General features: G+C 62.1%; 54 protein-coding genes and 1 riboswitch (1 of these 55 only partly in view). Of the genes, 24 read left to right on the top strand and 30 right to left on the bottom strand.

What is annotated here, in order from left to right:
• The 23 genes from ACNQFG_RS09100 to ACNQFG_RS08990 all read left to right on the top strand — a co-directional run.
• On the top strand, positions 1-281 hold the 3' portion of the coding sequence (locus tag ACNQFG_RS09100) for an extracellular solute-binding protein (RefSeq protein WP_423404658.1). 1,582 nt of this gene lie to the left of the window's left edge; 281 of the gene's 1,863 nt are visible here — the last part of the coding sequence; the start codon falls outside the window, past its left edge; it ends in the stop codon at positions 279-281.
• Positions 282-286: 5 nt separating this feature from the next.
• On the top strand, positions 287-3,268 hold the full coding sequence (locus ACNQFG_RS09095; protein WP_423404657.1) for a response regulator: 2,982 nt from the start codon (positions 287-289) through the stop codon (positions 3,266-3,268).
• A gap of 91 nt (positions 3,269-3,359) precedes the next feature.
• Positions 3,360-4,481 (top strand): AI-2E family transporter, encoded by a 1,122-nt coding sequence (locus ACNQFG_RS09090; RefSeq protein WP_207685420.1) that lies wholly within the window; start codon positions 3,360-3,362, stop codon positions 4,479-4,481.
• A gap of 118 nt (positions 4,482-4,599) precedes the next feature.
• Positions 4,600-4,819: riboswitch (cobalamin riboswitch) on the top strand.
• 174 nt (positions 4,820-4,993) lie between these two features.
• Positions 4,994-6,232 carry a sirohydrochlorin cobaltochelatase gene (locus tag ACNQFG_RS09085; RefSeq protein ID WP_423404656.1) on the top strand — a complete coding sequence of 413 codons (1,239 nt, stop codon included), beginning with the start codon at positions 4,994-4,996 and terminating at the stop codon, positions 6,230-6,232.
• Positions 6,233-6,369: 137 nt separating this feature from the next.
• Entirely contained in the window at positions 6,370-7,224 is an 855-nt protein-coding gene (locus ACNQFG_RS09080; RefSeq protein WP_423404655.1) for an iron transporter, read from the top strand.
• 61 nt (positions 7,225-7,285) lie between these two features.
• Positions 7,286-8,422 carry an ABC transporter substrate-binding protein gene (locus tag ACNQFG_RS09075; protein WP_423404654.1) on the top strand — a complete coding sequence of 379 codons (1,137 nt, stop codon included), beginning with the start codon at positions 7,286-7,288 and terminating at the stop codon, positions 8,420-8,422.
• 20 nt (positions 8,423-8,442) lie between these two features.
• Entirely contained in the window at positions 8,443-9,459 is a 1,017-nt protein-coding gene (locus tag ACNQFG_RS09070) for a FecCD family ABC transporter permease (protein WP_423404653.1), read from the top strand.
• Positions 9,456-11,384: a cobalt-precorrin-5B (C(1))-methyltransferase CbiD gene (cbiD, locus tag ACNQFG_RS09065; protein WP_423404652.1), complete on the top strand. Its 1,929-nt coding sequence runs from the start codon at positions 9,456-9,458 to the stop codon at positions 11,382-11,384. Before ACNQFG_RS09070 ends, cbiD begins: the two co-directional genes overlap by 4 nt.
• Position 11,385: 1 nt before the next feature.
• Positions 11,386-12,144 (top strand): precorrin-4 C(11)-methyltransferase, encoded by a 759-nt coding sequence (gene cobM / locus ACNQFG_RS09060; RefSeq protein ID WP_423404651.1) that lies wholly within the window; start codon positions 11,386-11,388, stop codon positions 12,142-12,144.
• Positions 12,141-13,136, top strand: a complete 996-nt coding sequence (locus ACNQFG_RS09055) for a cobalt-precorrin 5A hydrolase (protein ID WP_423404650.1) — start codon at positions 12,141-12,143, stop codon at positions 13,134-13,136. The genes cobM and ACNQFG_RS09055 overlap by 4 nt, the downstream gene beginning before the upstream one ends.
• Positions 13,133-13,867: a precorrin-3B C(17)-methyltransferase gene (cobJ, locus tag ACNQFG_RS09050; protein WP_423404649.1), complete on the top strand. Its 735-nt coding sequence runs from the start codon at positions 13,133-13,135 to the stop codon at positions 13,865-13,867. Before ACNQFG_RS09055 ends, cobJ begins: the two co-directional genes overlap by 4 nt.
• A complete protein-coding gene (gene cobK, locus ACNQFG_RS09045) occupies positions 13,864-14,610 on the top strand; it encodes a precorrin-6A reductase (protein ID WP_423404648.1) in 747 nt (248 codons plus the stop codon). Before cobJ ends, cobK begins: the two co-directional genes overlap by 4 nt.
• The gene (gene cbiE / locus ACNQFG_RS09040) at positions 14,598-15,800 is read left to right on the top strand and encodes a precorrin-6y C5,15-methyltransferase (decarboxylating) subunit CbiE (protein WP_423404647.1); all 1,203 of its coding nucleotides are present in this window, start codon (positions 14,598-14,600) and stop codon (positions 15,798-15,800) included. Before cobK ends, cbiE begins: the two co-directional genes overlap by 13 nt.
• Entirely contained in the window at positions 15,797-17,143 is a 1,347-nt protein-coding gene (locus tag ACNQFG_RS09035; protein WP_423404646.1) for a cobyrinate a,c-diamide synthase, read from the top strand. Before cbiE ends, ACNQFG_RS09035 begins: the two co-directional genes overlap by 4 nt.
• The gene (gene cobT / locus ACNQFG_RS09030; RefSeq protein WP_423404645.1) at positions 17,140-18,204 is read left to right on the top strand and encodes a nicotinate-nucleotide--dimethylbenzimidazole phosphoribosyltransferase; all 1,065 of its coding nucleotides are present in this window, start codon (positions 17,140-17,142) and stop codon (positions 18,202-18,204) included. The genes ACNQFG_RS09035 and cobT overlap by 4 nt, the downstream gene beginning before the upstream one ends.
• Positions 18,198-18,719, top strand: coding sequence for a bifunctional adenosylcobinamide kinase/adenosylcobinamide-phosphate guanylyltransferase (locus ACNQFG_RS09025; protein ID WP_423404644.1), 522 nt, complete (start codon positions 18,198-18,200; stop codon positions 18,717-18,719). Before cobT ends, ACNQFG_RS09025 begins: the two co-directional genes overlap by 7 nt.
• On the top strand, positions 18,716-19,468 hold the full coding sequence (locus ACNQFG_RS09020) for an adenosylcobinamide-GDP ribazoletransferase (protein ID WP_423404643.1): 753 nt from the start codon (positions 18,716-18,718) through the stop codon (positions 19,466-19,468). Before ACNQFG_RS09025 ends, ACNQFG_RS09020 begins: the two co-directional genes overlap by 4 nt.
• Positions 19,465-19,782 carry a bifunctional adenosylcobinamide kinase/adenosylcobinamide-phosphate guanylyltransferase gene (locus ACNQFG_RS09015; protein WP_423404642.1) on the top strand — a complete coding sequence of 106 codons (318 nt, stop codon included), beginning with the start codon at positions 19,465-19,467 and terminating at the stop codon, positions 19,780-19,782. The genes ACNQFG_RS09020 and ACNQFG_RS09015 overlap by 4 nt, the downstream gene beginning before the upstream one ends.
• A complete protein-coding gene (locus tag ACNQFG_RS09010) occupies positions 19,776-20,375 on the top strand; it encodes a histidine phosphatase family protein (protein WP_423404641.1) in 600 nt (199 codons plus the stop codon). The genes ACNQFG_RS09015 and ACNQFG_RS09010 overlap by 7 nt, the downstream gene beginning before the upstream one ends.
• The gene (gene cbiB / locus ACNQFG_RS09005; RefSeq protein ID WP_423404640.1) at positions 20,372-21,334 is read left to right on the top strand and encodes an adenosylcobinamide-phosphate synthase CbiB; all 963 of its coding nucleotides are present in this window, start codon (positions 20,372-20,374) and stop codon (positions 21,332-21,334) included. The genes ACNQFG_RS09010 and cbiB overlap by 4 nt, the downstream gene beginning before the upstream one ends.
• An 11-nt stretch (positions 21,335-21,345) precedes the next feature.
• Positions 21,346-22,398 carry a threonine-phosphate decarboxylase CobD gene (gene cobD / locus ACNQFG_RS09000; RefSeq protein ID WP_423404639.1) on the top strand — a complete coding sequence of 351 codons (1,053 nt, stop codon included), beginning with the start codon at positions 21,346-21,348 and terminating at the stop codon, positions 22,396-22,398.
• Positions 22,395-23,891 carry a cobyric acid synthase gene (locus tag ACNQFG_RS08995; RefSeq protein WP_423404638.1) on the top strand — a complete coding sequence of 499 codons (1,497 nt, stop codon included), beginning with the start codon at positions 22,395-22,397 and terminating at the stop codon, positions 23,889-23,891. Before cobD ends, ACNQFG_RS08995 begins: the two co-directional genes overlap by 4 nt.
• Complete coding sequence (locus ACNQFG_RS08990; protein WP_423404637.1) at positions 23,888-24,559, top strand: precorrin-8X methylmutase; 672 nt, start codon at positions 23,888-23,890, stop codon at positions 24,557-24,559. Before ACNQFG_RS08995 ends, ACNQFG_RS08990 begins: the two co-directional genes overlap by 4 nt.
• A 138-nt stretch (positions 24,560-24,697) precedes the next feature.
• Here ACNQFG_RS08990 and glmS read toward each other — a convergent pair whose 3' ends face one another.
• From glmS to ACNQFG_RS08865, 25 genes are all read right to left on the bottom strand, one after another.
• Complete coding sequence (gene glmS, locus ACNQFG_RS08985; protein WP_423404636.1) at positions 24,698-26,518, bottom strand: glutamine--fructose-6-phosphate transaminase (isomerizing); 1,821 nt, start codon at positions 26,516-26,518, stop codon at positions 24,698-24,700.
• 384 nt (positions 26,519-26,902) lie between these two features.
• Positions 26,903-27,451: a hypothetical protein gene (locus ACNQFG_RS08980; protein ID WP_423404635.1), complete on the bottom strand. Its 549-nt coding sequence runs from the start codon at positions 27,449-27,451 to the stop codon at positions 26,903-26,905.
• A complete protein-coding gene (locus ACNQFG_RS08975; RefSeq protein ID WP_423404634.1) occupies positions 27,448-28,305 on the bottom strand; it encodes a DUF5685 family protein in 858 nt (285 codons plus the stop codon). Before ACNQFG_RS08975 ends, ACNQFG_RS08980 begins: the two co-directional genes overlap by 4 nt.
• A 190-nt stretch (positions 28,306-28,495) precedes the next feature.
• Positions 28,496-29,698, bottom strand: coding sequence for a THUMP domain-containing class I SAM-dependent RNA methyltransferase (locus tag ACNQFG_RS08970; RefSeq protein ID WP_423404633.1), 1,203 nt, complete (start codon positions 29,696-29,698; stop codon positions 28,496-28,498).
• A gap of 84 nt (positions 29,699-29,782) precedes the next feature.
• Complete coding sequence (locus ACNQFG_RS08965) at positions 29,783-30,325, bottom strand: S1 RNA-binding domain-containing protein (RefSeq protein WP_423404632.1); 543 nt, start codon at positions 30,323-30,325, stop codon at positions 29,783-29,785.
• Positions 30,326-30,399: 74 nt separating this feature from the next.
• On the bottom strand, positions 30,400-30,705 hold the full coding sequence (locus tag ACNQFG_RS08960) for a septum formation initiator family protein (protein WP_423404631.1): 306 nt from the start codon (positions 30,703-30,705) through the stop codon (positions 30,400-30,402).
• Between the two features lie 45 nt (positions 30,706-30,750).
• Positions 30,751-31,083, bottom strand: coding sequence for a hypothetical protein (locus tag ACNQFG_RS08955; protein ID WP_423404630.1), 333 nt, complete (start codon positions 31,081-31,083; stop codon positions 30,751-30,753).
• A gap of 124 nt (positions 31,084-31,207) precedes the next feature.
• Complete coding sequence (locus tag ACNQFG_RS08950; RefSeq protein WP_097792547.1) at positions 31,208-31,489, bottom strand: YabP/YqfC family sporulation protein; 282 nt, start codon at positions 31,487-31,489, stop codon at positions 31,208-31,210.
• Positions 31,490-31,599: 110 nt separating this feature from the next.
• Positions 31,600-31,845 carry an RNA-binding S4 domain-containing protein gene (locus tag ACNQFG_RS08945; protein ID WP_423404629.1) on the bottom strand — a complete coding sequence of 82 codons (246 nt, stop codon included), beginning with the start codon at positions 31,843-31,845 and terminating at the stop codon, positions 31,600-31,602.
• A gap of 165 nt (positions 31,846-32,010) precedes the next feature.
• Positions 32,011-32,280 carry an HU family DNA-binding protein gene (locus ACNQFG_RS08940; RefSeq protein WP_423404628.1) on the bottom strand — a complete coding sequence of 90 codons (270 nt, stop codon included), beginning with the start codon at positions 32,278-32,280 and terminating at the stop codon, positions 32,011-32,013.
• A gap of 31 nt (positions 32,281-32,311) precedes the next feature.
• Positions 32,312-33,058: a MazG family protein gene (locus ACNQFG_RS08935; protein WP_423404627.1), complete on the bottom strand. Its 747-nt coding sequence runs from the start codon at positions 33,056-33,058 to the stop codon at positions 32,312-32,314.
• 186 nt (positions 33,059-33,244) lie between these two features.
• Entirely contained in the window at positions 33,245-33,679 is a 435-nt protein-coding gene (locus ACNQFG_RS08930; protein WP_423404626.1) for a zinc-ribbon domain-containing protein, read from the bottom strand.
• 171 nt (positions 33,680-33,850) lie between these two features.
• Positions 33,851-34,789: a nucleoside kinase gene (locus ACNQFG_RS08925; protein WP_423404625.1), complete on the bottom strand. Its 939-nt coding sequence runs from the start codon at positions 34,787-34,789 to the stop codon at positions 33,851-33,853.
• Positions 34,755-36,215, bottom strand: a complete 1,461-nt coding sequence (gene hemZ, locus ACNQFG_RS08920; protein ID WP_423404624.1) for a coproporphyrinogen dehydrogenase HemZ — start codon at positions 36,213-36,215, stop codon at positions 34,755-34,757. The genes ACNQFG_RS08925 and hemZ overlap by 35 nt, the downstream gene beginning before the upstream one ends.
• Positions 36,216-36,230: 15 nt before the next feature.
• Positions 36,231-36,836: an MBL fold metallo-hydrolase gene (locus tag ACNQFG_RS08915; protein WP_423404623.1), complete on the bottom strand. Its 606-nt coding sequence runs from the start codon at positions 36,834-36,836 to the stop codon at positions 36,231-36,233.
• 10 nt (positions 36,837-36,846) lie between these two features.
• Positions 36,847-37,308, bottom strand: a complete 462-nt coding sequence (gene dtd / locus ACNQFG_RS08910) for a D-aminoacyl-tRNA deacylase (protein WP_423404622.1) — start codon at positions 37,306-37,308, stop codon at positions 36,847-36,849.
• Positions 37,309-37,311: 3 nt separating this feature from the next.
• Complete coding sequence (locus ACNQFG_RS08905) at positions 37,312-39,642, bottom strand: RelA/SpoT family protein (protein ID WP_423404621.1); 2,331 nt, start codon at positions 39,640-39,642, stop codon at positions 37,312-37,314.
• Positions 39,643-41,775, bottom strand: a complete 2,133-nt coding sequence (recJ, locus tag ACNQFG_RS08900; protein ID WP_423404620.1) for a single-stranded-DNA-specific exonuclease RecJ — start codon at positions 41,773-41,775, stop codon at positions 39,643-39,645.
• Positions 41,772-43,112 carry a 5-bromo-4-chloroindolyl phosphate hydrolysis family protein gene (locus ACNQFG_RS08895; protein WP_423404619.1) on the bottom strand — a complete coding sequence of 447 codons (1,341 nt, stop codon included), beginning with the start codon at positions 43,110-43,112 and terminating at the stop codon, positions 41,772-41,774. Before ACNQFG_RS08895 ends, recJ begins: the two co-directional genes overlap by 4 nt.
• 10 nt (positions 43,113-43,122) lie before the next feature.
• Positions 43,123-44,718 carry an NAD(P)/FAD-dependent oxidoreductase gene (locus ACNQFG_RS08890; RefSeq protein ID WP_423404618.1) on the bottom strand — a complete coding sequence of 532 codons (1,596 nt, stop codon included), beginning with the start codon at positions 44,716-44,718 and terminating at the stop codon, positions 43,123-43,125.
• Positions 44,719-44,782: 64 nt separating this feature from the next.
• Positions 44,783-46,084 (bottom strand): CdaR family protein, encoded by a 1,302-nt coding sequence (locus ACNQFG_RS08885; RefSeq protein WP_423404617.1) that lies wholly within the window; start codon positions 46,082-46,084, stop codon positions 44,783-44,785.
• The gene (gene cdaA, locus ACNQFG_RS08880; protein ID WP_423404616.1) at positions 46,081-46,980 is read right to left on the bottom strand and encodes a diadenylate cyclase CdaA; all 900 of its coding nucleotides are present in this window, start codon (positions 46,978-46,980) and stop codon (positions 46,081-46,083) included. The genes ACNQFG_RS08885 and cdaA overlap by 4 nt, the downstream gene beginning before the upstream one ends.
• A gap of 15 nt (positions 46,981-46,995) precedes the next feature.
• Entirely contained in the window at positions 46,996-48,171 is a 1,176-nt protein-coding gene (gene ispF / locus ACNQFG_RS08875; RefSeq protein ID WP_423404615.1) for a 2-C-methyl-D-erythritol 2,4-cyclodiphosphate synthase, read from the bottom strand.
• 271 nt (positions 48,172-48,442) lie between these two features.
• On the bottom strand, positions 48,443-50,125 hold the full coding sequence (locus ACNQFG_RS08870) for a phospho-sugar mutase (protein ID WP_423404614.1): 1,683 nt from the start codon (positions 50,123-50,125) through the stop codon (positions 48,443-48,445).
• A gap of 122 nt (positions 50,126-50,247) precedes the next feature.
• Positions 50,248-50,598 (bottom strand): hypothetical protein, encoded by a 351-nt coding sequence (locus ACNQFG_RS08865; protein ID WP_423404613.1) that lies wholly within the window; start codon positions 50,596-50,598, stop codon positions 50,248-50,250.
• A 165-nt stretch (positions 50,599-50,763) separates the two neighbouring features.
• Between ACNQFG_RS08865 and ACNQFG_RS08860 the strand changes: the two genes are divergently transcribed.
• The gene (locus ACNQFG_RS08860) at positions 50,764-52,308 is read left to right on the top strand and encodes a YifB family Mg chelatase-like AAA ATPase (RefSeq protein ID WP_423404612.1); all 1,545 of its coding nucleotides are present in this window, start codon (positions 50,764-50,766) and stop codon (positions 52,306-52,308) included.
• A gap of 67 nt (positions 52,309-52,375) precedes the next feature.
• On the opposite strand, the gene ACNQFG_RS08855 is transcribed toward ACNQFG_RS08860, so the two are convergent.
• The 5 genes from ACNQFG_RS08855 to ACNQFG_RS08835 all read right to left on the bottom strand — a co-directional run bounded on the left by ACNQFG_RS08855 (position 52,376) and on the right by ACNQFG_RS08835 (position 56,228).
• Positions 52,376-52,624: a type II toxin-antitoxin system RelE family toxin gene (locus ACNQFG_RS08855; protein WP_118551835.1), complete on the bottom strand. Its 249-nt coding sequence runs from the start codon at positions 52,622-52,624 to the stop codon at positions 52,376-52,378.
• Positions 52,621-52,848 carry a hypothetical protein gene (locus ACNQFG_RS08850; protein ID WP_207685452.1) on the bottom strand — a complete coding sequence of 76 codons (228 nt, stop codon included), beginning with the start codon at positions 52,846-52,848 and terminating at the stop codon, positions 52,621-52,623. Before ACNQFG_RS08850 ends, ACNQFG_RS08855 begins: the two co-directional genes overlap by 4 nt.
• A 49-nt stretch (positions 52,849-52,897) precedes the next feature.
• The gene (locus ACNQFG_RS08845) at positions 52,898-54,340 is read right to left on the bottom strand and encodes a TrkH family potassium uptake protein (RefSeq protein ID WP_423404611.1); all 1,443 of its coding nucleotides are present in this window, start codon (positions 54,338-54,340) and stop codon (positions 52,898-52,900) included.
• A 12-nt stretch (positions 54,341-54,352) separates the two neighbouring features.
• Positions 54,353-55,768 (bottom strand): Trk system potassium transporter TrkA, encoded by a 1,416-nt coding sequence (gene trkA, locus ACNQFG_RS08840; protein WP_423406573.1) that lies wholly within the window; start codon positions 55,766-55,768, stop codon positions 54,353-54,355.
• A gap of 184 nt (positions 55,769-55,952) precedes the next feature.
• Entirely contained in the window at positions 55,953-56,228 is a 276-nt protein-coding gene (locus ACNQFG_RS08835; RefSeq protein ID WP_423404610.1) for a hypothetical protein, read from the bottom strand.
• Between the last annotated feature and the right edge of the window lie 100 nt (positions 56,229-56,328).

Genomic DNA, 56,328 nt, shown 5'->3' with positions numbered 1-56,328 from the left:
ACCGCGGTTCTCTGCCAGTGGTCAGCGGCATTGCTGTGGAGGTAAAAGAGAATAACGGCAGCTATACCCTGACCGGCATCACCCGGAACGGGCAGCCGCTGGGAGATAACGACACCGTTACCGTGACCTGCCTTGCAACGGAAAAGCAGATGGAAGCGCTGCTTGCGAGCGACAGCGGCACGTCTGCGGGCGAAGATACGTGGGTAAAAAACACATGGCGCGATTATATCTCCGGCGGCGCAGCGCTTGCAGAGCCGGAAAACTACATGACACTGAGGTGAGCGGAATGGCAGACGAAAAGCACGAATCCAAACGCAGCTGCTATTCCCGGCACAAGTGGCTGCCTGCCGCCGCTGCCATCCTTCTTTTGGTCTTTCTGGCAGCCGGTTTCAGCGTCCGGTACATCTCGTTTATGTCGCAGACCATCTATCAGGAAAGCACCTCGCATCTGGAAGAGGTGCTATATAAATCCAATAGTATGCTGAAAGAGATGGTGCGCAAAAACCTGACCTATCTGCATCTGTGCAACGGCTTTCTGAAAAACACCTCGAATGAGGATGAAATTCAGGCCTATATCGAGGAAGCACAGCAGGCAGCCGGATTTGTTGACTTCTACTTTCTTTCCTATGACGGCAACTACACGACCGTGACCGGGGGAACCGGCTACCTTGGCCTGCAGACCAATCTGGACGAAAAGCTCTCCGATGGCGAGGATATCGTCGTAAATACGGCGCTGCCCGGCAAAGCCCCGATGCTTGCGTTCATCTGCCCCGAAACGCAGGGCAGCTACCGGGGCTTTGCCTACGATGCCGTTGCCATCACCTATTATAATGATGCTGTGCTGAGATTGCTGGACAGCTCTGCTTTTCAGGGCAATGCCAGCAACTATGTGATCTACCCGGATGGGCGGGTGGTGATTGACAATTCCGTAAACCGCAAGGAAATCATTTACAACTTCATTGCGATGCTGCGCGACCATTCCGACCTTTCCGAGGAACAGATTCTTGCCCTTTCGGATGATTTTGCGCAGGGCCGCAGCGGAAACCTGCGGGTCAAACTGGGCGACACCAGTTATTATCTGGTCTACGAGGATACCGCGGTCCAGAACTGGACGATGGTGGGGCTTGTGCCGGTCAGCATCGTCAATGCCAGTCTGGATAAGCTGTGGTTCCACACGGTGCAGATCGTGGCGGGCATCGCCTTTGGCCTTGCTGTGCTGATCATCCTGCTGATCCTGCGCAGAAGCCATACGACCCTGCGCCGGAAGGACACTGAGATCCTGTACCGGGACGAGCTGTTCCAAAAGCTTTCACTGAACGTGGACGATGTTTTCCTGATGCTGGACGCAAAGACCTCCAAGGTGGATTATGTCAGCCCCAACGTCGAACGGCTGCTGGGCATCCCGTGGAAAGAAGTGCGGCAGGATGCCCGTGCTCTGGCAGCGCTGCACCCGAAGGATGACCCGGATCGCGACAAGAACTTTCTGGAAGGACTGCTCAGCGGGCAGCAACGCGAATGGGATTTCGAGTTTGAGCATCGGGAGACCAAAGAGCGGCGCTGGTTCCATAACATCGCCATGGGCAGCGAGGTAGAGGGCAAGACCAAGTATATCCTTGTCTTGTCCGACCGCACCGCCGACAGGCAGGTGAATCAGGCACTTTCGGATGCCGTTGCAGCGGCCGAGACTGCCAACCGCGCCAAAAGCACCTTCCTTTCCAATATGTCCCACGACATCCGCACCCCCATGAACGCCATCATCGGCTTTACCACGCTGGCACTCAGCAACATTGACGATAAAGACCGGGTGAAGGATTATCTTGCCAAGACCCTCGCTTCCAGCAATCATCTACTTTCCCTCATCAACGATGTGCTGGATATGAGCCGCATCGAAAGCGGAAAGATCCATCTGGAAGAAGTGGAAGTCAACCTTTCGGATGTGCTGCACGACCTGAAAACCATCGTCAGCGGGCAGATCTACGCAAAGCAGCTGGAGCTTTATATGGATGCCATGGATGTGACCGATGAGGACGTCTACTGCGATAAGACCCGGCTGAATCAGGTACTGCTGAACCTGCTGTCCAACGCCATCAAGTTCACCCCGGCGGGCGGCACGGTCTCGGTGCGGGTGCGGCAGCTTGCCGGAGCGGTGCGCGGCTGCGGGCAGTATGAGTTCCGCGTCAAGGACAACGGCATCGGCATGAGCCAAGAGTTCGCCAAAAAGATTTTTGAGCCGTTTGAGCGGGAGCGCACCTCCACGGTAAGCCGGATCCAAGGCACCGGCCTTGGCATGGCTATTACCAAAAACATCGTGGATATGATGGGCGGCACCATCGAGGTGCAGACGGCGCAGGGCAAGGGCAGCGAGTTTATCATTCGTGTGCCCATGCGTGCGCAGGCAGAGCACCGTCCGGTGGAAAAGATCACCGAACTGGAAGGCCTGAAGGCACTGGTGGTGGATGACGATTTCAACACCTGCGACAGCGTGACAAAGATGCTGGTCAAGGTGGGCATGCGTGCCGAGTGGACCCTTTCCGGCAAGGAAGCGGTGCTGCGTGCACGGCAGTCCATCGAAATGAGCGACGCCTACCACGCCTATATCATCGACTGGCGCTTGCCGGATATGAACGGCATCGAAGTCACCCGCCAGATTCGCAGCCTGAACGGTGATACGCCCATCATCATCCTGACCGCCTACGACTGGTCCGACATTGAGGTGGAGGCAAAGGCTGCCGGTGTGACCGCCTTCTGCTCCAAGCCCATGTTCATGTCCGACCTGCGCGAGACCCTGATGAACGCCATCGGCCAGACACAGACGGATGCGGCGCAGGAGCTTCTGCCGAAAAAGAGCAACAACTTCAAGGGCAGGCACACCATCCTGCTGGTAGAGGACAACGAGCTGAACCGTGAGATCGCGCAGGAGATCCTGCGGGAGTACGGCTTCCGGGTCGATACAGCGGAAAACGGTGCCGTTGCGGTGGAAAAAGTCCGCACCGCAGCACCGGACAGCTATGATCTGGTGCTGATGGATGTGCAGATGCCGATCATGGACGGTTATACCGCCACCCGGCAGATCCGCGCTTTGGAGGACCCGGCGCTGGCCGGGATCCCCATCCTCGCCATGACCGCCAACGCATTCGATGAAGACCGCCGCAATGCCTTGGAAAGCGGCATGACCGGCTTTTTGTCCAAACCCATCGTGATCGGCGACCTTGTGCAGGAGCTGCGCAAGATCTTATCAGATGCGCGCTCCCCTTTCCCGCCGTCTTGACAAGCCCGGCGCATCTGGTACAATACAACCAAGGCTCTGCGGCAGCCCCTTTACAGCTTGCGGCCGTACACTTCGGGAAAGGAACTTCATCATGGATTCGAACACCAAACGCTCTCTGCTCGTCACCGTTGTGGGGGTAACACTTTTTGTTGCACTGCTGCGGTTTTCGGATGTGCTCGCCTTTGCGGCACGTCTTGTGGATCTGGTGCTGCCCATTCTGGCGGGCGGCATCCTGGCACTTTTCATCAACGTGCCCATGACCGGGCTGGAAAAGCGGCTGAAGCAGCTGTTCCGCAAGGCCAAAAAGCAGCCACCGGACAAGACCCTTCATCTCCTCAGCTTTTTCATCACGCTGGTCGGCATCGTGCTGGTGCTGGTGCTTGCGCTGACCCTGCTGGTGCCGGAACTGGTCAAATCGTTCCACAGCCTCTATCTGCAGATCGAGTCGAACATCCCCCGCTGGACCGCCTACCTCAGCGCACAGGACGCCGACATGGGCTGGCTGATGCACTGGCTGGAGGGCATCAACTGGGAGCAGCTGCTCCACAAAGCCGCCGACAGCATCGACAAGGTGCTGGTCAATGCGGTGGGTGCCGTATCCGCCACGGTGAACGTCATCGTGACGGCCTCCTTCGCCCTCATCATCTCCGTTTATCTGTCGCTTGGGACGGAGAGCCTTGGCCGACAGGCCCATACGCTGGTGTGCGCGTATCTGAAGCCCCGCCACGCTGCCGGGCTGCTCCGGTTCTGTCGGCTGTTCCGGCAGTCCTTCGCCAATTTCCTGACCGGCCAGTGCAGCGAGGCGGTGATCCTTGGCGTTCTCATGGCCTTTGCGTTCTCCGTTTTCCAGCTCCCCTACGGCAGTCTGGTGGGGATGCTGACCGCCATCTGTGCCATCATCCCCTATGTGGGTGCCCTCATCTCCTGCGTGGTCAGCGTGTTCCTTGTGCTGCTGGTGGACCCGATGCTGGCGGTGCGCTGCCTCATCGTTTACCTCGCGGTGCAGTTCATCGAGAACCAGTTCATCTACCCCCGTGTCGTGGGCAAATCCGTCGGGCTTTCGCCGCTCTACACCCTGATCGCCGCCATGATCGGCGGCAACCTCTTCGGCATCCTCGGCATCATCTTCTTCATCCCGCTGACGGCGGTGGTCATCGAGCTCGTGAAAGAGGATGCCTGCCGACGCCTGCAAACCAACGGGAACCAATCATGACCCCCAGCCCCCGGAATGCGCCCGCCGCGCTCCGGGGGCGTTTTTTGTCGGCCCGGCCCTGTTTGCCGGGTTTCTTTTTCTTGCCTTTTCCCCCGGTGTGTGCTATACTTTTCCTCGAACTGAATAGAAAACAGCAGGTGCGTTCCGCCCATGCCTCCGGGCAGCGGCAGGAACGTTAAAAGGGAAGCGGGTGCAGATCCCGCACGATCTCGTCACTGTGATAAGGGAGTCTACTGTCCGGGTGCTTTGGGCACCGGCCACTGAACCGTCCGGTCTGGGAAGGCGGCAGCAGGCGTTGAACTTTCAGTCAGGAAACCTGCCTGCTGTTGGTACGGGGGTGCAAACCCCAGATCACGAGGAATTGGTTGTACCAAAAAGCCCGAACCACTGTAAGGGGTCTTTTTGTTTTGCCGTCCCGCAAGCAAAAAGGCCCTTTTTCGTTGTTCGGGTCCTCTTTCCTGTGCCCTTCTGTTCAGCGCCGCAATATTTCAAACAGGAAAGGAAGCTCACACATGAGAAAACGCACTCTCCACAAGACGGCGGCCACCCTGACCGCCCTGGCACTCTGCGCCGGTGTTCTGACCGGCTGCGGCGGGGCCGCAAGTTCCACCGCTGCCTCCAGCACGGCAGGCTCTGCCGCTGCCAGCAGCGAAGTTTCGAGCGAGGAGGCTGACGAAATGGCAGCAAAGAATGTGGCAGACCTGATCGATGCCATCTATGTGCAGGAGCGCAATGAGGATACCGATGCCCAGTGCGAAGCCGCCAAGGCTGCATGGGATGCCCTGACCGACGCCCAGAAGGAACTGGTGGAAGGTGAGAACGCCGACCCCGACTACTTTGGCCGTGACACCGGCGATGCTTCCAAGGACGATGCCCGCAATCAGGACGACATTGGCGACAACGAGCTGCTGGTGGTCTCCTTCGGCACCTCCTTCAACGACAGCCGCGTGAAGGACATCAAGGGCATCGAGGATGCTCTGCAGGCCGCATACCCGGATTGGTCTGTGCGCCGCGCATTCACCGCACAGATCATCATCAACCATGTGCAGGCTCGTGACGGCGAAAAGATCGACAACATGCAGCAGGCCATGGACCGCGCTGTGGAAAACGGCGTGAAGAATCTGGTCGTCCAGCCCACCCACCTGATGCACGGTGCTGAGTACGACGAGATGATGGAAATGATCGACACCTACCGCGACAAGTTTGAATCTGTCGCTGTGGCTGAGCCCCTGCTGGGCGAGGTCGGTTCCGATGCCACCATCATCAATCAGGATAAGGAAGATGTTGCCAAGGCTGTCACCGCTGCTGCCGTGAAGGAAGCCGGCTACGACAGTCTGGATGCTGCTGCTGCGGACAAGGTCGCCTTTGTCTTTATGGGCCACGGCACCTCTCACACCGCAAAGGTGAGCTACAGCCAGATGCAGACCACTATGCAGACTCTGGGCTACGACAATGTGTTCATTGGCACCGTTGAGGGCAAGCCGGAAGAGACTGCCTGCGAGAACGTGATCGAGGCTGTTAAGGCTGCGGGCTACACCAAGGTCATTCTGCGCCCGCTGATGGTGGTTGCCGGCGATCACGCCAACAACGATATGGCCGGTGAGGATGCCGACTCCTGGCTGAGCCAGTTCAAGGCTTCCGGTGCTTTCGAGGAAGTGGACACCCAGATTGCCGGTCTGGGCGAGATCTCCGACATCCAGCAGCTCTACATCGCACACACCAAAGCTGCGATCGAGTCCCTGAACGGCTGATATCGCGTGCCCCAATGCCCGAAGGGAGTGATCTTTTCGGGCATTTTTTATGGAGGATGCCCCCCGCATGAGGAGGCACCCTCCCCCCATGGGCAGTTCTCTGCCCGCTCAAATCTGATCGCGAGGTATTTTGATCTATGCACTGCAAACAGTTTCTTTCCCTGTCCGTCGCTTCCCTGCTGCTGGCTGCTGCCCTGACCGGCTGCGGGGCGGCCTCTTCCACTGCAAGCTCTGCCGCAGGCTCGGAGGCTGCTTCGTCCGTGGCCTCCTCTGCGGCTGCATCCGAGACCGCTGCCGCCGCTCTGCCGGACGGCGTCTATACCGCGGATTTCGACACCGACAGCAGCATGTTCCACGCCAACGAAGCCTGCGACGGCAAGGGCACCCTGACCGTGGAGAACGGCCAGATGACCTTCCATGTCAGCCTTGCTTCCAAGAAGATCGTCAACCTGTATGTCGGCATGGCCGCAGACGCCGATGCCAACAAAGCCGACTGGCTGCAGCCCACCACAGATACCGTCACCTATTCCGACGGCACCTCGGAGGAGGTGTACGGCTTTGACATTCCGGTCACTGCTGTGGATACGGACTTTGACCTTGCCATTCTGGGCACCAAGGGCAAGTGGTACGACCACACCGTCAGCATCCGCAATGCGGAACCCAAGGCGGAAGCGGCGGCTGAGACGCCCGCCGACGGCGAGTACAATGTGAATGTCGTGCTGGAGGGCGGCTCCGGCCGTGCCACCGTGGAGAGCCCCGCCGCCCTGACCGTGGCAGACGGCAAGATGACCGCCACCATCGTGTGGAGCAGCCCGAACTATGATTATATGATCGTGGACGGCGAGAAGTATCTGCCCACCAACACCGAGGGCAATTCCACCTTTGTGATCCCCGTTGCCGCGCTGGGCACGCCCCTCTCCGTCACCGCCGACACCGTTGCCATGAGCACCCCCCACGAGATCGAATACACCCTGACGTTCACGCTGGAGTAACGGCTCCCCCTTTGTGGGGCAGCTGTTGTCCGCGCACCTTCGAAGGCGCAAGGCTGATACCATGAAACTGACCAGACAACAATTCTTAAAAGCGCTCCCCGCCTCTGCGTTTTTGCTGGCGGGCTGTGCGGCAAAGCAGACGGCCCCGGCCAACACGGAAGCGCTGGTGTTCGACCACGCCTATCCGCTGGACTACGCCCGGCAGTTCACCGCCGACTGCTACGAAGGCGGCTACACCCTGCTGACCCTGACCGGGTCAGGGGAACAGTTCCTCGTCCTGCCGGAAGATGCTGCGGAGGTGGACGGTCTGCCCGCCGGGGTCACGGCCCTGCGCCAGCCGGTGGAGAATATTTATCTGGTCTCCACCTCGGTGATGGACCTGTTCCTCCATCTGGACGCGCTGGACTGCATCACCCTCTCCGGCACCCAGGCCGCCGGCTGGCATCTCGACGAAGCCAGAGCCGCCATGGAGGCCGGGCGCATCGCCTACGCGGGCAAGTACAGCGCCCCGGATTACGAGCAGATCCTGGCAGCGGGCTGCCGCCTTGCCATTGAGAATACCATGATCCTGCACACGCCGGAGGTAAAGGAGCAGCTGGAACACTTTGGCATCCCGGTGCTGGTGGAGCGTTCCAGCTACGAGAGCGACCCGCTGGCCCGCATGGAGTGGATCAAGTTCTGGGGTATCCTGCTGGGCCGGGAGACCCTTGCCGAGCAGGTGTTCCAAAAGCAGGTGGAGCGCATCCAGCCGCTTCTGGAACAGGCCCCCACCGGCAAGACCTGCGCGTTTTTCTCCATCACGGCCAACAACCTCGCCAATGTCCGCAAGGGCGGCGACTACGTGGCCCAGATGATCGGGATGGCCGGGGCCGATTATGTGTTCTCCGACCTGACCGACAGCGGCAATAACCTTTCCACCACGAACCTGCCGCTTGAGGACTTCTATGCAGGTGCAAAGGATGCCGATGTGCTCATCTACAACAGCACCATTGAAGGCATGGTCGCTACCATCGACGAGCTGGTGGCAAAATGTGCCCTGCTGGCCGACTTCCGGGCCGTGCAGAACGGGAACGTCTGGTGCACCACCCAGAGCCTGTTCCAGCAGAGCATGGAGCTGGCCGATTTTGTGATCGACCTGCACCGCGTTCTGACCGAGGACGCCCCCGACGGCCTGCAATTCCTGACACCGGTGACGTAACTTCCCCAGAAAGGACCCGCATGACTACCAAAAAACGCCTTCTCTTCTCCTATGGCATCCTGGCCGTTCTGCTGGCGGTGCTCTTTGCCGCCAACCTCTTCTGGGGCAGCGTGGCACTGACACCGGAGGCTGTGCTTTCGGCCCTGCTGGGCTGCGGGCAGGACGCGCTCTCGGTGCGCATCATCACCCAGCTGCGCCTGCCCCGCGCCGTGATGGTCGTGCTGCTGGGCGCAGCGCTCTCGGCGGCAGGCTACCTGCTGCAGACTTTTTTTGCAAACCCCATTGCCGGGCCATTTGTTATGGGCGTTTCCAGCGGCGCAAAGCTGGCGGTGGCGCTGGTCATGGTGGTGTTCCTGAACCAGGGGTTGCTCACAAGCTCCCTCACCCTCATCCTGGCCGCGTTCGCGGGTGCCATGGCTTCCATGGCCTTTGTGCTGGCGGTGGCCCGGCGGGTGCAGCGCATGAGCATTCTGGTCATCTGCGGTGTGATGATCGGCTATATCTGCTCCGCCATCACCGATATCGTGGTGGCCTTTGCGCAGGATTCCAACATCGTCAATCTGCACAACTGGTCGCAGGGCAGCTTTTCCGGCGTGACATGGGCCAATGTGCAGGCTGCGGCACTGGTGGTGCTGCCTGCGCTGGCGGCATCCTTTCTGCTTTCCAAGCCCATGGCCGCCTACCAGATGGGCGAGGCCTACGCCCAGAGCGTTGGCGTCAACGTCAAGCGGTTCTCCCGCACACTGGTGCTGCTATCCAGCCTGCTGGCGGCCTGCGTCACCGCCTTTGCGGGGCCGATCTCCTTTGTGGGCATCGCGGTGCCGCACCTTGTCAAGCAGCTGCTGGGCAGCGCAAAGCCGCTGTATGTGCTGCCGGGGTGCTGCTTGGGCGGTGCGGCTTTCTGCCTGTTCTGCGACCTGCTGGCCCGCAGTCTGTTCGCGCCCACGGAGCTGTCCATCAGCTCGGTCACGGCCGTGTTCGGCGCGCCGGTGGTCATCTGGCTGCTCATCCGCCGGAATCAGGAGGGTGCACGATGAACGAATTTTCCTGCGAGGCACAGGACCTCGCCGTCGGCTACGGCAAAACACCGCTGGCCGAGCATATCGCGCTGGGCGTCCGGCCGGGCCAGATCCTGACCTTGATCGGGCCCAACGGCGCAGGCAAATCCACCCTGCTCAAAACGCTGGCGGGCCAGCTGGCCCCCATGGGCGGCACGGTGCTGCTGGACGGACAAGATCTGACCGCCTACACCGGCAGCGCCCGCGCACAGCGGCTCGCCCTCATGCTCCCCCACACCCGCCGCACCGAGCTGACCACCTGCTTCGAGTTTGCCGCAGCCGGGCGCATCCCCTACACCGGGCGGCTGGGCCTCCTCTCCGAGGCAGACCGGCAGGCCGTGCGCGATGCGCTGGCTCTGGTGGGGGCTTCCCCTCTCGCGGAGCGGGACTTCAACTGCATCAGCGACGGCCAGCGCCAGCGCATCCTGCTGGCCCGGGCACTGTGCCAGCAGCCGGAAGTGATCCTGCTGGACGAGCCGACCTCTTTTCTGGATATCAAGGGCAAGATCGAGCTGCTGAGCATCCTGCAAACGCTGGCCCACACGCAGCACCTTGCCGTCCTCGTCAGCCTGCACGAGCTGGACATGGCGCAGAAGATCGCGGACGCCGTGGTCTGCGTCTCCCCGCAGGGCGTCTCCGGCGTTCTGACGCCCCAGGAGGCTTTTGCACCGGAGAACATCCAGACCCTCTACCGCCTGAGCCGGGAGCAGTACGAAACGCTGTTCGGCCCCCTGAAACCTGCGAAACCCAGATTCGAGCACTACGTCCGCAGCGGGCAGAAGCTGCTGCGCTGCGGCTATACCACCGGCACCTGTGCCGCGCTGGGGGCTGCAGGGGCGGCGCGTCTGCTGCTGACCGGAAAGGCCCCGGAAACGGTGGCTCTGCGCACGCCCAAGGGCATTGTGGTGGAGGTGGCCCCGCTGTTCTGCCGCCGCACCGGGCCGGGGGCCGAATGCGCCATCGAAAAGGACGGCGGCGACGATGTGGATGTGACTACGGGCCTGCCCATCGTCGCCACGGTGGAGCTGCTGCCCGGCACCACTGAAGTCCGCATCGCGGGCGGGCCGGGCGTAGGCCGGGTGACCCGGCCGGGGCTGGACCAACCCGTAGGCGAGGCCGCCATCAACCATGTGCCCCGCCAGATGATTGCCGAAGCCCTGCAGCGGGAGGCCGAAACGGCCTGTTACACCGGCGGCTTTGCCGTGACCCTCTCCATTCCGGGCGGCGAAGAGGTTGCCCGGCGCACCTTCAACCCGCACATCGGGGTGGAGGGCGGGCTTTCCATTCTGGGCACCAGCGGCATCGTGGAACCCATGAGCCAGCAGGCCATTCTGGATACCATCCAGCTGGAAATGAACCAGACAGCGCTGCGCGTCCAAACCGAAGCCGCGCCACGGCGGCTCATCCTGGCCCCCGGCAACTACGGGCTGGACTACCTTGGCACGGCCTACCCGGAGTTTGCTTCCATCCCGGTCATCAAGACCTCCAATTTCATCGGAGATACGCTGGATATGGCCGCTTCTGCCGGGTTTGAAGACGTGCTGCTCGTGGGTCATGTGGGCAAGCTCTGCAAGCTGGCGGCAGGGGTCATGAACACCCACTCCCACACGGCGGACTGCCGCACCGAGCTGTTCTGCACCCACGCCGCCCTCTGCGGGGCCAGCCGGGAGACCTGCCGTGCCCTGTTCGAAGCCGCCACCACCGATGCCTGCCTTGACATTCTGGATGCGGCAGGCCTCCGCGCCCCGGTGCTGGAAAGCCTGCTGGCGGCGGTGCAGCTCCATCTGGACCGCCGCGCCGCCGGGGCGTTCCGGGTGGGCGCGGTGCTCTTTTCCAACCAGCACGGCCCGCTGGGCCAGACTGAAACGGCGGCACAGATCCTGAACGACTGGAAGGAGCGATAATATGGTACATTTTGTTGGTGCAGGCCCCGGCGCACCGGACCTCATCACCCGGCGGGGCGCGGCCCTGCTTCAGAAAGCCGACTGCATCATCTATGCGGGCAGTCTGGTGAACCCGGCCCTGCTGGGCCTTGCAAAGGCAGATTGCGCCATTTATAACAGCGCTGAAATGACGCTGGAGCAGGTGCTGGATGTGATGCGGCAGATGGAAGCTGCGGGTAAGATCACCGTGCGCCTGCACACCGGCGACCCCTGCCTTTACGGTGCCATCCGGGAGCAGATGGATGTGCTGGATGCCGAGGGCGTTCCCTACGATGATACCCCCGGTGTGTCCAGCTTCTGCGGTGCAGCGGCGGCACTGAATGCAGAGTACACGCTGCCCACCGTGAGCCAGACCGTCATCATCACCCGCATGGAGGGCCGCACCCCGGTGCCGGAAAAAGAAAAGCTGGCAAGCCTTGCTGCCCACGGGGCAACGATGGTCATTTTCCTATCCATCGGCCTCGTTGACAAGGTGCAGGAGGCTCTGCTGCAAGGGGCCTACACCCCCGGAACGCCTGCCGCTGTGGTCTACAAAGCCACATGGCCGGAAGAAAAAACGGTGCGCTGCACCGTAGGTACGCTGGCGGAAAGCGTTCATGCAGCGGGCATCACCAAAACGGCGCTCATCGTGGTGGGCGACTTCCTCGGCACCCGGTATGAGCGCAGTCGGCTCTACGACCCCGCCTTCACGACGGAGTTTCGCAAAGGAGCCGACGCATGAGCCGCGCCTATGCCGCCTTTACTGAGACCGGGCTGGCGCTGGCAGAAACACTGGCGCGCGCGCTGCCCGGCCCTGTGACCCGCTGCGGGCACGGCGGGCCTTCGCTGGCAGAGTGGACCGCCGCCGCGTTTGCCCAAAACGAGGCCCTGATCTTTGTGGGGGCCGTGGGCATCGCAGTGCGGGCCATCGCGCCGTTTTGCCGCAGCAAGGCCAGCGACCCGGCGGTCGTGGTCGTGGACGAATGCGGACACTTTGCGGTGCCGCTGTTGTCCGGCCATCTGGGCGGTGCCAACGATCTGGCGCGAACCATCGCGGCCCTCTGCGGGGCCGTCCCGGTCATCACCACGGCCACCGATGCCCACGGCCTCTTTGCCGTGGACGAATGGGCAAGGCATCAAAACTGCCGGGTGCTGGAACCCGAACGCATCAAGACCGTCAGCGGGAAACTGCTGGCCGGGGAGCCGGTCTTATTCTGGTCGGAGTTTCCCATCGCAGGCCCGGCCCCGGCCGGGGTGAATGCGGCACCAGCGCCGGAAGCTGCCGACTTTGCTCTGACCCTCTCCCCCGCCGGGAATGCCCTGCATCTGACCCCGCGCATCGGGGTGCTGGGCATCGGGTGCCGGCGCGGGACGACGGCAGAGCAGCTGGAAGCCGCCTTTTCCGCCTTCTGTGCCGCCCACACACTGGCCCCGCAGTGCATCGCAGCCGCCGCCAGCATCGACCTGAAGCAGAACGAGGCCGGGCTTCTTGCGTTCTGCGCGGCGCACCGGTGGGGCCTCTCGTTCTTCTCTGCCGAAGCGCTGCAGACCGCCCCCGGCAGCTTTACGCCTTCGGCCTTTGTGCAGAGCGTTACCGGCGTGGACAATGTCTGCGAGCGGGCAGCCGTTTTGGCGTCCGGCGGGAGCATCTGCATCCCCAAACAGGCGGGCGGCGGCGTGACCTTTGCGCTGGCCCTTTCCCCCTTTGCCCCAGATTGGAGGGTTTCTTCATGACGAACACCGTTTTTGTGGTCGGGCTTGGCCCCGGCGGCCCGCAGTTTCTGACCGCACAGGCGCAGAGCGCCTTAACGCAAGCCGAGGTGCTGTGCGGCTATACGGTCTATCTGGACCTTGTGCGCCCCTATTTCCCGGAAAAAGAATATTATTCCACCGGCATGACCAAGGAGATCGACCGCTGCCGCTGGGCGCTGGAAACGGCACGGCACGGCAAAGTCGTCGCACTGGTCTGCTCCGGCGACGCAGGCGTTTACGGCATGGCCAGCCCTGTGCTGGAACTGGCGCAGGATTACCCGGACGTTGCCGTAGAAGTGGTGCCCGGCCTTACGGCCGCCCTCAGCGGTGGGGCTGTGCTGGGCGCGCCGCTGGCCCACGATTTCTGCGTGATCTCCCTTTCCGACCGGCTCACCCCGTGGGAGGTCATCGAAAAGCGGCTGGCCTGCGCCGCGCAGGGCGATTTCTGCGTGGCACTGTACAATCCCTCTTCCAAGGGCAGGCCGGACTATCTGGCCAGAGCCGTCCGCATCCTGCTGGACCACGGCAAACCGCCGCAGACCGTCTGCGGACTGGTGCGGAACATCGGGCGGGAGGGACAGACCCACCGCATCCTGACCCTGGCGGAACTGGAAACCGCCCCGGTGGATATGTTCACCACCGTCTTCATCGGCAACACCGCCACCCGGCAGCTGGGCGGAAAGATGGTCACACCGAGGGGGTATCGCGCATGAAGATCGTCGTGTTCAGCGGCACCACCGAGGGCCGTCTGTTCTCCCGCCAGCTGGCCGCGCAGGGGGCCGAAGTCCTCGTCAGCGTAGCGACCCCGCTGGGAGCCGAAGAGCAGGGCCGGTTGCAGGGTGTCACCGTCCACTGCGGGCGGCTGACGCCGGAGGAAATGACCACCCTGCTGCAGGGGGCCGCCCTCTGCGTGGACGCCACCCATCCCTATGCGGTGGACGCCACCAAAAACATCCGGTCTGCGTGTAAAACCGCCTGCATTGAGTACCACCGCCTGCTCCGGGCCGAAAGCCCGCTCCCGGCGGGGAGCATGGTCTTTCAGTCGGCCGCACACGCGGCAGAGTTTCTTGCAAACACCTGCGGCAATATCCTGCTTGCCACCGGTGCCAAGGAGCTCGCGGCCTTTTCCGGCATCGAGCCTGCCCGCCTGTTCCCCCGTGTGCTGCCCACCCCGGAGGGCATCGCAGCCTGCGAGGCCGCGCACATCCCTCACAAAAACATCATCGCGATGCAGGGCCCCTTCTCCTATGCGCTGAATCGGGCCCTGCTGGAGCAGTTCCAGATCCGGTACCTCGTCACCAAGGACGGCGGCGCAGCGGGCGGCTTTGCCGAGAAGGCACAGGCCGCGCAGGACACCGGCGCACAGCTCATCGTCCTTCGCCGCCCCGCAGAGCAGGGCGAAACGGCGGAGCAGATCCTGACCCGCTGCAAGGAGGTGCTGGCATGGTCACACTGATTGGAATGGGGGCCGGACTGCCCGGCTCCCTGACCGCCGAAGGGCTTGCGGCCCTGCAACAGGCCGACCTCATTTTAGGCGCCCGGCGGCTGCTGGAGCACCTGCCGGACGGCTGCACCGAACACCGGAAGGCGCTGTACAAGCCGGAGGAGATTCTGACCTGCCTTGCGGAGCATCCGGAGGGAGACACAGCCCTGCTTTACAGCGGCGATACCGGATTTTACTCCGGGGCTTCCGGGCTGCTGCCCATGCTGCGGGCCTGCGGCATCTCCTGCCGCGTCCTGCCCGGCCTCTCCAGCGTCCAGCTGCTCGCGGCGGCGGTCGGCCGCCCCTGGCAGGACTGGAAGCTGGTCTCGGCCCATGGCTGCGCCTGCGACCCGGTGGCCGAGTGCCTGACGGCGGATGGCCGACCGGTCTTCTTCCTGACCGGCGGCTCCGAGACCCCTGCCACCCTCTGCCGCACCCTGACCGCCGCCGGGCTGGGGCAGGCCCATGCGCTGGTCGGCGAACAGCTCGGCGCACCGGAGGAGAAGATCTTCTTCGGCACCGCGCAGGAAGTTTCGCAAAAAAGCACGGCATCCCTGAGCGTTCTGCTCATCGAACATCTGCCCCAGCCGCCCCGGCGCTGTGCCGGGTTCCCGGACGAAGCCTTTCTCCGGGGAGATGTTCCCATGACGAAGCAGGAAGTCCGCGCTGCCGCGCTGGCAAAGCTGGCCGTCCGCCCCACAGACACGCTGTGGGATGTGGGGGCCGGTACCGGCAGTGTCAGTGTGGAACTGGCCCTTGCCGCCCCGCGCGGGCGGGTCTATGCCGTGGAATGCGACCCGGAGGCCTGCGCTCTTATCCGGAAGAACCGGGAGCGTTTCGCAGCCTGGAATCTGACCCTCATCGAGGGGAAAGCCCCCCAGGCTCTGGAAGCTCTGCCCGCCCCGGACGCCGTTTTCCTCGGCGGCACCAAGGGCAGCATGGAGGCCGTGGTGGACGCTGTGCTGGCCAAAAACCCGCAGGCCCGCCTCTGCATTTCGGCCATTGCGCTGGAAACGCTGGGCGCTGCCATTGCCGCCCTCACGGCCCGGGGCCTGACCGCAGAGGTAACGCAGATCGCCGTCAGCCGCACAAAACCGGCGGGCCGACTGCACCTGCTCATGGCCAATAACCCCATCTTCCTCATTACGGGTACACGCAAATGATGCAATTCCTCATCGCCGCGCCTTCTTCCGGCAGCGGCAAGACCACTGTTGCCTGCGCAGTGCTGGCGGCGCTGAAAAAGCGCGGGGCCGACCCCTGTGCGTTCAAAAGCGGGGCGGACTACATCGACCCCATGTTCCACCGGGCCGTGCTGGGGGTCGAGAGCCACAACCTCGACCTCTTTTTCTCCGCACCGGATACCGTGCGCGCCCTTTATGCACAGGGTGCCGCCGGGCACGGGGCGGCGGTGTGTGAGGGGGCCATGGGCTTTTACGACGGTCTGGGCGGCGTGACCGACACGGCCAGCGCCTGGCATCTGGCCGACACGCTGGGCCTACCGGTGCTGCTGGTCGTCCCGGCCAAAGGGGCCAGTTTGACCCTGGCCGCGCAGATCAACGGGCTGAAAACGTTCCGCACCCCCAGCCGCATCGTCGGCGTTCTGCTCAACGACTGCACCTCTGCTTTGTACAAGATGCTCAAACCGATGCTGGAAAGGGAGACCGGCCTGCCGGTGCTGGGGCATCTGCCTCGCCTGCCGGAGGCGTCCATCGAGAGCCGTCATCTGGGGCTGAAGACCGCCGGGGAGATCGCCGGGCTTCAGCAAAAGATTGCCCTGCTTGCGGATGCGCTGGTGCTGGACTGGATGCAGTTCCAGGCCCTGACCGACCGGCCTGCACCGCTGGCTCAGCCTGCCGCCCGCGCCCCGGCGCGCACCCGCATCGCCGTTGCGCAGGACGAAGCCTTTTGCTTTACCTATGCCGAAACGCTGGAGGCCCTGACCGCCGCCGGGGCCGAGCTTGTCCCATTCAGCCCCCTGCACGATGCGGCCCTTCCGCCGGAGCTTGGCGGGCTGTATCTGCCCGGCGGCTACCCGGAGCTGTACGCAGGCCCGCTGAGTGGGAACCGCTCGATGCGGGCTTCTGTGCGGCAGGCTGTGGAGCACGGTCTGCCCACCGTGGCCGAGTGCGGCGGCTTCCTCTATCTGGGGCAGACGCTCGAAGACGCCGACGGTGCCGTCTGGCCCATGGCGGGCGTCCTGCCGGGCAGCGGCTTTCCGGTCGGGCGGCTGGTGCGGTTCGGGTACGCGGAGCTGACCGCCCGCGCCGACAGCCTGCTGTTCCGCGCCGGAGAGTCCTTCCCCGCCCACGAGTTCCACCACTGGGACTCGACCGCGAACGGCACGGCGTTGACCGCTGCAAAAGCCAATGGCCGCAGCTGGGCCTGCAGCTTTGCCAATGAACATCTCTATGCGGGCTTCCCGCATTTATACTGGGCGGGCACGCCCCTGCCCCGGCGGTTTGTGGAAGCCGCCGTACTCAATCACCAGAAGGAGCAGACCCCATGACCGAACCGGAACTGAAACAGCTTCTCACCGCCATCACCCCGCCCAGCGAGACCGCCCGCGCGGCGGCACACGCCCACTGGGCCAGCCTTGCAAAGCCTCTGGGCGGGTTGGGCCGGCTGGAGACCATGCTGGAGGATGCCGCCGCCCTTACCGGCACGGCGCAGCTCGCCTTTGACCGCCGGGCCGTCCTCGTGCTCTGCGCGGATAACGGCGTGGTGGCGCAGGGCGTGAGCCAGACCGGGCAGGAAGTGACCCGTGCCGTGGCCGAAAACCTTGCGGCGCGGCGGACGAGCGTCTGCCAGATGGCAAAAACGGCCCGCTGCGAGGTCGTGCCGGTGGACATGGGCATGGCAGGTGCCCCGGTGCCGGGCGTTGTCCCCCGCCGCATCGCCGCCGGAACGGCAGACTTCACCCAAGGCCCCGCCATGACCCGCACCCAGGCTGTGGAGGCCATCGCGGCGGGCATCGAACTGGTGCGGGCACAGAAAGCGCAGGGGTGCCAGCTGCTCGCCACCGGTGAAATGGGCATTGGCAATACCACCACCTCCAGCGCTGTGGCGGCAGTCCTGCTCGGCCAGCCTATTGAGGTCATGACCGGGCGGGGCGCGGGCCTTTCCGACGCCGGGCTGGCCCGCAAGCTGGACGCCATCCGGCGCGGCATCGCCCGCAACCAGCCCGACGCTGCCGACCCGCTGGACGTGCTGTCCAAGCTGGGCGGCTTTGACATCGCCGGGCTGTGCGGGGTCTTCCTTGGCGGCGCACTGGAAGACCTGCCCATCCTGATGGATGGTTTCATCAGCGGGGTGGCGGCCCTGTGCGCGGTGCGGCTCTGCCCCGCCGCCGCCAAGGCCGTGTTCGCCAGCCACTGTTCCACCGAGCCTGCGGCCCGGCTGGTGCTGGAAGCGCTGGGCAAGGCCCCGCTCCTGACGGCGGGGCTCCACCTCGGCGAGGGCACCGGGGCTGTGGCCGCGCTTCCGCTGTGGGATCTGGCACTGGCGGTCTACGACCACTGCTATTCCTTTACGGAGGGCGGCATCCTGCCGTATACCCCCCAATGCTGACGCTGGTGGTCGGCGGCGCAGCCAGCGGAAAAAGCGCGTACGCCGAACGCCTTGTGCTGCAGACCGCGCTCCCGCGCTATTACCTTGCCACGATGCAGGTATGGGACGCCGAGTGCGCCGCACGGGTGGAAAAGCACCGCCGGATGCGGGCGGAAAAGCAGTTCGAGACATTGGAGTGCCCCCTGCATCTGGGCACGGTGCACCTGCCCGCGCGGGGCACCGTCCTGCTGGAAGACCTCGGCAACCTGACCGCCAACGAACTTTACGACCCCGCCGGGGCGGGCGAAGCCGCCGCTTCGGTCATTCTGGACGGTCTGGACCAATTGGCCGCGCAATGTGAACACCTCATCGTTGTTTCCAACGAGGTGTTCAGCGGCGGGGCAAACTACGCGGGCGACACCGACCGGTATCTGAAGGCTCTGGCGCAGGTCAACAACACTCTTGCGGCCCGCGCCGATGCGGTGGTGCGGGTGGTATGCGGCATCCCGGTATACTATAAAGGAGTCGAAAAATGATCGTTTTGCAGACCATTGCGGTGGCCTTTGCCATGTTTTCGGCCATCCCGGTGCCGCAGTTCGACTGGAACGAAAAAAATATGCGTTATGCCATGTGCGCCTTCCCGCTCATCGGCGCGGTGTGCGGGGCCCTGTGGTACCTATGCGGGGCACTGCCGCTCCCGGCACTCGTCCGGGCGGGCGGGTTCTGCCTCATCCCCGTCTGGGTCACAGGCGGCATCCATCTGGACGGCTACGCCGACACCTGCGATGCCCTTTCCAGCTACGGCGACCGAGAAAAGAAGCTGGAAATATTAAAAGACCCCCATTGCGGTGCCTTTGCGGTCATCCGGCTGTGCAGCTATTTTCTGGCCTATTTTGCCCTGTGCACGGCCGTGCAGTTCACGCCGCGCATCGGCCTCTGCTGGACGCTGGCACTGGTGCTGGAACGGGCGCTTTCGGGCCTTGCCATCGCCTCCTTCCCGCTGGCCAGGAGCACCGGCCTTGCCCACACGTTCGCTTCTGCGGCAGACCGCAAGGCCGTTCGCAGCGTCCTGCTGGTGCTGGCGGGCCTGCTCTGCGCTGCGCTGGTGCTGCTGGGCGGCGGGGCGCTCGTTCTTGCGGCGCTTCTTGTTTTCTGGCGCTATCGTGTTGTTTCTGACCGGCAGTTCGGCGGCATCACCGGCGACCTTGCCGGGTGGTTTTTGCAAAAGGCCGAGCTCTGGATGCTGGCGGCGCTGTGTGCCTGCCAGTGGGGAGGGCTGCTATGATCTTTATTACCGGGCCGCTCTACAGCGGCAAGCGCACCTTTGCGCAGAACTTTCCCGGCACCCGCATCACCGATGTACAGGAGCTGGCCGCAGCGGCGGAGGATCTGGAAAGCCTTGCAGACCGCCTCGCTGCGTATGATTTCGTCCTCGCCACCGAGGTGGGCGGCGGCGTCGTGCCCATGGACGCAGCCGAACGCGCTGCGCGGGAAGCCGCCGGGCGGCTGGCCTGCCTGCTGGCCGCACGGGCAGAGTGCGTGGTGCAGATGTTCTGCGGCATCCCCACGGTTTTGAAAGGAGAATTGTCTCAATGCTGATCTATCTTCTGCGTCATGGCCAGACGGAATACAACGCCCAGAAGCGTTATCAGGGCCAGCGCGACATCCCGCTCTCACCCGAAGGGCGGGCCCAGCTCCGCCAGGCCGACCTCCGGCCCCGGACGGTCTACATCACCCCGCTCTGCCGCACCCGCCAGACCGCCGAGGTGCTCTTCCCAGACGCCGATCTCGTGGAGGTACGCGATTTGCAGGAGATGTGCTTTGGCAGCTTTGAGGGCCGCAATTTCATCGAGATGGAAAAGGACCCCGAGTATCAGGCATGGGTGAAGGCCAACTGCGAAAGCCCCTGCCCCGACGGTGAGACGAAGGCGGTCTTCTCCGAGCGGGTCTGCAAGGCGTTCTCCGCACTGGTGGACCAGGCCCTTGCCGACGGCGAGGAGACCCTCGTCATTCTGGCCCACGGCGGCACCCAGATGGCCGCCATGGAGCGCTATGCGCTGCCCCATGCAGATTACTACCACTGGTGTGCCCCGAATGCGGGCGGCTATCTGCTGGATGCCCGCGACTGGGCCGAACAACGGGTGCTCCACCTCGTGCGCACCGTGCAATACACAAAGGAGGCGGCAGAATGATCGGAGTAGCCGTTTTGGGCGGGTTCGTGCTGGATCTTCTCTTTGGCGACCCGGCGTGGCTCCCCCACCCCGTGGTGTACATGGGCAGGGTCATCTCCGCGCTGGAACGGCGGCTGCGCGCCCGCCTGCCCGGCACCCCGCAGGGCGAGCTGCTGGGCGGTGCCGTGACGGCGTTCTGCCTGCCGGTGGGCACCTTTCTGGTCACGAGCCTTGTGTGTCTGGCGGCGGCAAAGCTCAGCCCGTGGCTGGGCCTTGCGGTGCAGATGTTCTGGTGCGGGCAGGCGCTGGCGGCAAGGGGCCTTGCGCAGGAGAGCACCCGCGTCTACCGGGAGCTCGTCAAGCCGGACCTGCCCGCCGCTCGCAAAGCCGTGAGCCGCATCGTGGGCCGCGACACCCAGAACCTGACCGCAGAGGGTGTGACCAAAGCTGCGGTGGAAACGGTGGCCGAAAATGCCAGCGACGGCGTCATTGCGCCGTTGCTGTATATGCTCATCGGCGGGGCACCGCTGGCGCTGACCTACAAGGCTATCAATACCATGGACAGCATGCTGGGCTACAAAAACGAGAAGTATCTTTACTTTGGACGCGCAGCCGCGAAGCTGGACGATGCGGCGAACTATCTGCCCAGCCGGATCGCCGGGCTGCTCTGGGCCGCTGCGGCGGCGCTCACCGGGAACAGCGCTTCGGGCGCGTGGAAGATCTGGCGGCGGGACCGCCGGAACCATGCCAGCCCCAACAGCGCCCAGACCGAAAGCGCCTGCGCCGGTGCACTGGGCGTGCAGCTGGCCGGCCCGGCTTACTATTTTGGCGAATATTATGACAAACCCACCATCGGCGACCCTCTGCGGCCCATTGAGCCGGAGGATATCCGCCGCGCCAACCGGATGATGTATGCCGAAAGCCTGCTGGCACTGGCCATCGGGCTGGCAATCCGGCTGGCGGTCTGTAGATTCATGTAAGGAGACGACCCATGGAAAACTTGGTACACGGCGGCGACTGGGCCGGATACCGGGCACAGTTCGGGCGGGACGCGCTGGATTTTTCGGCCAATGTCAGCCCGCTGGGCCTGCCGGAAGGGGTGGCAAAGGCCATTACGGCGTCCCTTGCCACGGCAGACCGCTACCCCGACCCGCTGTGCCGGGAACTGCGGGCAAAGCTCGCCCTGCACGAGGGTGTGCCCGCAGACCACATCCTCTGCGGCAACGGCGCGGCAGACCTCATCTTCCGGCTGGTATGGGCCAAAAAGCCCCGCCGGGCGCTGGTCACCGCCCCCACGTTTGCCGAATATGCCGCCGCGCTCGAAACCGTCGGCTGCACGGTGGAGCGCTTCATCTTGCAGGCGGCAGATGATTTTGCGGTGCCGGAAGCATTCCTCTCCGCCATCGACGACCGGGTGGACCTCGTCTTCCTCTGTCAGCCCAACAACCCCACCGGCCAGCTCACCCCGCCGGACTTCGTGGCCCGCATCCTGCAGCGCTGCACCGCCTGCGGGGCGCTGCTCGTGCTGGACGAATGTTTCCTCGATTTTCTGCCCGACCATGCGCAGCTGACCGCAAAGCCGCTGCTGGGCAGCGGCGATCTTCTGATCCTGAAAGCCTTCACCAAGCTTTACGGCATGGCAGGCGTCCGGCTGGGGTACGCTCTGAGCGCGGACACGGCCCTGCTGGACGCCATGCAGCACACCGGCCAGCCCTGGGCTGTTTCCAGCCTGGCGCAGGCAGCGGGGCTGGCCGCGCTGGACGAGACCGCCTACGTGGAGCAGGTCCGCGCCCTCATCGCGGCGCAGCGGCCCCTGCTGGCCTCCGGCCTGCGGGCTCTGGGGCTGCGGGTGCTGGACGGGCGCGCCAATTATCTGTTGTTCCAAGGCCCCGAAACTCTGGGCGAGACCCTGCGGCAGAAGGGCGTTGTCCTGCGCAGCTGCGGCAATTATCCGGGCCTTGATGCCAGCTGGTACCGCACCGCCGTGCGCACAGCGGCGGAAAATGAGCAGCTGCTCCAGACCCTTTCGGAGGTGTTTTCATGAGCAAAGCCCGGTGCATTATGGTGCAGGGCACCATGAGCGGTGCGGGCAAAAGCCTGCTGTGCGCGGCGCTGTGCCGCATCTTTGCGCAGGATGGCTACCGCGTGGCCCCTTTCAAAAGCCAGAACATGGCCCTGAACAGCTTCGTCACCCGCAACGGTGCAGAGATGGGCCGTGCTCAGGTGGTGCAGGCACAGGCTGCAGGCGTGGAGCCGGATGTGCGCATGAACCCCATCCTGCTCAAGCCCAGCAGCGATGTGGGCAGTCAGGTGATCGTGAACGGCAAGGCCCGGGGCCAGATGTCCGCCGCCGCCTACTTTAAAATGAAAAAATCGCTCATCCCGGACATCCTCGCCGCCTACAACAGCCTGGCCGAGGATGTGGACATCATCGTGATCGAAGGCGCGGGCAGCCCGGCGGAGATCAACCTGAAAGCCGACGATATCGTGAACATGGGCCTTGCAAAGCTGGTGGATGCGCCGGTGCTGCTGGCGGGCGATATCGACCGCGGCGGCGTATTCGCGCAGCTGTACGGCACCGTGGAGCTGCTGGAAGCCGACGAGCGTGCCCGCATCAGGGGGCTCATCATCAACAAGTTCCGGGGCGATGTGGAGATCCTGCGGCCCGGCCTTGCCATGCTGGAAGAAAAAACGCAGCTGCCCGTGCTGGGCGTAGTGCCGTACCTGCGGGTGGAGATCGAGGACGAGGATTCTCTCTCCGAACGGCTGGACGCCGACAAAGCGGTCAAGCCGCTGGACCTCGCCATCGTCCGGCTGCCCCACATCTCGAACTTCACCGACTTTATCCCGCTGGAACAGCACCCGCTGCTGGGCGTGCGGTATGTACAAAACGCGCGCACCCTCGGCACACCCGACCTGATCCTGCTGCCCGGCACCAAGAACACCATGGACGACCTGCGCTGGCTGCGGCAGTCCGGTCTGGAACCGGCCCTGCTCAAGCTGGCTGCGCGGGGCACCCCGGTCTTCGGCGTGTGCGGCGGCTATCAGATGCTGGGCGAAACGCTGGCCGACCCCATGGGCAGCGAGAGCGGCCGTCCGCAGACCCTGCGCGGGCTGGGTCTGCTGCCCACCCGCACCGTCTTTACTGCGCAGAAACGCCGCACCCAGACCCGCGCCACCGCCACAGCCGGGCCGTTTGCCGGGGCCGCGCTGACGGGCTATGAGATCCACACCGGCCGCACCGAGGTGCAGGGCCTCCCCTTCTGCACCCAGGCCGATGGCCACCCCGAAGGCTGCGTGCAGGACGGTGTATTCGGTACCTACCTGCACGGCCTGTTCGACACCGGCGAATTGACCGAAAAACTGACCGCATTTTTGTGCAAACGGAAGGGCATCCGCCCCGAAAGTGCCGCGCTCATCCCGATGGAGCAATACCGCCAGCAGCAGTTCGACCGGCTGGCCGACGGGGTACGCAGCGCTCTGGATCTGGATGCCCTCTACGCCGCAATGGGCCTGAACGGAAGGAGCCGCACATGACACCGCAGCATCATCTGCCCGCCGACATTGAACGGACGAGCATCTCCATTATCACAAGGGAACTGGACGAGCTGGGCCTGACCCCGCCGCCGGAGACGGCTGCGGTGGTCAAGCGGGTCATCCACACCACCGCGGATTTCGATTACGCCCGGAATCTGCGCTTCACGCCGGGTGCCGTCGCCGCCGGAGTCGCCGCCCTGCGGGCCGGGACGCCCATCGTTACCGACACCAATATGGCGCTGGCGGGCATCACACGGCCCGGCCTTGCCAAAGTGGGCAGCGCGGCGCTCTGCTACATGGCCGACCCGGAGGTCGCCGCTGCCGCCAAGGCCGCCGGGACCACCCGCGCTGTGGCCTCCATGCACCGGGCCGCGCAGGAGCATCCGGGTGCCATCCTGGCCGTCGGCAATGCCCCCACAGCCCTTCTGACCATCGCCGAAGAGATCGAGGCTGGGCTGCGGCCTGCACTGGTCATTGGCGTGCCGGTGGGGTTTGTGAATGTGGTGGAAAGCAAGGAAGTACTGTTTGCCGCCTGCGAGCGATACGGCGTGCCTGCCATCGCTGCCATGGGCCGCAAGGGCGGCAGCAATGTGGCTGCAGCCATCTGCAACGCCCTCATTTACTCTGCCGCCGAAATGCTGGACCCCTCTGCCAGAGGGTGGAAATAGGCTGAAACACGCAAGGCCGCTCCCCTGCACAATGCACGGGAACGGCCTTGTTTGCTGTCCATTCAAAACGCCTCCGGACGGTCTGCGCGCCCTCCCAGTTCCATGGGAGGGGCACACTCCATCCGGAGGCGTCTGTTTTTATTCCACGGTCACGCTCTTGGCCAGATTGCGCGGCTTATCCACGTCACAGCCGCGCAGAACAGCCATATAATAGGCAAACAGCTGCAGCGGCACAATGAGCTGCAGCGGCATGAGCAGGTCGTCGTAATCGTCCAGACGGACGACATAGTCTGCCACACCGTCCGGCACCACGGCGTCTTTCGTCGTGAAGAGCAGGACCTTCGCGCCCCGGCTCTTGGTCTCCTTGGCATTGGAAATGGTCTTTTCGTACACCTGTTTCTGGGTGGCCAGTGCGATCACCGGCACGCCATCGGTGATCAGGCTGATGGTACCATGTTTCAGTTCACCGGCTGCATAGGCATCCGAGTGCACATAGCTGATCTCCTTGAGTTTCAGGCTGCCCTCCAGCGAGAGCGCATAGTCGAACCCGCGCCCAATGAAGAAGCAGCTCTGGGTGTTCACATAGCGGCTGGCAAGGTACTTGATCTGCTCACAATCTGCAAGGCGCGGCTTGATGACCTCGCTGGCGCGGAGAAGCTCTGCGGTCAGGCGGCGGGTCTCGGCCTCGGTCTGGGCACCGCGCGCATAGGCCAGCCGCAGTGCAAACAGATACAGCACGCACATCTGCACCATATACGCCTTGGTGGATGCTACCGCGATCTCCGGCCCGGCGTAGGTGTACATTACATAATCTGCGGCACGTGCAATGGAGCTGCCCACCACATTCACGATGGCCAGCACCGGCACGCCGCGGCTCTTGGCCAGCTTGAGCGCTGCCAACGTGTCGCTGGTCTCGCCGGACTGGCTGATGATGATGACCAGATTGTTCTTTTCCAGAATGGGGTCCCGGTAACGGAACTCGCTGGCAATGTCCACCTCGGCGGGCACACGGGCCAGCGCTTCAATGGCAGATTTGCCCACCATACCGGCATGCATAGCCGTACCGCAGCCCACCAGATGGATGGTGCCGATGCCCCGCAGCTTTTCATCCGACAGCTCCGGGATGCGCAGCACCGGCAGTCCGTCCTCTACACGGGGGCTGACCGTGGCCATAATGGCCGCAGGCTGCTCGTTGATCTCCTTGAGCATAAAGTGGGGATAGCCGCCCTTTTCGGCAGCTTCCATATCCCAATCGGCGGTCAGGACCTCCCGCTCCACCGGCTCGGCGAACTCGTTGTAGAAGCGGATGCCCTCCCGCGTCACGACGGCAAGGTCGCCCTCTTCGAGAACGCTGTACCGGCGGGTATACTTGAGCAGTGCCGGAATATCCGAAGCCACAAAGTTTTCGCCCTCGCCCCAGCCGACGATCAGCGGGCTTTCCCGCTTGACTGCAAAAATGGTGTCCGGGTAATCCCGGAACAGCACGGCCAGCGCATAGCTGCCGCGCACCATGCTCAAAGCCTCGTGGATGGCCTGCAGCGGCTCGCCCTCGTAGCAGCTGTCGATCAACTTTACCAGCACTTCGGTGTCGGTCTCGCTCTCAAAGGTGTAGCCCTTCGCGATGAGCCGCTCCTTCAGGATGCCGTAATTTTCAATGATGCCATTGTGCACAATGCTCACACGCGGGGTCGAATGCGGGTGGCTGTTCACATCGCTGGGCTCGCCATGGGTAGCCCAGCGGGTGTGGCCGATGCCGCAGCCGCTCTCGGCCAGGGCCTGCAATTCCAGCTTTTTGCGCAGCTCGGCCAGGCGGCCCTTGCTCTTGACCACGCGGATGCCGCCGTCCAGCGCAAGCGCCACACCGGCGGAGTCGTACCCGCGATACTCCAGCTTTTCCAGACCATCCAGCAGCACGTCCTGCGCACTGCGCTTACCGACATAACCAACAATGCCACACATACAAAATACCTCCATACCGACAGCCCGGCGCTCAACATGCGCACAGAACAGCTGTCAGCTTCTCTTCCAGTTTATGTTCTTGTATGGCTTTCTTTGAAGGGATCTGTTGCGGTATTGCTGCCGTTTTTTGCCCCTTGCTGCGATCGGTATAGCCTGTTCGACCGGAGAAACATCCGCCGAATCTTTCGATGATTCCTCTCCTCGTCACCCTCGCGGCTGTCACCCGCGTGGCCCGGCGCTTTGTGTCAACAAAAAGTCCACATTCCTTCTTTCGATGCCCTCTCAAGGTCTTCTCTTTGTACAACCTCTCCGTCAATGCTTCGCATTGCCACCTCTCCTGGTAGGAGAGGCCTTGGCAGTCCTTGCAACGTCTCCGGTTTCGGGTCACCTCCCCAGCATCTTATGCAGCCTTGGCTGCCAGACCAGGCGGTAGACCTGCAATAGATTATGAATGGCCCGGTCGTACAGCACAAAGGCAACATTGCCCATGACCAGCGTTGCCAGCGAGACAGCCAGCGCGGTGGTGCGCAGCTCCTGCGAAATGCTGCCTGCCGGCACCAGCAGAAATACCAGCCCGTACATCGCCGCCAGCGCCCCATTGCAGAGCAGCAGCTTGCACACACCCCGCAGCAGCTTCGGGCGGATGCGCTCAAACTTCGGCTTTGCCAGCGGGTAATACCCCAGCAGAAAGACGAAGACGAGAGCCACCTCTTTGTCCGGCACGAACAGCAGGCTGAGCAGGCTCACCGCGCCGTAGGCCGTAAGGGCCATCTTCATGCCGCACTCCATGCAGACCGTAGCGATGAGCAGGCTGGCTGCGGCCGGTGCAATGAACATCAGCACCGGCACCACGGCCCCCAGCAGCATCAGCGCGACGCTCAGCGCCGCCGCCATGCCGCAGTAGGCCATAGCCCAGCTGCTGCGGCCCTTCACGGCAGCTCCCAGCGCACCGGCTGGTTCTCGGCGTCCAGCGGGTCCACCGCATGGCGCAGGCCGAGGATCATGATATTGTCGATGAGCGATTTGTTCAGCTTGACGTCCAGCATCCCGTAGGCGCGGACCAGGTCGTTCGCTGCGGCCAGCGCCTGCCGCCGGGCATTTTCCATGGCGGCATCCTCCTCATGGATGCCATTGACCAGAAACACATTGTACCGGCCCACCTTGCGGTCCTCTTCCACCCGGCTGGCCTTATCCAGCAGATAGAACACCCGCCCGATGCTGCTGCCGATGTAGCGCATGCTCTTGCGCTGGCTGGGGTCGTCGGTGGCAAGGGTGGAATACAGTGCACCGTAAATGTTGCTCATCGGCTCAGCCGCCACGCTGTAGTTCTTGGCGCTCAGGTTCATCTGCACCACGGCCTGGGCCTGTTCCTGCCCAAACAGACGTTCCAGCGCAGGGTTTTCGTTCACCGCCTTCTCGTAGGCGCGGCGCAGGAGAGCGTGATCCACCGCGCGGAACAGCTGGCTCCGGAGCGGCAGCTCGTCCCAGCGGCGGTCCTGCAGCTTATGCCAGCCCATCATCACTTCCACCTGTGCCGCCAGGCGGATGCCCTGGGTCTGGCACATCATCCGCCTGCAGCAGAGCGTACCGGGCAGGCGCTGGTTGACGCAGGTAGCCGACCGGCCGGCCAGACTGTCCGCCAGAAGCGCGAACAGCACACCGTTGTGTTGCAGCAGCCGACAGGAGTAGAACCCGTAGCTGCGGCTCATCTGCCAGCGCACCCCCCGCAGATACCACAGATATGTATTATAATCGCGGATGGTAAGCTCCGGAAGATAGGGTCTCATGCGCCCTTCCATTGCCGTCCTCCCTTTCCAGCAGCCTCGCGCTGCATGTTCTTACAGTAATATAAGTATACCTTTTTTCGGTCTTGGATGCAACTGACGAAATGTAAAAGATTCGCACCTTGTCAGCCCCGGAAAGCAACAGCCGCACCAAACTTTCCCGTTCGGTGCGGCTGTAAAGTATTACTTTTGCTTATTTTTTCTCGAAACGGCCGGTGGAACGCTTGCCGTCAAAGCCCTGTTTGGGCATGGGCTTTGCCTTGTGCTCAAACTTCGGGGCCTCGTAGTACATATACAGCTGGCAGGGGATCATGCCGTTGTACATCTTGCGGCGCTTGTTGGCACGCTTGCCGTAGTGGGTCTCAAAATCCATATCGGCAGTGATCGCATACACGCCTGCACAGGGGTGTGCTTCCATCTGCCGGCCCAGCGTGCGGGCCAGCTTTGCAGCACCTTCAATGGTGCTCATGCGCTCGCCATACGGGGGATTCGTCAGCACGATGGCTTCGGGTCTGGCCTCAAAGGCTGCCACATCAGCCACTTCAAAGTGGCAGCGCTTTTCCACACCGGCCAGCTTTGCATTGGCGTTGGCCAGAGCCACAGCGGCAGGGTCGATATCATAGCCAAAGGCTTCAAAGCCCACATCCAGCTTGGCCTCGGCCAGTGCCTTCTGACGCTGCTCGGCCCAGATGGTTGCCGGCACAAAGCCATAGCGCTCGGCGGCAAAGCGGCGCTTCAGGCCGGGGGCAATGTTCATGGCTTTCTGAGCAGCTTCGATCAGCAGCGTGCCGCTGCCGCAGAAGGGGTCCTCCACCAGACTGTCGCGGCGCACACGGCCAAGGTCTGCAATGGTAGCCGCCAAAGTCTCGCGGATGGGTGCCTCCATGGCGTTGCGGCGGTAGCCGCGCTTGTGCAGGCCGTCGCCGGTGGTGTCCAGCATGATCTCACACTGATCCTTGCGCAGCATGAAGCGGATCTTGTACTCCGCGCCGGTCTCCGGCAGCACAGAGGTGTGGTGCTTTGCCATCAGGCGCTTGACCACAGCTTTTTTGATGATGCTCTGGCAGGCAGGCACACTGGACAGCTGGCTGTTCAGCGAAGAGCCGGTGACCGGAAAGGCTGCGTCTGCGGGCAGCAGCTCCTCCCACGGGATATCGTACACGCCGTCGAACAGGTCATCAAAGGTGGCGGCCCTGTAGCGGGCCAGCAGCAGCATCACGCGCTCCACCGTGCGCAGATTGAGGTTTGCAGCAGCGATCATCTCTGCGCCACCCTCAAAGGTCAGGCGGCCGTCGCTGACCCGGATGTTCTCCGCGCCGATGCGGCGCAGCTCGAAGTTGGCCGTGGACTCGCAGCCGAAGAAGCAGGGCGCGATCAGTTCAAATTTTGCAGGCATTTAGCGTTCCTTTCTTGCGCCGGGGCGCAGTTCACAAAAACAGGCCCGTCCCGGCTGGGGACAGGCCCGATCAGTTCATTGGGTTCAGCGGCCGCGGCGGGAGCGCGGGGCATAACCACCGCCGCGGCGGTTATTGGTCTCGTGATCAAGATCGGCCATCTTCTCTTCGCTCTGGCTCTTGAAGCGGCTCATCATGTCCTCAAAACTCATGTTATCGGAACGGACGGGAGCCTTGGGCTGCCATACACGGGGTGCGCTGTCGCGGGCAGGGCCTCTGCCGCCCTCACGCGGGGGGCGTCCGCCGCCGCGGGAACCACCAAAATGTCCGCCCTCACGCGGGGCACCGCTGCGCGGGCCGCCGGGGCGGGGGCCGCGGTCCGTGCGGGCCGGGCGCGGCAGCAGGCGCTTGATGGACAGCGCGATCTTGCCATCCGGTGCCACCTGAATGACCTGCACCTTCACGGTATCGCCGTCGTGCAGGACGGTGTTGATGTCCTGCACATATTCATTGGACACCTCGGAAATATGGACCATGCCTACACGGCCCTCCGGCAGTGCGACAAAAGCGCCAAACGGCTTTACACCGGTGACGCGGCCCTCGAATACGTTCCCTACCTCAATTGCCAAAACTCAATACTCCTTGCTCTCTTTTTGGGTGGCTGTTCCGGGGCGGGCCGTAGACCCTCCCGGAGGACCCGCCCTCAGTTGCCGGTCACATCCACAAAGATGCGCTCGTTGGGTGCAGCGTAATTGTAAGAATCCCGCGCGACCCACTCGGTGATCTGGTCTGCATCGCCGCTGAGAATGCGCTGCATCTCCTCGTTTTCAGTCTTTTGCTGGGCGATCTGCTCGTTCAGCGTGTCCAGCTCCGCACGTTTGGAGCTGATGGTGACCTGATTGGAAATGTATGCTGCCAGCATACTCAGCAGCAGCAAAAGAAAGAACAGCCGGAACACCGTGCGCAGCACCGTGTTCTTTCTGCGTTTTTTGCGGCTCGGATTCGTCATAACTCAGTGCCCCCTGAAATCAGCAGGCCCGATGCGCCTGTGGTCTTACTTTGATACGTTAGAATTATACAACATCCGCTGTGGTCTTGGCAAGTTCTTTTTTTGTTTTTTTGCGTTCCTTTTTGCGTTCCGGCGTTCTTTGGCACGTTTGGAACGCGCTTTTCGGGCCAGCAGCACCGGCGTGAGGAGCCGCCGGGCTCCTTGCAGCGGAAGCCCCAGCACAAAGAACACACCCCGCACCGGCCCGCGCAGCACACGTTCTGCCGCCCACGCGCCAAAGACGGCCGCCGCCAGCTGATACCACCGCAGCACCCCGCCGAAGCTCAGCGACGCCGCATAGGACTGCAGCCCCAGCAGCAGCGCCCCCACGAGCAGCACGTCCGGCAGAAAGGCCCCCGGCCTTTTTCCGGGAACAGCGCCCTTGCCCCGCCCAGAACGGCCCCCAGCAGAACGCAGGCTGCCGCCTCCCGCCCAATGAGCCCCGCCGGAAGTGCCGGGGCCATCAGCGCAGCAGACGGCGCAGCAGGCCGCCCGGCGTCCGCTCGGCCGTATATTCCAGCGCGTCGATGCGGCCGGTCAGGCGCACCTCCCCGCTCTCCAGGTCGAGGCTGGTCACGTTCAGCTCGGCTCCCGTCAGGTGCAGCACCCCTTTGCCCGTTTCCATCGCGGCGCTGTCGGCATCGCACCGCAGCACCCGCTTCACACCGGTCACCGTCAGTTTGCTGCGGCCTTCCAGGATCAGGTCGTGGGGCGGAGCGGGCGTTTTTTCGGCGGTCTTGTTCATGGCACAACTCCCCTTTTTCTCACTGTATGAAGGGCAGGGTGCTGTTATTCGTTATTTGACTTCCTGTTCCAGATTCCGGAACAGCTCCAAATCGAATACACGTTTCCGTCTTATTCCGAAAGGATCTCGTACATCTCGCGGGCCACATCCTTGGTGCGCGGCTCCACATCCGAGAGCACCTTTACCTTGATGGGCCGGTTGCCGAAGGTCACCTCGATGATGTCGCCCGCCTTGACGGCCTGACTGGCCTTGGCGATCTTGCCGTTGATGAGGATGCGGCCTGCATCGGCCACCTCGTTTGCCACGGTGCGGCGCTTGATCAGACGCGAAACTTTCAGGTATTTGTCCAATCGCATGATCGTATCTTTCCGCCCGTTTCTGCCGGGACCCGCAGGCTCCCGCAGCAAGGGGCTTTTTCTTATTCTGCTCGTGTTCTGCTCGTGCAAAGCCGGCAAACTTTGACGGAGAGGGGTAACAAAAACCGCCGGAACCAGCTGCGGCCCCGGCGGCAAAGATCGAACTTACAGGGTGTCCTTCAGGGACTTGCCGGGCTTGAACACGATGCTGCGGGAAGCGGCAATGGTGATCGACTCACGGGTGCGGGGGTTGATGCCCTGACGCTCGGCGCGCTCACGCATCTCAAAGGTGCCAAAACCGGAAATGGTGATCTTTTCGCCCTCAGACATGGCCTTGCTCAGTGCTTCAAACACAGCATTGACAGCCTGCTCAGCGCTCTTCTTGCTCATCTCAGTGTTCGCAGCAACCTGTGCGATCAGATCGGTCTTCGTCATAGTAGTAAAACCTCCACAAAATTTGTACTCATCATTTTCTATCTATCGGAGCAGGCGTTTCGGCCTGATACCCGTTCGCTCCCGCCTGTGGCGCCAGCAGCTCGTCCCGAAATTGCTTCGAGGCAAAGGTCAGCGCTTCCTCCGCGTCCACACCAGCCAGCCGCATGGCATTGGCCGCAGCAAACAGCAGTTCTCCCGCCCGTGCGGCGGCATCCTCCGGTGCAGCGGCGTCCCAGTTCTGTTCTGCCGCCCGCAGGGCAGCAGCCGCGCATTCCTGGTCCACTGCACCGAGGCCATGGCCTGCGGCGCGCTTCTGCAGCTTCTGGGCACGCATCAAAGCAGGCAGCGTAACCGGCACTGTGCCCAGCTCATCAGCCAGAGTGGTGCGGCCCTTTTCCTTATTTTTGAGCGCATCCCAGCCGTTTATACCCGCATTTTGTGCCGCCGAGGACGCAAAGATGTTCGGATGCCGGAACACCAGCTTCTCGCACACCTCACGGCAAACCTGTTCAAAATCGAACCGGCCCCGCTCCTCCTCCATGACGGCATGGAAGGCTACCTGCATCAGCACATCGCCCAGCTCTTCCCGCAGCATCGCGGGGTCGTCTGCATCCAGGGCTTCCAGTGCCTCATACGTCTCCTCCAGAAAATTTTTCCGGATGGACTGGTGCGTCTGCACCTTGTCCCACGGACAGCCTGTTTCGGGGTCGCGCAGGATGCGGAGGATCTCGATGAGGTCCTCTGCCGTATAATGCTCCCGCTCCGGCCAGTCCAGCATGGGCAAACGCTCCCTTCTGCTCCAAAAGTAGGGCTTTATTGTATCGCAGAATCCGCCATATTTCAAGGGGACAAGCGCATTTTCCGGTTTTTCGCTCCAAATGTTTCCAGATTTTTCACACTTTGGCACAAAAACGGACGGTATCCCGCACGGACACCGCCCGCTTCGGGCTGTTTCAATTTCAGGTCACAGCTGTGCACCGCACTTGTTGCAGAACAGTGCATCGTCCGAGACGGGAGCACCGCACTGCGGGCAGGTCTTCTTTTCCTCCGCAGCAGGCTGTGCGTCGGTGGGGAACTCAATAGTCACACTGTCCGCCGGTGCTTCGGGTTCCGGGGCAGCTTCCGCTGCGGGCGTCCCGATGCTCTCGCGCAGAGCGGCCAGATTTTTTTCGATGGCATCGATCATCTCGATATACTTATCCACCAGCGGCTGGTTTTCTTCCTTGCCCTTGGCCAGACTGTACACCAGTGCGCCCAACTGGCGCTGTGCGCGGGCGAGCTTGGTCTGCTCGTTCACGATCTTTGCCTGCGTCTTGCCGCGCTCGGCCAGATCCATTGCTGCATTTTTGCCTTTTTCGGCATATTCCAGACCCATTTCCTTGATCTTGTTGAAATCCATAAAAGACACCTCTCTCAGCGGAAGGGTACTTCCCCTCCTGTGCTTTCGGATGATGGTTTCATTATAGCGCACTCCACCTCTGATTGCAACGAATTTGCCGCAAGTTTTACAGTTTCGTGCGGATTTGGAAACAGATTTTTCGCATTTACACAAACTCCGGACAGCCCTTCGTCAGTTCGCCTCGCTGCCGTAGAATTCCCGCAGCATGCTGTCCTCCGGCAGCAGCTCCAGCTCCAGCGGTGCCACATGCTCAAAGCGGCGGGCTGTCTCGTCCCACAGCTCGGCATTGTGGCCTTCCAGCGTGAACTGACGGCGCACCACGCCCAGCAGCTTGGAGATCAGGCCCAGCTCGTAGGTAAAGGAGGTATCCAGCAAAAAGTCTGCCGTGGTTTTGAAGCCCTTGATATACCGCGTCTCACCGTCCAGCACGCGGTCCCACATGGCAAGGGTCTTTTCCGGGCTGCGGCCGCGCGCTGCAGCGTCCCGCAGGGTGCGGCGGCACAGGCGGATATCCTGCGTGTTGATGACGCGGCGGCCATCGATGCAGTATTCCTCCCGCAGGCCTGCATAGATGCGGTAGATGTCGTCGCCCTTTACAAGGCCGGTCAGCTCCGGGTTCAGCGCATGGATGCCCTCCACGATGCATACACCGCCCTGCAGGTCGATGGGCTCCACCTCTGCCGAGCGCTTTTCGGCAGAGAAATCGTAGATGGGCAGCACGGTCTTGCCCGTCTCGCTCAGCTCCCGCAGGCACTGCTTGATGAGCGGCAGATCCAGCGTATCGGGGTTCTCGTAGTCCAGCGTGCCGTCCGGCAGGCGCGGATAGAACTCTGCGCCTTTGAAGAAATTATCCAGACTGACCACCTGCGCCGGGGTCCCGCGCTTTTGCAGAGCCTTTGCAACGCAGTGGGCGCTGGTGGTCTTGCCGCTGGCCGACGGGCCGGTGAGCATGACGATCTTTGCACCGGAAAGCTGCACTTTCTGGGCGGCGTAATCTATCCTTTGGGCATAGCTCTGCTCACTCAGGTCGGCAAGTGCCTGCGGGCTGCGGGCTGCCACATTGTACAGATCGATCTCAACCAGACGTTTGGGTACCCAAATCGTGATCATAAAAATCAGCCACTCCTTTTTTGCGTTCCAGCACCTCCGCAAAACGCTGGATATATTCGTTCGGATACTTAAAATTGAAAATGCGCTGCATCCGTTTTCCGCCGTCGGCCACCAGCTTGGTGCTGCCGCCTGCACCGGCGGAGAGGATGGTCTGGACTTCCTCCATGATATAGATGTTGTAATATCCCTCGTGGCCCGGCTTGCACCAGCCCACGTTTTCCAGGTTCTGCAGAGTATTCTTCTGGCGGTAGAGGTAGTAGGGCCGGTAACCCGCCTCGGCCAGCAGATTGCACTTTTCCAGCATGGCGGCGACATCGGCGTAGTCGTTCTCCTTCTGGTCCTCAATGACGATGCGGGAAGCCCGCTTGAGGGTGAGGGTGTGCACGGTGATGTTCTCCGGGTCCAGCGCGATGGCCTGCCGCAGGCTGCGCTCAAAACTTTCCACCGTGTCGCCGGGCAGGCCGGCGATCAGGTCCATGTTGATATCATCATGACCGGCCTTGCGCGCTTCGGCATAGCAGTCCAGAATGTCCTGCGCCGAGTGCTTGCGCCCAATGCCCGCCAGCACCTCGTCCGAGAAGGTCTGCGGATTGATAGAGATGCGTGTAGCGCCGTATTCCTTAATGACCGCCAGCTTTTCGGCATCCGTGCAGTCCGGACGGCCTGCCTCCACCGTATATTCCACGACGCGGGAAAGGTCAAAGCACTGCCGCACGGTGCCCATCAGCTGCCGCAGCTGGTCGGCAGACAGGCTGGTGGGCGTGCCGCCGCCGATGTAGATGTTGCACAGTTTCAGGCCCGCCTTGTCTGCCTGAATGCGGATCTCTTCCACCTCTTTGCACAGGCAGTCCACATAAGGCTGCACCATCTTGCGGTCGCGGTCCAGATTGCAGCTGACAAAGCTGCAGTAGCTGCACCGGGACGGGCAGAACGGGATGCCGATGTACAGGCTGTAGGTCCCGGGTTCATTGCCCACTTTCAAAATCGGCTCCTGCAGGTCGGCAATGGCCTTGGCCATCTGGTATTTCTGCTGGGAGCAGTCGAACCGGTCAAGGAAAAAGTGGTCGATCTCCGCTTCCGTCCAGCCTGCGGCGCGCTTGTCGTGGATGAGCCGCACCGGGCGCACACCGGTCATTTTGCCCCATGGCGGGCGGATGCCGGTCCAATCCCGCAGCAGATCATAGGTCAAGCTGGCAAGAGCAAAGGCTTCGGTCTCGCCGTCCGGCCCCGGCAGCGGGGCGGAGACAGCCTCCTGTCCGCCGTGCTCCCGCACCAGCGCCAGCAGACCGTCCTGCTTCCGCTCGGCCCACACACAGTCCTCCCCAGCTTCGGGCGGAGTCAGGGTGAGCGGTGCCATTGGGTAAAACAAACGCACCAGATGCTCCACTTCGTAGCCGGATGCAAGCCCTGTGATATAGATCTTCATGTGTTCCTGCCTTTTTTATGCGTTCCGCAGTGCGGCTTTGATATAGTAGTTGGTCTCCAGCTCCTCGCCATAGGTCGAGAAATCCCCGTGGCCGGGCAGGAGCTGGGTCTCTTTGGGGATGGGCAGGCCCGCGAACTTGCGCAGGCTCGCCTCCAGCTTGCGGTCGCTGCCGCCTTCGAGGTCGGTGCGGCCGATGCTGCCCTGAAAGACCGTATCGCCCACAAAGAGATACTCGCCGCACAGCAGCACCACGCTGCCCTCGGTGTGGCCGGGGGTGTGCCATGCGGTGAAGGTCAGCTCATCCACCGAAAGGTTGGCCCCCTCTCCATAACCGAAATCGGCGCTCTTCAGGGGGAAGAGCTGGGTCCCGGCGCAGTCGGCGGCTTCGCACCAGATCTTTGCGCCCCACTCGCGGCTCAGCACACCGGCGCTGCCCACATGGTCGTAGTGGCCGTGGGTGCACAGGATGTGCGTCAGCACGGCACCGTGGTCCCGCAGGATCTTATCGTACTCCTGCACCCCGGCCGCCGGGTCGATGATGACCGCATGGCCTGCCTTGGTGAGCAGCAGAAAACTGTTGGTGTAAAACGGCGCAGAGCCGAGAAGATGAAATGCCTGCATGTTATCCCTCTCAATCCTTCTTTTTCCACTCGTCGGTATCGATGATAATGGTGCAGGGTCCTTCGTTCACAAGAGCCACCTGCATGTCCGCGCCAAACTCGCCGTGCTGAACATCCTTCAGGCCCTGTTTGTTCATCTCTGCAAGGAACAGCTCGTAGGCGTCCACTGCAAGCGGGGCTTTGGCTGCGTGGATGAAACTGGGCCGGAAGCCCTTTCGGGTGTCCCCATACAGGGTGAACTGGCTCACCACCAGAGCCGAATAGCCAAGGTCCTTTGCGCTGAGATTCAGCTTGTCGTTCTCATCCTTGAAGATGCGCAGGCCCGCGCATTTATCGGCAAGCTTGGGTACGATGTCCAGCGAGTCGGTGTCGCGGACGCCCAGCAGGATGACAAGGCCGGGGCCGATGGCACGGGGCTCGCCCCCATCGACCCGGACACTGGCCGACGAAACGGCCTGAATGACTGCACGCATGTTTTAGCTCCTTGTCACCTTGAGCACGTCCTTCACCTTGGAAAGTCTTGCGACCACACGGTTGAGGTGCTCGGTATTGTTGATGCCGATGGTCAGGCTGACCATGGCGCAGTTGTTTTCCACCTGACGGGCGTTCACCGCATAGATGGGCACCCGGATATCCGCCAGCGCAGCCAGCACATCCTGCAGCAGCTCGTTGCGGTTCAGCGCGATGATCTCAATGCCGGCCTTATAGCTGTCCCTGACGCTGTCGGCCCAGTACGCCTTGACCCAGCGGGGGGCGTTGGTGGGATCCTTCATGCTGGAAATGGCGTTCACGCAGCTCTGCTTGTGGATGGAAACGCCAAAGCCGCGGGTGATAAAGCCCACGATGGGGTCGCCCGGCAGCGGGCTGCAGCACTTGGCAAACTTGATGGGGGTGTTATCGAAGCCTTCCACCACCACGCCGTCGGTAGCGTGCACACGGCTCAGGTCCACCTTGGGCAGGTCTTCCCCGGCCTTTTCCTCCGAAGCTTTCAGCTTCTGCCACTCCTCCTTGAGCTTGGGCAGGCAGTTGGCAATGGTCATGCCGCCATAGCCGATGGCGGCATAAAGCTCCTCGGCATTGTTCTGGCGCAGGCGGCGGGAACAACTGTTGATAAAATCGTCCAGCTGGTCGTCCGGAATGATGATCATTTCCCTGCGCAGCTCACGGGCCAGTGCATCACGTCCCTGCGTGATATTTTCCTCGCGGCGCATCTTTTTGAACCAGTTTCGGATCTTACTCTTCGCTTCGCTGGTGCGCACGATCTTGAGCCAGTCGCGGCTGGGGCCTTTGTCCGCCGGGCCAAGGATCACTTCGATGATCTCGCCGGTGGAAACGATGTGGTCGATGGGCACCATGCGGTTGTTCACCTTGCAGCCCACCATGCGGTTGCCCACCGCCGAATGGATCGCATAGGCAAAATCGATGCAGGTAGCGCCGGTGGGCAGGTTGATGACATCGCCCTTGGGGGTAAAGGCAAACACTTCCTCCGGCAGCAGGTCGCTCTTGAGGTCGTGCAGCAGATTGCCGGAATCCTCGCTGACGCGCTGGTTTTCCAACAACTGGCTCACCCATGCCAGACGTTCGTCCAGCTTGTCGTGGCCATCCAGACCTTCTTTATACTTCCAGTGAGCCGCAACGCCGTACTCGGCCTGCTCGTCCATCTTGCGGGTGCGGATCTGCACCTCAAAGGGGATGCCCTCGTGGCCGATGACGGTGGTGTGCAGGCTCTGGTAGCCATTGGGCTTGGGAGTGGAGATATAGTCCTTGAAGCGGTTGGGCAGCGGATGGTACATATCGTGGATGAGGCCCAGAGTGCTGTAGCACTCGGCCAGCGTATCCAGAATGACACGCACCGCATAGATATCGTAGATCTCATCAAAGGACTTGTTCTGCATGATGGTCTTGCGATAGATGCCGTAAATGCTCTTGACGCGGCGCTTGATGGTAGCGCCCTCAATGCCGCTTTCGGCCAGCCGCCGCTCGATCACACCGGACACCTTTGCAAGGAACTCCTCGCCTGCACGCTCACTGAGCATCCGGCTGATCTCCTCGTAGCCCACAGGGTCAAGGTAATGCAGACTGCGGTCTTCCAGCTCTTCCTTCACGTTCAGGATGCCCAGACGGTTGGCGATGGGGGCATACACCTCCATGGTCTCGCGGGCTTTATCGCGGCGCTTCTGTTCCGGCCATGCATCACCGGTGCGCATGTTGTGCAGCCGGTCGCACAGCTTAATGATCATCACGCGCACATCGCGGCTCATGGCCAGCAGCATCTTGCGCAGGTTTTCAGCCTGCAGTTCCTCAATGTTAGAGAACTGGATCTTGGTCAGCTTGGTCACGCCGTCCACCAGCAGGGCAACTTCCTCGCCAAAGGCGGCTTTCAGGTCGTCCAGTGTAGTGGGAGTGTCCTCCACCACATCGTGCAGCAGGGCCGCAGCAATGCTCTCGGAGTCCATGCCAAGGTCCAGCACCAGCCGTGCCACAGCCAGCGGGTGGCAGATATACGGCTCACCGCTGCGGCGGCACACCCCCTTGTGGGCAGTGTTGGCAAGGTCATATGCCTTTTCGATCATCTCCATATTGTAGGAGCGGCCGCTGGCCTTGATGGCCTCACACAGCTTTTCCCAGGTAACGATCTCCGGCCGCACCTCACTGGGCAGCGCCCCTTCGGGGGCATTGGCAGGCAGAGCCGTGGCTGCGACCGTCGCCACTTCCGGCGGGTTGCTCACAGCCTGATGCAGGTGTGTTTTTGCGGAATAGGAATCCTCCGGCTTGACCGGGTCCAGCATACTTTTTCCCTCTGGCATTTACTCTTCCTCCAGACATTTCAAGATCGGTGCGTCGGCAAGATTCTTCTTGCCCTGTGCGGGCACCAGTTCCCAGAACTTTGCCCCGCCGCATTCCTGCACCGCGATGAGCCCCACCTGTTCGAGGGCAGTGAGCGCGACCAGGATCTTGCCGGTGTTCTGCTCCCCCAGTTTTGCGCACAGCGGCTGCAGATCTTCTGCGTGCCAGCGGCGCGCCTGCAGCTCACGGTACACTGTGACGATATCGCTCCGCTTGGGCGCCACGGCTGCTTTCTGTTCCGCCGTGAGCGGGGTGCCGCGCCGGAGCGCCTGCACCAGCGCCGTCTGCTCGGCGGCCGCATTGCCCAGCCCTGCCGGATGCAGGTCCAGAATGCGGCCCGAAAGCTGTGCGCCCCGGGGCGAATCGTAGACCGAAAGGTTCAGCGCAGCATCCACCACATCGCCCATGGCATAGGGCAGCTGTTCCGGCGGCATACCGAACCACACGGCATACACGCTGGCATTGCCCTGCCGCAGGCGCAGGCGGCTGTGCCTGCCCTCCGATACCGGGTAGATGCCGTCGATAACGGCCTTTTCCAGCACAAAAACGGGAGTGGGGTTCTCGGCTCCATAGGGAGCCAGCTGTTCCAGCCGCCGGACCGACTCCACGGTGATGCGGTCCAGATGGATGGGCAGGTCGCACTCCAGCGGGGTGGTATGCAGCACCGGGCATTCCCGTGCTGCCCAGTCGTTCAGGCGGCGGCGCAGAGCGGGCAGATTTTCTTCCCGCACCGAAAGGCCCGCAGCCATGGCATGGCCGCCGTAGCGGAGCAGGAGATCCTCGCACGAGGCGATGCAGGCATGCAAATTGAAGCCCTGCACGCTGCGTCCGCTGCCCTTGCATTCGCCGTGCTCATCCACCGAGACGACGATGACGGGGCGGCCGGTCTTTTCCACCAGCCGGGATGCCACGATGCCAATGACACCGGGGTGCCAATCGCGGCCCCAGATGAGGATGACCCGGTCTTCGAGGATGGCGGGTTCCGCATCCAGCTGCTCCTGCGCAGCCCGGACGATCTCCTGCTCGGTCTCCTGCCGGGCCACATTGATCTCGTTCAGTTTATGGGCCAGCTCCTCGGCGCGCTCCTCCTCCTCGCAGAGGACGAGCTGCAGCGCGGTGACGGCGTTGTCCATGCGGCCAGCCGCATTGATGCGGGGCGCAATGGCGTAGCTGACGTTCTCGGCCGTGATGGGCCTGCCCGCCAGACCGACCTCTTCCAGCAGGGCCGAAAAGCCCGGCCGGTCGGTCTGCTGCAGCAGTTTCAGGCCCGCCTTGACAAGGGTGCGGTTTTCGCCGGTAAGCGGCATCACGTCCGCCACAGTACCCACAGCGGCAAGGTCGCCGCAGTAGTCCAGCATTTCTTCCGGCGGGCAGCCATCCAGTGCGGCACACAGCTTGAACGCCACGCCCGCACCGCACAGGCCCTTGAAAGGGCTGTGATCGTCGGCGCGGCGGGGGTCCACGACGGCCACTGCGTGGGGCAGGGTGTCGTGGGGCAGGTGGTGGTCCGTCACGATGAGGTCTACGCCCAGCGAAGCCGCAAAGTCGGCTTCTTCCACAGCAGAAATGCCGTTATCCACCGTCACGATCAGCTTGCAGCCCTTATCGTGGATGGACTGCACGGCGTTTTTCGAAAGGCCGTAGCCGTCACCCTCGCGGCTGGGCAGCATACATTTTACGGTAGCCCCCATGCCCTTGAGATGCTGGTACAGCAGGGCCGTGGCCGTCACGCCGTCCACGTCATAATCGCCGTAAACAACGATGGTCTGTTCTTTGTCGATGGCTTCGAGGATGCGGGCACAGGCTTTGTCCATGTCCGTCAGGAGCATGGGGTCGCTCAGCTCTTCCTCGCCCGCCAGCAGCGTCAGCGCCTCGGCGGGGTCGGTGATGCCGCGCGCGGCCAGGACGCCCGCCAGCAGGCCCGCTTCCTTCTGCTGCGCCGCCAGCGTGGCGGCGTATTTCTGCTCGCTCCAGGGCTCGTCGTCCAGAGCGTTCTGCTCCAGTTCTTCGGTGTTCTGTTCCGCAATGGCGGCGGTCAGCTCCTTGAGGGCGGTGCGGTCAAATTCTTTTAAGGTCCATGCCCGGCAGGTCATCGCAATCCCTCCCCGGTCAGGCCGTCGTTGGCCAGCATTCCCTGCAATGCCGCGATCTCGCTGGAGACATCCAGCGCCACATCGCTCAGCAGATTATCGTAGAGGTTGTCATACGCCTGGTTGAGCGTATGCAGGATGCCCGCGATATCGCGGCGGATGGTCTCGGCGTTTTCGCCCTGCTGGCCCTGCACATCGTTGTAGGTGTGCAGCAGCTTGAGGGTAGTGGGGATATAGTATTCCGCAAAGCGGCGGGCCTTGGGCAGGCTTTCCGGGTGTGCTTCCAGCCAGTCACAGATGGCCTCGGTGGTCTTCTGCATGTGGGCCAGTTCCTCCACACCCTGTGCATCCTGCATGAGCTGCTGCTCCTGCGCCAGCACTTTGGCGAAGCGGCGGGTCGTTTCGAGGTTGAGCGGGGTCTCCTGGGGTTCCGCCCGCGGTTCGGCCTTGGGTTCCGGCTCTGCCTGCACGGCGGCTCTGGCCTCCTGCGCGGCGCGGTAATCCTCCGCCGTCAGATAGAGTGTTTCCGTTTTTTCATCCAGCCATCCGTTCAGCCAGCCTTTGCGGATGTATTTTTGCAGCTTCTTCAGCATTTTTTTCCGGTTCTGGTGGACGAGGTCAGCCAGCATCCGGACCGAAAGGCCCTTGTGGTAGTCGGTGGTGTCCGCAAGATCGGCGAACTGCCCCAGCTGCTTTCCGGCTTTCACCCAGGCGGAACCACAGGCCGTCATCCAGCCAAAGCCCGCCGTGGCAAGGCCCAGCACGCTGCCGACGATGCCCAGCGCGTTGTAGGCGGTGTTCATGAAGGTGTTCGTGCCCGTCATCAGCACACTGCCGTCCTCCGTAGCCGTCATCACAACGTCCGGCGACACAACGCCCAGCCCGATGAGGCAGCCCAGCGTCCCCAGCCCGAAGATCACCATGAAGGTGATTCCCACGGCCAGCAGGGCTGCACCGCCGTTCTGGCGCTTTTTGCCGTCTGCACGCAGCAGGTCTACGGGGGTCTGCTCCCCTTTCAGGCCAAAGATCTGCCTGGCCCACTGGGGCATCCCGCCCGCGTTCCAGGGCCCGGTTTTCTGTGCCTCCTGCTGGGCTTTGTAGTATTCGTTCCGGCTGTTCCGGAGGGCTTTTCCCGCTTCCGCGATACCGAAATTGGCCGCATGGACGGCCGCTTTTCCCACATCCCAGGCCCGGTCGCCGATCTCCATGCCCCGGCCCTCGAAGCCATAGCGGAACGCATCGGACATGGTGTCGCCAAACTCACGCAGCTGGTCTTCCAGTTCCCGCTGCACCTGCTGGCCTTCGGTCTCCTTCATCCTATCGTTTTCACGATCGTTCATCAAATTCTTCTCACCCTTCTGCCGGTGCATACCGGCTGATGATGGCGCGGGCCACCCGCAGGCCATCCACGGCGGCGCTCATGATGCCGCCCGCATATCCGGCACCCTCGCCGCAGGGATACAGACCTGCCAGCTGGGTACATTCAAAATTTTCTTCCCGCTTCAGCCGCACCGGGCTGCTGGTGCGGGTCTCAAGACCCGTAAGGATCGCTTCCGGCGCGGTGTACCCGGCGATCTTTCGTTCATACGCCCGCAGACCGGCCCGCAGGGTGTCGGCCAGCTCTCCAGGCAGCAAAGCGCCCAGGTCTGCCGCCACGACGCCCCGGTCGTAGGTCGGCTCCACCGTACCGATGTGCAGTTCTCCCCGGCCTTCGAGGAAGCTCCGGACATTTTCCGCCGGGGCCGCATAGGCTCCCCCGGCGCGGCCCGCCTGATAGGCGTTGGCTTCCAGCTCCCGCTGGAACGCGATGGCCCGGCGCGGATCGTCTGCAAAGTCCTTGCCTCCCACGCTCACTACCACGGCCGCGTTGGCATTTTTGCCATTGCGGGCGTGGAAGCTCATGCCGTTGGTCACTACACGGCCTTCCTCGCTGGCCGATGCCACCACCTGCCCGCCGGGGCACATGCAGAAGGTGTAAACGCACCGCTCCCCCACATGCTGGGAGAGCTGATACTCGCCCCGCGGCAGAGCCGGATGCCCGGCAGCCTCGTGATATAAGCTCTTTTCGATCTCACTCTGCAGATGCTCGGCGCGGAAGCCCACGCTGAACGGCTTGCATTCCAGCTGCAGGCCGCCGTCCATCAGCATCCCGAAGGTATCGCGGGCCGAGTGGCCCACCGCGAACACCAGCGCCTCGCACGGGAAGCTGCCCTGCGTGGTCTGGACGCCGACAAGCCTGCCGTCCTTCCGCACAAAGCCGGTCAGGGCCGTGTTGAAATGCACCTCACCGCCCAAAGCTTCGATCTCCTTGCGGATAGAGGTGATCACACCGCGCAGCAGGTCGGTGCCCACGTGGGGCTTCTGCTTCCAGGCGATCTCCTCCGGCGCACCGTGCTGCAGGAACACCTCGGTAACAAAGCCGCACAGCTCATCGCCGATGCGGGTGGTCAGCTTGCCATCCGAAAAGGTACCGGCACCGCCCTCGCCAAATTGAATGTTCGCATTCACATCCAGTTCGCCGGTAGCAGAAAAATGTTCCACCGCCTTTACGCGCTCGTCCAGCGCCGGGCCGCGCTCCAGCACAATGGGCTGATAGCCCTGCCGGGCCAACAGCAGCGCTGCAAACAGGCCCGCCGGGCCAAGCCCGCAGACGATGGGCCGATGGGCCAGCGGCTCGGTGCCGTTCTGGACGGAAAAATCGGTCCTGCTGCGGAGAGCAACGCAGGGCGAGGCCCCTGCAAATGCAGATTCCTCACCCTCGTCCTTGAGCGTTACCGCAACGGTATACACCAGCTTGGGCTGGCCGTGGCGGGCATCCACCGAGAGCTTTGCCACACCGAGATGGGCGGCTTTGCTGCGGGGGATGCGGGCCAGGTGCAGGGCTTTTTCAAATGCCTGCGGCTCCCCAGCGGAAAGGGGGAGCCTGATGTCTCTTACCAAAATCATACGATGATTGCTTTCTTTTTCATTGCAGCCCCCTGCCTATAGCATGGGCGGAGCGGGCTGCGTTTTAGTTGCTCTCGATCTTGCACTGGATGACATAGCTGCCCAGTGCAAAGATCTTGCCGTTGGAGGGCACATACAGGCGGCAGGCAATGTTCTGCTCGCCGGTCGCCACCGAGAAATCCTCGGCATCGATCTCAATGACCACCTGCTCCGGCGTCAGGGCCTCCATCGCGCCCTTGGGGCCGCAGAGCGTTACATTCATCAGGCGTTCGGTCTGCACCGTCAGCTGGTAGGTAGAGGGCAGGTTGACCACCTGCACACACTCGGCGGGCAGATTCAGGGTCTTGGTCTCCAGTTTGGAGGAATCGAAGCTGACCGTTATGGTGGAAATGTTATCCAGCAGGCGGATATCGCTGGGCAGCTCGATGGGCATTTCATAGACCTTGTTCAGCGAGAAGGTGGACAGGTCGATGGTGCCGACGGACAGGGTGGACAGCTTGTCGATCTGGCTGGCCGGGCCCGCCACGTTCAGGGTTTTCTTGCTCAGCGTATAGGTCAGCACCGAGTCGTCAAAATCGCGCGGGGCGTTGATGAAGCTGACGCTGACGGGCAGCGTGGCCATCTTGTAGACCTGCAGCGTGACCTCCACGCTCGACTCTTCCAGCGTGGTGTACGCGAACTCGACTTCGCTGCCACTGTTGGTGTAGAACCGCAGGGCGGTATCGAGGGTGACGGATTCCGTCAGCTCGCCGTTGTGGGTCACCTCGGCGGTGCAGGTGGTCACCTTGTCGATCTCGGTGCTGGGGCCGGAGAGGGTCACGCTCTCCTTCGAAAGCTCCGTCCCATACAAAATATATCCATCGGCAATGGTCAGGTAGTTGGTGGTCACCGTGATGGGGACCGTCTTTTCCTCCACCACATCAAAGACCACGTCCACGCTGTTGTCGCCGCCCTCGATGGAGACGGTGACGCCGTTCAGCAGGCCGTTGGCACCGCGTACCAGCAGGCGCAGGGTCTTTTCGCCGCTGTCGCGCACACCGGACCAGTCCGGGTAGACGACGAAATCGGATGCCGTGAGGCTGCCGATGGCGTAGCCGTCGCCAGAAACTTTCAGGGTGACGTATTTTTCCGGGGCACTGACGATGCTCAGGCCCCGGGAGGTGTAAGCAGCGGAATCGTAGGTATAATCCACCGGCACATTGTAGATGGTGTTGCTGGTGCCGGGCTGGACGATGATGGTGACCACCATCCATGCAACGATGGCACCCACGACGGCCAGCAGCAACCGGATGCGGCGGTCATCCAGGATGCTCTTGCTGTGCTGGATGGCAGGCTTTGTGCCGCTCTTGTTCGGCTCGTTGCTCATGACTGCTCGTCCTCCTCTTTCTGGTTCACCCAGCTCAGCAGGCGCTTGACTCTGCCCTTCCAGCTGTTGTCGGTCTTTTCGGTGGTGGTCTCCTTGGGGATCATCTCATCCACCAGACGGGTATACAGGGTCTGGCGGTCAAAGTGGCGGATCAGCACACCGTTCTTTGCCATGGAGATGATGCCGGTCTCCTCGCTGACCACGATGGCAATTGCATCGGAATTTTCGGCAATGCCAAGGCAGGCGCGGTGACGGGTGCCCATATCCTTGCCAAGATCCAGATTGTTGGAAAGCGGCAGCACACAGCCCGCGGCTTTGATGCGGCCATTCTCAATGATGGCAGCACCATCGTGCAGGGGCGTGCCCTCGTAGAAAATGGTGCCCAGCACTTCCAGATTGACCGCACTGTTCACCGGCGTGCCGGTGCGCACGATCTCCGAAAGGTTCGTGTGGCGTTCCAGCACGATCAGTGCACCGGTCTTGGTCTCAGAAAAGCGCTCTGCCGCATCGCAGATGGCAATGATGGCGCTGCGCCATGCGCCCTTCAGGCTGGGATCGTTGTAGCGGCCTTTGACATTGAACAGCTTGGCGGCCCACTGGTCGGTCTGGCCCATGCGCTCCAGCGCACGGCGGATCTCCGGCTGGAACAGCACCACCAGCGTCAGCAGGCCCACCTGCAGCAGTGAGTTCAGCAGCCATGTAACGGTACGCATGTTCAGCGTTCCTGCCACCAGATAGACGGCCATCACCAGCAGCGCACCCTTGAACAGCTGGCCGGCGCGGGTGCGGTTGACAATGCCCAGCAGCTGGTAAATCAGGAAGGAAATGATGATGATATCCAGCAAATCGACCAGTTTGAAGGTCTGGAAATTTGCAATGATCGCGTTCAGAGTCATGAAAGTTTCTCCTGCTTACAGTGTTTCGATCAGGGCAACAGCGTGGGCGGCAATGCCCAGCCCCTCACCGGTAAAGCCCAGATGTTCCTCGGTGGTGGCCTTTACACTCACGGCATCCACCGGCAGGCCGAAGGCATCGGCCAGCTTTTCGCGCATGGCGGGGATGTAGGGAGCCAGCTTCGGCTTCTGGCAGAGGATGGTGGAGTCGATGTTCTCGACCTTCCAGCCGTTCTCCCGGACGATGCGGGCCACATGGCGGGCCAGCATCAGACTGTCGGCCCCGGCATATTCGGGGTCGGTATCCGGGAAGTGCTTCCCGATGTCGCCCAGAGCCGCTGCGCCCAGTACAGCGTCCATGACGGCGTGGGCCAGCACGTCGGCGTCGGAATGGCCCAGCAGGCCCTTCTCATACGGGATCTCCACGCCGCCCAGGATCAACTTGCGGCCTTCCACCAGACGGTGCACGTCATAACCATGTCCAATGCGCATAGGTTTTCCTTTCTTCTGCTGCGGGCGGGGCAAGTCCTCGCGGGTCGTGATCTTATAATTGGCGTAATCGCCCTGCGTCAGCTGCACGGCGCGGCCGGTCAGCTCGAACAGGCTGCAGTCGTCGGTGACAAGGCGGGCTTTTTCGGCATCCAGCTCTTCCAGCGCAGCAAGGTACTCTGCGCGGTCAAAGCACTGAGGGGTCTGCACCGCATACAGGGTGCTGCGGTCGGGCGTTTCGGCCACCATGCAGGCCTCCGGCACGGTCTTGCCGTCGCCGCGCACAGCCCGCTTGACGGTGTCCTTTACCGGGACCGCCGGGGCCGCGGCCCCGCAGGCCGCTGCGGCGTAGACGGCCGCCTCGATGACGGCTTCGCTCACAAAGGGACGTGCTGCATCGTGGACGGCCACGAGGTCGCCGTGCGCCGCCAGCACGCCGTTTTTTGCGCTCTCGGCGCGGGTGGTGCCGCCCGTTACGATCTGCACAGGCTTTGTGCAGTCTGCTGCCTGCTGCTCCACAAAGGCGCGGTTCTTACCGGCCACCAGCACGATCTCATCCACCAGCGGGCACTCCGCAAAGGCGCGAATGCTCCGCTGGACCACGGTCTCCCCGCCCAAATCAAAGCTGAGTTTGTCGAACCCCATCCGGGTGGAGGAACCTGCGGCCACCAGGACCGCCGTCACACGTTTTTCCACTTCTGACACCTACCCTGTCTTCCGTTTTTCGTGCCTTCCAGAAAGCACAGAATGATACATTGAATATTATAGCGTATTGCCCGGCAAACTGCAACTGCACCGGGCAACAAAAATGGAGCCGTTGAAGAAACTCCCCCAGTCACGGCTTCGCCGCGCCAGCCCCCTCTGGGAGAGGGCCTGAACGCTGCGGTCAGCTATGAAGCCTCCCCCTGTGAGGGAGGTGGCATCGCACAAGCGATGCCGGAAGGAGTCCTGCAACAGCTCCAAAAATCGTTTGCTTTTACTTCAGGATCGGCTCGATGGCAGCAGCCAGAGCATCCTTCTGTGCCTGTGCTTCAGCCAGATCCTTGCCCAGAGTGGTGAAATAGGTCTTGATCTTCGGCTCAGTGCCGGAGGGACGCACCACAACGGTAGCACCGTTTTCCAGTGCGTAGATCAGCACGTTTGCTGCAGGCAGGCCGGTCTCCTCGGGCTTCTTGTAGTCGGTCACCTTGACCACCTTGTGGCCAGCCAGCTCGGCGGGCGGGTTATCACGCAGCTTCTGCATGATGGAAGCCATCTTCTCCATGCCGGTCAGGCCGGGGAACTCGAAGCTGTCCACCTTGTTCAGGTAGCGGCCATACTGTTTATAGATCTCTTCCAGACGCTGCTTGATGGAGGAACCGATGCTGCGGTAGTAAGCGGCCATTTCGCAGATCAGCATGGAACCGATGACGGCATCCTTATCGCGTACATAGGGGCCGGCCAGATAGCCATAGCTCTCCTCGAAGCCAAAGATGAAGCGGTCCACCTCACCGGCAGCTTCCAGATTTGCGATCTGGTCGCCGATCCACTTGAAGCCGGTCAGCACGCTGCGCATTTCCACGCCGTAGTGTGCGGCAATGGCATCGGCCAGCGGAGTGGACACGATGGACTTGACGGCCACCGGGTTTTTGGGCATGGTGCCCTTCTCGATGCGGCCTGCGCAGATGTAATCCAGCAGCAGAGCGCCCATCTCGTTGCCGGATACCAGCTCATAGCTGCCATCCGGGCACTTCATGGCAATGCCCACGCGGTCGGCATCGGGGTCGGTGGCCAGCATCAGATCGGCACCAGTCTTGGTTGCCAGCTCCAGACCCAGCTTCAGAGCCTCGAAAATTTCGGGGTTCGGGTAGGAGCAGGTGGTAAAGTAACCGTTGGGGTACTCCTGCTCGGGCACGATGGTGATATCGGTGATGCCTATATCGTTCAGCACATGAGTGACAGGCACCAGACCGGAACCATTCAGCGGGCTGTACACCAGCTTCAGGCCGGCAGTCTTGCACAGGCCCGGGCGCACCTGACGGGCCTCAATGGCATCATACAGTGCCTTCTTGCAGTCGTCGCCCACAAAGCGGATCAGGCCCTGCTCCACGCCCTCGGCAAAGGAGATGTACTTTGCACCGGTCAGCACATCCGTCTTCTGGATCTCATCGTACACGATGGCAGCAGCATCATCGGTCATCTGGCAGCCATCCGGGCCGTAGGCCTTGTAGCCGTTGTACTTGGCCGGGTTGTGAGAAGCCGTGACCATGATACCAGCATTGCACTGGTAGTAACGGGTAGCAAAGCTCAGTGCAGGCACAGGCATCAGAGCATCGTAAATGCGCACCTTGATACCGTTTGCCGCCAGAACGCCTGCGGCGGTCTTGGCAAAGATATCGCTCTTCAGGCGGCTGTCGTAGCTGATAGCCACAGTCTGGCTGCCGCCCTGAGTCTTGACCCAGTTTGCCAGACCCTGCGTGGCCTGACGCACAACATAGATATTCATACGGTTGGTGCCAGCGCCCAGAACGCCGCGCAGACCAGCGGTGCCAAACTTCAAAGCCACAGCAAAGCGGTCCTTGATCTCGTCATCATTTCCCTCGATCTTGGCCAGCTCCGGCTTCAGATCAGCGTCTTCCAGCTCTGCAGCCATCCAGCGCTTATATTCATCCAAATACATATTACACACACCTTACCTTTATTGTTTTTGCCAAAGGGTAGTTTTTTCAAACCTACTTATACTATAAACGCTTGGCTCGTCTGTGTCAATTCCATATTATGTAAGAAGTTTTGCCAAAGAAATCATACAAATACCACAAATCGCTTTCCAAAATCCGCATTTTGGGGCGTTTGCACCGTGTCCGGCGGCGTCAGCAGACAAAATGGCTGGTGCAGGTCGTCCAGAATCTCCAGCCACTGGCCGGGGCCGATGCCGTTTTCACACAGGTACCGCATCACCCGCATGGCCTGCGGAAAATTCCCCGCCGGGCACAGCACCCGGCTGACCGTGCAGCTCCCGCTCTGTTCCTGTGCCAGTTCCAGCACGATGCCCATCTCGGTGCGTCGGGCAGAGTAATACAGCGTGTGGGCATGCTGCAGCCCTTCCAGCTCCGAATAAGAGCGGACGTACTGACAGAATTCCTTTACGATCATGGTCTTTCCTCCCTCATTTCACACATTGACATTATCAATACCCCAAACTATAATGAAAATCAAGATGATAATCTGTCGAAATTCGAGTTCTGACGATTTCTTAGCCGTTTCTTTGCCAAAAATTGGGAACTTGCCGTCATTCGGTGGTTCCCTGAGGAGGATCTTATGTACTCTGTTCTGAGAAGTTACGGCCTGAATGGCCTGACCGGCTTTGCTGTGGCCGTCGAAGCTGACATCTCCGGCGGGCTGCCTGCATTTTCGCTGGTTGGCCTGCCGGATTCCGCCGTCCGCGAGAGCGGCGACCGCGTCCGTGCCGCCATCAAAAATCTGGGCTTCAAGTTCCCGGACCGGCGCATTACCATCAATCTTGCCCCGGCGGATGTGCGCAAAACCGGCCCGGTGTACGACCTGCCGCTTCTGCTGGCAGTGCTGACCTCCTCCGGCCAGCTGGAAGCCCCGCCGCAGGATACCGCCTTCCTCGGCGAACTGGCGCTGGACGGTGCGCTCCGCCCGGTTTCCGGCGTGCTGCCCATGGCGCTGGCCGCTGCCGCCGACGGCGTCCGGGCCTTGTACGTCCCCGCCGAGAATGCCGCTGAAGCAGCCGAGGCGGGCGGCGACGCGATGAAGGTCTACCCGGCCCGCACCGCGCGGGAGGTGGTGGATGCGCTGCGCGGCCTCTCCCCCATCGCCCCCACAGTGCCCATCCCCTTCGACCCCGCCGAGAGCTGGAACAATGCCCCGGACCTGGCAGACGTCATGGGCCAGCCCCTCGCCCGCCGAGCCATGGTCATCGCCGCCGCAGGCGGGCACAACGTGCTTCTGATCGGCGCACCCGGCACCGGCAAATCCATGCTGGCAAAGCGTCTGCCCGGCATCCTGCCGCCGCTCACCCGTGAGGAAGCCGTGGAGACGACCAAGATCTACTCCATCGCCGGGCAGCTGCCCAAAGGGCGCGGGCTCATCACCCATCGGCCTTTCCGCAGCCCGCACCACTCGGCCAGTGCCGCAGCTCTGGCTGGCGGCGGCGCACAGTTCCGGCCCGGCGAGTGCAGCCTTGCCAACTGCGGTGTGCTGTTTTTAGACGAATTGCCGGAGTTCTCCCGCGAGAGTCTGGAAGTGCTGCGCCAGCCGCTGGAGGACGGCCAGATCACCGTGAGCCGCGCGGCAGGCAGTGCCACCTATCCCAGCCGCTTCCAGCTGGTAGCCGCCATGAACCCCTGTAAGTGCGGCTACTACGGCCACCCCACCCGGCAGTGCACCTGTTCACCCAGTGCCGTGCGGCAGTACCGCAGCCGTGTGTCCGGCCCGCTGCTGGACCGCATCGACCTGTGCGTGGAGATGGACCCCATCGCCTTTGACGAGCTGCACGCCTCCTCCCCTGCCGAGAGCAGTGCCGCGCTGCGCCAGCAGGTGCTGAAGGCCCGCCAGGTCCAATCCCGGCGTTACGCTGCCCCCGGCTTCGAGGGCGTCCGCTGCAACGCCCAGCTCACCGCCGGGCAGGTGCGGCGCGTCTGCCGCATGACCCCCGCCGCCGAGCGGCTGCTGCGTGCCTCCTACGACGCTTTGGGCCTTTCCGCCCGCGCCCATGACCGCATCCTGCGGGTGGCCCGCACGGTGGCCGATCTGGCAGGCAAACAGCTGCTGGATGAGGACTGTGTGCTGGAAGCCCTGCAGTACCGGGCACAGGAAAAAGTCGATCTGACGTTCTAAACGTTGCTGCATTTGCTGCATACAAAAAGGACTGCCACTCAAATGGGTGACAGTCCTTTTGCTTTTCTTACTTGTAAATATCGCCGCGATTTCCCGCATCGGTCACACGGACTGTGATGATTTCTTCTTCCACGGTATACAGAATGCGGTAGTCACCGACACGCAGTCGGTAGAATCCTTCTGAACCCGCCATCGGCTTGATATCCCCTGCAAATGGAAGCTGTGCAAGTGCCTGCATGATTCGCTTTTGCTGTGCAGGCTGTTGTTTGCGAATAAACTTTGCCGCCCACTTTTCCACTACGATGTGATACTTCATAGTGCAATCCCCAGTTCCTGTGCAAGCTCTTCCAGCGGAACCGCATCATGCTTGTGCGGGTCAGGATTCTCCTGGTAGTTTTTCAGGAGCTGCTCACAGTAGGCATCGTCCGCCTGGTCTGTTGTCTCATCTGCTATCAGTCCCTGCACATAGGCCAGCACATAGGCCAGCTTATAATCCGGCAATGCCGCCGTCAGTTCATTCAGTTGTTCCCGAACGCTCATGAAAATCACCTCTTTGCTTCAGTATATCACGGTTCCGCGTCGATTTCAATCAGAATCTCCTCCACGTATCGGGCAGAAAGAACACCAGCATCGGGAAGATTTCCAGACGGCCGGCCAGCATGTCAAAGATCATCACCAGCTTTGCGGGGTTCGTAAAGCTGCCAAAGTTCATCATGGGGCCCACCTGCGCAAGGCCCGGGCCGATGTTGTTCAAAGTAGCTGCAATGGCTGTGAAGTTCGTCACCATATCAAAGCCATCCAGACTGATGAGCAGGAAGGACGCCGCAAAAATGAAGATGTACGCTGCCACATAGACGTTCGTTGCACGAATGGTCTCGTGGTTGAGCAGCTTGCCGTCCATGCGGACGGGGGCCACCACCTGCGGGTGCAGTGCCTGCTTGAGCTCCTTGCCCAAGGTCTTGCCCAGAATGAGGAGGCGGCTCACCTTGATGCCGCCGCCGGTGCTGCCTGCGCAGGCACCAATGAACATGAGCACCACCAGAATTTCTTTGGAGAGAGTGGGCCACAGGTCAAAATCACAGCTGGAAAAACCGGTAGTGGTGATGATGGAACCCACCTGGAACGCCGCCTGCCGCAGCGCCTCGCCGAGGCCGTTGTACATGCTGTAAATGTTGCAGGTGATAATGCCGACTGCCACGGCGATGATGAGGAAATAGGCGCGCACCTCTTCGCTGGCGGCCGCGCGGCGGAACCGGCGCAGCAGCAGCAGGAAGTAAGCATTGAAGTTGACGCCGAACAGGATCATGAAAATGGTCACGACCCACTGGATGTAGGGAGAAAAGCTGGTAAAGCTGTCGTTCTTGAAGCCGAAGCCGCCGGTGCCCGCCGTACCGAAGGCCGTGAGCATGGACTCAAATAGCGGCATGCCGCCCAGCAGCAGGAACACGAACTCGATGACGGTCAGGCCAAAATAAATGCCGTACAGGATCTTTGCGGTAGACTGCACCTTGGGCACCAGCTTATCCACCTGAGGGCCGGGACTTTCCGCCTTCATCAGGTTGACGTGGGAACCGCCGGTCAGGGGCAGCAGCGAGAGCAGGAACACCAGAACGCCCATGCCGCCGATCCAGTGGGTGAAGCTGCGCCAGAACAGGATGCCCTTGGGCAGATCCTCTACCCCGGGCAGGATGCTGGCACCGGTGGTGGTAAAGCCGGACACCGTCTCAAACAGGGCATCCACCGGGTTCGGGATGCAGCCGGTCAGGACAAAGGGCACCGCGCCCACCACACTGATGAGCAGCCAGCAGAGCGCCGTGGTGGCAAAGCCCTCCCGCATATAGAACATCTTGCTTTTAGGCTTGATGCGGTGGAGCAGTGCCCCCAGCGCCGCGCTGAGCGCCGCTGTGAACAGGAAAACGCCCATCACGAACCACTCGCCATAGCACAGGCTGGCCGCTGCGGGCAGCAGCAGCAGCGCACCCTCGATCAGCATGACATAGCCCAGCAGACGGAAAACGATCGCATAATTCATGCCGCGCCTCCGTCAGTCTTCCACGATGTCCCGCAGGTCATGCAGACCATGCTCCAGCGTGACCACGATCACGTTGTCGCCCACCTGGATCTGGTCGCCGCCGCGCGGGATCAGGATCTGATGGCCGCGGGTGATGCAGCACAGCAGCAGATTCTTTTTCAGGTGCAGCTGGCTCAGGGGGACACCGGTGGCAGCGCTCTTCTCGTGGACGGTAAATTCCAGCGCTTCCACGCGGTCGTCCAGAATGCGGTACAGTGTCTTGATGTTGCTGCCCGCTTCGTTCTGCAGTGCACGCACATACTGCACGATGTAATCGCAGGTCATGTACTTGGGGTAGACCACGCTGCCCAGATCCAGACCGGCCAGAATATCATCAAATTCCAGACGGTTGACTTTGGTGACCAGCTTGCCCTTGGAGTGCTTTTTGGCAAACAGGGTCAGCAGCACATTCTCCTCGTCAATGTTGGTCAGGGCCACAAAAGCCTCGGTGGACTCCATGCCCTCCGAGAGTAGGAATTCGCGGTTGGAGCCGTCCTCGTTCAGGATCTGTGCGCCGGGCAGCTGCTCGGCCAGCTCCATGCAGCGGGCAGGGTCGCGCTCCACGATGCGCACACGCACGTGGTTTTCCAGCAGCTCCTGGCTCAGATAGAAGGCGATGGCACCGCCGCCCACGATGAAGGCATTGCGCACCGGGCGCACCGGCAGGTGGATGCGCTGGAAGAACTCGTGGGCCTTTTCCTGTGTTGCAAGGAAGGTGACCTGATCGCCGTTCTGCAGTACAAAGTTACCGTTCGGGATGATCACGCCGCCGCTGCGCTCCACTGCACACACCAGAATATCGCTCTTCAGGCGGGTGGGGATCTCGCGGATGGCCACGCCATCGAGCTCCTGCGCATCGGTCAGGGTGAACTTGATCAGCCGCACACGGCCGTCTGCAAAGGTGTCGATTTTGCTTGCACCCGGGAAGCGCAGCAGATGGGAGATCTCCTTTGCTGCAGCCATTTCCGGATTGATGATGGCCGAAATGCCGATCTGCTTTTTGATAAAGTCCAGCTCATGACTGTAGGACGGGTTGCGCACACGGGCAATTGCATGGCAGTGGCCCGCCTTTTTGGCAAACATGCAGCACAGCAGGTTCAGCTCATCCGAACCGGTCACGGCAATGAACACATCCGCGTCTTCAATGCCGGCCTCTGCCAGCGTGGTGATCGAGGAACCGTTGCCCACGATGCCCAGCACATCGTAGGACTCGCTCAGGTGCTCCACGCGGGCCTTGTTCGTGTCGATGACCGTTACGTTGTGGTCTTCCTCACTGAGCTGCCGCGCCAGCGCGGTACCAACCTTGCCGCCGCCCACCAGAATGATCTTCATAGTCGAAAATTCCTTTCCTTTTCTTCCCCTGTGGGAAGTGTATTGCCAAGCGAAAATACAGATTTAGTATAGCACAGTTCGACGGATAGTTCCACTGTTTATGCGGTTTTCTGAGGTTTTCAAACCGTTCTTGCACTTTGTGTGGAAATGTGGTATAGTCAATTCAACGATTTACTGGAAGGAGGGTGCACCTGAATGGTCGGAACTGCTGCGTGGTTTACTCGAAATCCCGCGTCGTAGATTAAGCGTTTCCGGCTCGAAGTGCGCCCATTTTTAGGGGATATCCCTCTCCATCTGCTGTGTAGCCAGCTCCCCCGAAGGGGAAGCCATTGGCATACCGGGCAGGCCCTGCGGAACACACAGGTCTTTTTTGCGTGAACGTGCGGGTCTTGTCCTCATTGGCAGATAGTTCTTCCAGCAAAGCGTGGAGCATAAATTTTGCGCTGCACAGCTTTGCTGTGCGTTTTTTCTTTTCCAAACGCAGTTTTGATACAACCTCTCCGTCAATGCTTCGCATTGCCACCTCTCCTTGTAGGAGAGGCCTTGGCAGTCCACACCGCGTGTCCGGTTTCGCCAGAGGCTCTCCTACCAGGAGAGCTGTCGAGCGTCAGCGAGAC

The organism is Faecalibacterium prausnitzii (assembly GCF_049532945.1).
Classification (GTDB): Bacteria; Bacillota; Clostridia; order Oscillospirales; family Ruminococcaceae; genus Faecalibacterium; species Faecalibacterium prausnitzii_N.
The sequence above is the reverse complement of the archived record's forward strand: the minus strand, read 5'-3'. Positions and strand labels throughout refer to the sequence as shown.

What these genes read in the sequence shown, in the direction of transcription:
- ACNQFG_RS09095 (WP_423404657.1), top strand. Translation starts at nt 287, where the DNA reads ATGGCAGACGAAAAGCACGAATCCAAACGCAGCTGCTATTCCCGGCAC.
- ACNQFG_RS09090 (WP_207685420.1), top strand. Translation starts at nt 3,360, where the DNA reads ATGGATTCGAACACCAAACGCTCTCTGCTCGTCACCGTTGTGGGGGTA.
- ACNQFG_RS09085 (WP_423404656.1), top strand. Translation starts at nt 4,994, where the DNA reads ATGAGAAAACGCACTCTCCACAAGACGGCGGCCACCCTGACCGCCCTG.
- ACNQFG_RS09080 (WP_423404655.1), top strand. Translation starts at nt 6,370, where the DNA reads ATGCACTGCAAACAGTTTCTTTCCCTGTCCGTCGCTTCCCTGCTGCTG.
- ACNQFG_RS09075 (WP_423404654.1), top strand. Translation starts at nt 7,286, where the DNA reads ATGAAACTGACCAGACAACAATTCTTAAAAGCGCTCCCCGCCTCTGCG.
- ACNQFG_RS09070 (WP_423404653.1), top strand. Translation starts at nt 8,443, where the DNA reads ATGACTACCAAAAAACGCCTTCTCTTCTCCTATGGCATCCTGGCCGTT.
- cbiD (WP_423404652.1), top strand. Translation starts at nt 9,456, where the DNA reads ATGAACGAATTTTCCTGCGAGGCACAGGACCTCGCCGTCGGCTACGGC.
- cobM (WP_423404651.1), top strand. Translation starts at nt 11,386, where the DNA reads ATGGTACATTTTGTTGGTGCAGGCCCCGGCGCACCGGACCTCATCACC.
- ACNQFG_RS09055 (WP_423404650.1), top strand. Translation starts at nt 12,141, where the DNA reads ATGAGCCGCGCCTATGCCGCCTTTACTGAGACCGGGCTGGCGCTGGCA.
- cobJ (WP_423404649.1), top strand. Translation starts at nt 13,133, where the DNA reads ATGACGAACACCGTTTTTGTGGTCGGGCTTGGCCCCGGCGGCCCGCAG.
- cobK (WP_423404648.1), top strand. Translation starts at nt 13,864, where the DNA reads ATGAAGATCGTCGTGTTCAGCGGCACCACCGAGGGCCGTCTGTTCTCC.
- cbiE (WP_423404647.1), top strand. Translation starts at nt 14,598, where the DNA reads ATGGTCACACTGATTGGAATGGGGGCCGGACTGCCCGGCTCCCTGACC.
- ACNQFG_RS09035 (WP_423404646.1), top strand. Translation starts at nt 15,797, where the DNA reads ATGATGCAATTCCTCATCGCCGCGCCTTCTTCCGGCAGCGGCAAGACC.
- cobT (WP_423404645.1), top strand. Translation starts at nt 17,140, where the DNA reads ATGACCGAACCGGAACTGAAACAGCTTCTCACCGCCATCACCCCGCCC.
- ACNQFG_RS09025 (WP_423404644.1), top strand. Translation starts at nt 18,198, where the DNA reads ATGCTGACGCTGGTGGTCGGCGGCGCAGCCAGCGGAAAAAGCGCGTAC.
- ACNQFG_RS09020 (WP_423404643.1), top strand. Translation starts at nt 18,716, where the DNA reads ATGATCGTTTTGCAGACCATTGCGGTGGCCTTTGCCATGTTTTCGGCC.
- ACNQFG_RS09015 (WP_423404642.1), top strand. Translation starts at nt 19,465, where the DNA reads ATGATCTTTATTACCGGGCCGCTCTACAGCGGCAAGCGCACCTTTGCG.
- ACNQFG_RS09010 (WP_423404641.1), top strand. Translation starts at nt 19,776, where the DNA reads ATGCTGATCTATCTTCTGCGTCATGGCCAGACGGAATACAACGCCCAG.
- cbiB (WP_423404640.1), top strand. Translation starts at nt 20,372, where the DNA reads ATGATCGGAGTAGCCGTTTTGGGCGGGTTCGTGCTGGATCTTCTCTTT.
- cobD (WP_423404639.1), top strand. Translation starts at nt 21,346, where the DNA reads ATGGAAAACTTGGTACACGGCGGCGACTGGGCCGGATACCGGGCACAG.
- ACNQFG_RS08995 (WP_423404638.1), top strand. Translation starts at nt 22,395, where the DNA reads ATGAGCAAAGCCCGGTGCATTATGGTGCAGGGCACCATGAGCGGTGCG.
- ACNQFG_RS08990 (WP_423404637.1), top strand. Translation starts at nt 23,888, where the DNA reads ATGACACCGCAGCATCATCTGCCCGCCGACATTGAACGGACGAGCATC.
- glmS (WP_423404636.1), bottom strand. Translation starts at nt 26,518, where the DNA reads ATGTGTGGCATTGTTGGTTATGTCGGTAAGCGCAGTGCGCAGGACGTG.
- ACNQFG_RS08975 (WP_423404634.1), bottom strand. Translation starts at nt 28,305, where the DNA reads ATGAGACCCTATCTTCCGGAGCTTACCATCCGCGATTATAATACATAT.
- ACNQFG_RS08970 (WP_423404633.1), bottom strand. Translation starts at nt 29,698, where the DNA reads ATGCCTGCAAAATTTGAACTGATCGCGCCCTGCTTCTTCGGCTGCGAG.
- ACNQFG_RS08960 (WP_423404631.1), bottom strand. Translation starts at nt 30,705, where the DNA reads ATGACGAATCCGAGCCGCAAAAAACGCAGAAAGAACACGGTGCTGCGC.
- ACNQFG_RS08950 (WP_097792547.1), bottom strand. Translation starts at nt 31,489, where the DNA reads ATGAACAAGACCGCCGAAAAAACGCCCGCTCCGCCCCACGACCTGATC.
- ACNQFG_RS08945 (WP_423404629.1), bottom strand. Translation starts at nt 31,845, where the DNA reads ATGCGATTGGACAAATACCTGAAAGTTTCGCGTCTGATCAAGCGCCGC.
- ACNQFG_RS08940 (WP_423404628.1), bottom strand. Translation starts at nt 32,280, where the DNA reads ATGACGAAGACCGATCTGATCGCACAGGTTGCTGCGAACACTGAGATG.
- ACNQFG_RS08935 (WP_423404627.1), bottom strand. Translation starts at nt 33,058, where the DNA reads ATGCTGGACTGGCCGGAGCGGGAGCATTATACGGCAGAGGACCTCATC.
- ACNQFG_RS08930 (WP_423404626.1), bottom strand. Translation starts at nt 33,679, where the DNA reads ATGGATTTCAACAAGATCAAGGAAATGGGTCTGGAATATGCCGAAAAA.
- ACNQFG_RS08925 (WP_423404625.1), bottom strand. Translation starts at nt 34,789, where the DNA reads ATGATCACGATTTGGGTACCCAAACGTCTGGTTGAGATCGATCTGTAC.
- hemZ (WP_423404624.1), bottom strand. Translation starts at nt 36,215, where the DNA reads ATGAAGATCTATATCACAGGGCTTGCATCCGGCTACGAAGTGGAGCAT.
- ACNQFG_RS08915 (WP_423404623.1), bottom strand. Translation starts at nt 36,836, where the DNA reads ATGCAGGCATTTCATCTTCTCGGCTCTGCGCCGTTTTACACCAACAGT.
- dtd (WP_423404622.1), bottom strand. Translation starts at nt 37,308, where the DNA reads ATGCGTGCAGTCATTCAGGCCGTTTCGTCGGCCAGTGTCCGGGTCGAT.
- ACNQFG_RS08905 (WP_423404621.1), bottom strand. Translation starts at nt 39,642, where the DNA reads ATGCCAGAGGGAAAAAGTATGCTGGACCCGGTCAAGCCGGAGGATTCC.
- recJ (WP_423404620.1), bottom strand. Translation starts at nt 41,775, where the DNA reads ATGACCTGCCGGGCATGGACCTTAAAAGAATTTGACCGCACCGCCCTC.
- ACNQFG_RS08895 (WP_423404619.1), bottom strand. Translation starts at nt 43,112, where the DNA reads ATGAACGATCGTGAAAACGATAGGATGAAGGAGACCGAAGGCCAGCAG.
- ACNQFG_RS08890 (WP_423404618.1), bottom strand. Translation starts at nt 44,718, where the DNA reads ATGATTTTGGTAAGAGACATCAGGCTCCCCCTTTCCGCTGGGGAGCCG.
- ACNQFG_RS08885 (WP_423404617.1), bottom strand. Translation starts at nt 46,084, where the DNA reads ATGAGCAACGAGCCGAACAAGAGCGGCACAAAGCCTGCCATCCAGCAC.
- cdaA (WP_423404616.1), bottom strand. Translation starts at nt 46,980, where the DNA reads ATGACTCTGAACGCGATCATTGCAAATTTCCAGACCTTCAAACTGGTC.
- ACNQFG_RS08870 (WP_423404614.1), bottom strand. Translation starts at nt 50,125, where the DNA reads ATGTATTTGGATGAATATAAGCGCTGGATGGCTGCAGAGCTGGAAGAC.
- ACNQFG_RS08865 (WP_423404613.1), bottom strand. Translation starts at nt 50,598, where the DNA reads ATGATCGTAAAGGAATTCTGTCAGTACGTCCGCTCTTATTCGGAGCTG.
- ACNQFG_RS08860 (WP_423404612.1), top strand. Translation starts at nt 50,764, where the DNA reads ATGTACTCTGTTCTGAGAAGTTACGGCCTGAATGGCCTGACCGGCTTT.
- ACNQFG_RS08855 (WP_118551835.1), bottom strand. Translation starts at nt 52,624, where the DNA reads ATGAAGTATCACATCGTAGTGGAAAAGTGGGCGGCAAAGTTTATTCGC.
- ACNQFG_RS08850 (WP_207685452.1), bottom strand. Translation starts at nt 52,848, where the DNA reads ATGAGCGTTCGGGAACAACTGAATGAACTGACGGCGGCATTGCCGGAT.
- ACNQFG_RS08845 (WP_423404611.1), bottom strand. Translation starts at nt 54,340, where the DNA reads ATGAATTATGCGATCGTTTTCCGTCTGCTGGGCTATGTCATGCTGATC.
- ACNQFG_RS08835 (WP_423404610.1), bottom strand. Translation starts at nt 56,228, where the DNA reads ATGCGAAGCATTGACGGAGAGGTTGTATCAAAACTGCGTTTGGAAAAG.